The organism is Aquabacterium sp. (genome assembly GCF_035476535.1).
Classification (GTDB): Bacteria; Pseudomonadota; Gammaproteobacteria; order Burkholderiales; family Burkholderiaceae_C; genus Pseudaquabacterium.
Map to the genome: position 1 here is coordinate 1 of NZ_DATILJ010000075.1, position 44,855 is coordinate 44,855.

At 67.7% G+C, this 44,855-nt stretch carries 46 protein-coding genes; 34 read left to right on the forward strand and 12 right to left on the reverse strand.

Going from position 1 to position 44,855, the window contains the following annotated elements; translation table 11 throughout:
- From VLK61_RS07375 to VLK61_RS07430, 12 genes are all read left to right on the forward strand, one after another.
- The coding region (locus tag VLK61_RS07375) for a hypothetical protein (protein WP_325419718.1) at positions 1 to 917 on the forward strand (917 nt) is incomplete at its 5' end.
- Positions 905 to 2,032 (forward strand): ABC transporter ATP-binding protein, encoded by a 1,128-nt coding sequence (locus VLK61_RS07380; RefSeq protein WP_325419720.1) that lies wholly within the window; start codon positions 905 to 907, stop codon positions 2,030 to 2,032. The genes VLK61_RS07375 and VLK61_RS07380, both read left to right, overlap by 13 nt.
- Positions 2,029 to 3,219 (forward strand): maltose/maltodextrin ABC transporter substrate-binding protein MalE, encoded by a 1,191-nt coding sequence (malE, locus tag VLK61_RS07385; protein ID WP_325419722.1) that lies wholly within the window; start codon positions 2,029 to 2,031, stop codon positions 3,217 to 3,219. The genes VLK61_RS07380 and malE overlap by 4 nt, the downstream gene beginning before the upstream one ends.
- Before the next feature lie 5 nt (positions 3,220 to 3,224).
- Entirely contained in the window at positions 3,225 to 4,814 is a 1,590-nt protein-coding gene (gene malF / locus VLK61_RS07390) for a maltose ABC transporter permease MalF (RefSeq protein WP_325419724.1), read from the forward strand.
- 12 nt (positions 4,815 to 4,826) lie between these two features.
- Complete coding sequence (malG, locus tag VLK61_RS07395; protein ID WP_325419726.1) at positions 4,827 to 5,717, forward strand: maltose ABC transporter permease MalG; 891 nt, start codon at positions 4,827 to 4,829, stop codon at positions 5,715 to 5,717.
- Between the two features lie 5 nt (positions 5,718 to 5,722).
- Positions 5,723 to 6,973: a glycoside hydrolase family 53 protein gene (locus VLK61_RS07400; protein WP_325419728.1), complete on the forward strand. Its 1,251-nt coding sequence runs from the start codon at positions 5,723 to 5,725 to the stop codon at positions 6,971 to 6,973.
- Positions 6,974 to 7,051: 78 nt separating this feature from the next.
- Complete coding sequence (gene dgoD / locus VLK61_RS07405; RefSeq protein ID WP_325419730.1) at positions 7,052 to 8,200, forward strand: galactonate dehydratase; 1,149 nt, start codon at positions 7,052 to 7,054, stop codon at positions 8,198 to 8,200.
- A gap of 8 nt (positions 8,201 to 8,208) precedes the next feature.
- Positions 8,209 to 9,141 carry a 2-dehydro-3-deoxygalactonokinase gene (locus VLK61_RS07410; protein ID WP_325419731.1) on the forward strand — a complete coding sequence of 311 codons (933 nt, stop codon included), beginning with the start codon at positions 8,209 to 8,211 and terminating at the stop codon, positions 9,139 to 9,141.
- A complete protein-coding gene (locus tag VLK61_RS07415) occupies positions 9,138 to 9,821 on the forward strand; it encodes a 2-dehydro-3-deoxy-6-phosphogalactonate aldolase (RefSeq protein WP_414636781.1) in 684 nt (227 codons plus the stop codon). The genes VLK61_RS07410 and VLK61_RS07415 overlap by 4 nt, the downstream gene beginning before the upstream one ends.
- Before the next feature lie 54 nt (positions 9,822 to 9,875).
- A complete protein-coding gene (locus tag VLK61_RS07420) occupies positions 9,876 to 12,494 on the forward strand; it encodes a TonB-dependent receptor (RefSeq protein ID WP_325419735.1) in 2,619 nt (872 codons plus the stop codon).
- 4 nt (positions 12,495 to 12,498) lie between these two features.
- Positions 12,499 to 12,717, forward strand: coding sequence for a hypothetical protein (locus VLK61_RS32230; RefSeq protein WP_414636782.1), 219 nt, complete (start codon positions 12,499 to 12,501; stop codon positions 12,715 to 12,717).
- Complete coding sequence (locus VLK61_RS07430; RefSeq protein ID WP_325419737.1) at positions 12,714 to 13,487, forward strand: SDR family oxidoreductase; 774 nt, start codon at positions 12,714 to 12,716, stop codon at positions 13,485 to 13,487. The genes VLK61_RS32230 and VLK61_RS07430 overlap by 4 nt, the downstream gene beginning before the upstream one ends.
- Before the next feature lie 168 nt (positions 13,488 to 13,655).
- On the opposite strand, the gene VLK61_RS07435 is transcribed toward VLK61_RS07430, so the two are convergent.
- Together VLK61_RS07435 and VLK61_RS07440 are read right to left on the reverse strand one after the other, a co-directional pair.
- The gene (locus VLK61_RS07435; RefSeq protein WP_325419738.1) at positions 13,656 to 14,822 is read right to left on the reverse strand and encodes a porin; all 1,167 of its coding nucleotides are present in this window, start codon (positions 14,820 to 14,822) and stop codon (positions 13,656 to 13,658) included.
- Positions 14,823 to 15,021: 199 nt separating this feature from the next.
- Entirely contained in the window at positions 15,022 to 16,698 is a 1,677-nt protein-coding gene (locus VLK61_RS07440) for a flavin-containing monooxygenase (RefSeq protein ID WP_325419739.1), read from the reverse strand.
- A 234-nt stretch (positions 16,699 to 16,932) separates the two neighbouring features.
- On the opposite strand from VLK61_RS07440, the gene VLK61_RS07445 reads away from it, so the two are divergent.
- The 14 genes from VLK61_RS07445 (at position 16,933) to VLK61_RS07510 (ending at position 32,020) form a co-directional block, all read left to right on the forward strand.
- Positions 16,933 to 18,093 (forward strand): acyl-CoA dehydrogenase family protein, encoded by a 1,161-nt coding sequence (locus tag VLK61_RS07445; RefSeq protein ID WP_325419740.1) that lies wholly within the window; start codon positions 16,933 to 16,935, stop codon positions 18,091 to 18,093.
- 26 nt (positions 18,094 to 18,119) lie between these two features.
- The gene (locus VLK61_RS07450) at positions 18,120 to 19,193 is read left to right on the forward strand and encodes an acyl-CoA dehydrogenase (protein WP_325419742.1); all 1,074 of its coding nucleotides are present in this window, start codon (positions 18,120 to 18,122) and stop codon (positions 19,191 to 19,193) included.
- Between the two features lie 19 nt (positions 19,194 to 19,212).
- The gene (locus VLK61_RS07455; RefSeq protein ID WP_325419744.1) at positions 19,213 to 21,306 is read left to right on the forward strand and encodes an acetate--CoA ligase family protein; all 2,094 of its coding nucleotides are present in this window, start codon (positions 19,213 to 19,215) and stop codon (positions 21,304 to 21,306) included.
- 38 nt (positions 21,307 to 21,344) lie between these two features.
- Positions 21,345 to 22,118 (forward strand): enoyl-CoA hydratase/isomerase family protein, encoded by a 774-nt coding sequence (locus VLK61_RS07460; protein WP_325419745.1) that lies wholly within the window; start codon positions 21,345 to 21,347, stop codon positions 22,116 to 22,118.
- Positions 22,119 to 22,219: 101 nt separating this feature from the next.
- Positions 22,220 to 22,885: a TetR/AcrR family transcriptional regulator gene (locus tag VLK61_RS07465; RefSeq protein ID WP_325419747.1), complete on the forward strand. Its 666-nt coding sequence runs from the start codon at positions 22,220 to 22,222 to the stop codon at positions 22,883 to 22,885.
- An 86-nt stretch (positions 22,886 to 22,971) separates the two neighbouring features.
- Entirely contained in the window at positions 22,972 to 23,949 is a 978-nt protein-coding gene (locus VLK61_RS07470; protein ID WP_325419749.1) for a Bug family tripartite tricarboxylate transporter substrate binding protein, read from the forward strand.
- Positions 23,950 to 24,031: 82 nt separating this feature from the next.
- Positions 24,032 to 25,678, forward strand: coding sequence for a 3-(methylthio)propionyl-CoA ligase (locus tag VLK61_RS07475; protein WP_325419751.1), 1,647 nt, complete (start codon positions 24,032 to 24,034; stop codon positions 25,676 to 25,678).
- 54 nt (positions 25,679 to 25,732) lie between these two features.
- Positions 25,733 to 26,962, forward strand: coding sequence for an ABC transporter substrate-binding protein (locus VLK61_RS07480; RefSeq protein WP_325419753.1), 1,230 nt, complete (start codon positions 25,733 to 25,735; stop codon positions 26,960 to 26,962).
- A gap of 20 nt (positions 26,963 to 26,982) precedes the next feature.
- Complete coding sequence (locus VLK61_RS07485; RefSeq protein WP_325419755.1) at positions 26,983 to 27,864, forward strand: SMP-30/gluconolactonase/LRE family protein; 882 nt, start codon at positions 26,983 to 26,985, stop codon at positions 27,862 to 27,864.
- Positions 27,861 to 28,616, forward strand: a complete 756-nt coding sequence (locus tag VLK61_RS07490) for an ABC transporter ATP-binding protein (protein WP_325419757.1) — start codon at positions 27,861 to 27,863, stop codon at positions 28,614 to 28,616. Before VLK61_RS07485 ends, VLK61_RS07490 begins: the two co-directional genes overlap by 4 nt.
- Positions 28,609 to 29,319 carry an ABC transporter ATP-binding protein gene (locus VLK61_RS07495; protein WP_325419759.1) on the forward strand — a complete coding sequence of 237 codons (711 nt, stop codon included), beginning with the start codon at positions 28,609 to 28,611 and terminating at the stop codon, positions 29,317 to 29,319. The genes VLK61_RS07490 and VLK61_RS07495 overlap by 8 nt, the downstream gene beginning before the upstream one ends.
- A 12-nt stretch (positions 29,320 to 29,331) precedes the next feature.
- The gene (locus VLK61_RS07500) at positions 29,332 to 30,213 is read left to right on the forward strand and encodes a branched-chain amino acid ABC transporter permease (protein WP_325419761.1); all 882 of its coding nucleotides are present in this window, start codon (positions 29,332 to 29,334) and stop codon (positions 30,211 to 30,213) included.
- A gap of 24 nt (positions 30,214 to 30,237) precedes the next feature.
- Positions 30,238 to 31,263: a branched-chain amino acid ABC transporter permease gene (locus VLK61_RS07505; protein ID WP_325419762.1), complete on the forward strand. Its 1,026-nt coding sequence runs from the start codon at positions 30,238 to 30,240 to the stop codon at positions 31,261 to 31,263.
- On the forward strand, positions 31,244 to 32,020 hold the full coding sequence (locus VLK61_RS07510) for an SDR family NAD(P)-dependent oxidoreductase (RefSeq protein ID WP_325419764.1): 777 nt from the start codon (positions 31,244 to 31,246) through the stop codon (positions 32,018 to 32,020). The genes VLK61_RS07505 and VLK61_RS07510 overlap by 20 nt, the downstream gene beginning before the upstream one ends.
- A gap of 88 nt (positions 32,021 to 32,108) precedes the next feature.
- Here VLK61_RS07510 and VLK61_RS07515 read toward each other — a convergent pair whose 3' ends face one another.
- Positions 32,109 to 32,888 carry an IclR family transcriptional regulator gene (locus VLK61_RS07515; protein WP_325419766.1) on the reverse strand — a complete coding sequence of 260 codons (780 nt, stop codon included), beginning with the start codon at positions 32,886 to 32,888 and terminating at the stop codon, positions 32,109 to 32,111.
- A 58-nt stretch (positions 32,889 to 32,946) separates the two neighbouring features.
- Between VLK61_RS07515 and VLK61_RS07520 the strand changes: the two genes are divergently transcribed.
- A complete protein-coding gene (locus VLK61_RS07520) occupies positions 32,947 to 33,477 on the forward strand; it encodes a nuclear transport factor 2 family protein (RefSeq protein ID WP_325419768.1) in 531 nt (176 codons plus the stop codon).
- 45 nt (positions 33,478 to 33,522) lie between these two features.
- Entirely contained in the window at positions 33,523 to 34,281 is a 759-nt protein-coding gene (locus VLK61_RS07525) for an SDR family NAD(P)-dependent oxidoreductase (protein ID WP_325419770.1), read from the forward strand.
- An 87-nt stretch (positions 34,282 to 34,368) separates the two neighbouring features.
- Here the strand turns inward: VLK61_RS07525 and VLK61_RS07530 are convergent, their stop codons facing one another.
- Both VLK61_RS07530 and VLK61_RS07535 read right to left on the reverse strand, forming a co-directional pair.
- Complete coding sequence (locus VLK61_RS07530) at positions 34,369 to 34,923, reverse strand: GAF domain-containing protein (RefSeq protein WP_325419772.1); 555 nt, start codon at positions 34,921 to 34,923, stop codon at positions 34,369 to 34,371.
- Between the two features lie 51 nt (positions 34,924 to 34,974).
- Positions 34,975 to 35,664 (reverse strand): TetR/AcrR family transcriptional regulator, encoded by a 690-nt coding sequence (locus tag VLK61_RS07535; RefSeq protein WP_325419774.1) that lies wholly within the window; start codon positions 35,662 to 35,664, stop codon positions 34,975 to 34,977.
- Between the two features lie 85 nt (positions 35,665 to 35,749).
- Between VLK61_RS07535 and VLK61_RS07540 the strand changes: the two genes are divergently transcribed.
- Positions 35,750 to 36,772: an NAD(P)H-binding protein gene (locus tag VLK61_RS07540; RefSeq protein ID WP_325419776.1), complete on the forward strand. Its 1,023-nt coding sequence runs from the start codon at positions 35,750 to 35,752 to the stop codon at positions 36,770 to 36,772.
- 16 nt (positions 36,773 to 36,788) lie between these two features.
- Here the strand turns inward: VLK61_RS07540 and VLK61_RS07545 are convergent, their stop codons facing one another.
- The 3 genes from VLK61_RS07545 to VLK61_RS07555 form a co-directional block, all read right to left on the reverse strand.
- On the reverse strand, positions 36,789 to 37,616 hold the full coding sequence (locus VLK61_RS07545; RefSeq protein ID WP_325419778.1) for a plasmid replication/partition related protein: 828 nt from the start codon (positions 37,614 to 37,616) through the stop codon (positions 36,789 to 36,791).
- 65 nt (positions 37,617 to 37,681) lie between these two features.
- Positions 37,682 to 38,095, reverse strand: coding sequence for a hypothetical protein (locus VLK61_RS07550; RefSeq protein ID WP_325419779.1), 414 nt, complete (start codon positions 38,093 to 38,095; stop codon positions 37,682 to 37,684).
- Positions 38,096 to 38,291: 196 nt separating this feature from the next.
- A complete protein-coding gene (locus VLK61_RS07555; protein WP_325419781.1) occupies positions 38,292 to 38,825 on the reverse strand; it encodes a CHRD domain-containing protein in 534 nt (177 codons plus the stop codon).
- A gap of 360 nt (positions 38,826 to 39,185) precedes the next feature.
- Here VLK61_RS07555 and VLK61_RS07560 point away from each other — a divergent pair, with 360 nt between their 5' ends.
- From VLK61_RS07560 to VLK61_RS07570, 3 genes are all read left to right on the forward strand, one after another.
- A complete protein-coding gene (locus tag VLK61_RS07560; protein ID WP_325419783.1) occupies positions 39,186 to 39,485 on the forward strand; it encodes a hypothetical protein in 300 nt (99 codons plus the stop codon).
- Positions 39,486 to 40,041: 556 nt separating this feature from the next.
- Positions 40,042 to 40,476: a PaaI family thioesterase gene (locus tag VLK61_RS07565; RefSeq protein ID WP_325419785.1), complete on the forward strand. Its 435-nt coding sequence runs from the start codon at positions 40,042 to 40,044 to the stop codon at positions 40,474 to 40,476.
- Between the two features lie 119 nt (positions 40,477 to 40,595).
- A complete protein-coding gene (locus tag VLK61_RS07570; RefSeq protein WP_325419787.1) occupies positions 40,596 to 41,072 on the forward strand; it encodes a MarR family winged helix-turn-helix transcriptional regulator in 477 nt (158 codons plus the stop codon).
- 74 nt (positions 41,073 to 41,146) lie between these two features.
- On the opposite strand, the gene VLK61_RS07575 is transcribed toward VLK61_RS07570, so the two are convergent.
- The 4 genes from VLK61_RS07575 to VLK61_RS07590 all read right to left on the reverse strand — a co-directional run bounded on the left by VLK61_RS07575 (position 41,147) and on the right by VLK61_RS07590 (position 43,199).
- Entirely contained in the window at positions 41,147 to 41,938 is a 792-nt protein-coding gene (locus tag VLK61_RS07575) for a carboxymuconolactone decarboxylase family protein (protein ID WP_325419789.1), read from the reverse strand.
- Between the two features lie 64 nt (positions 41,939 to 42,002).
- Positions 42,003 to 42,263 (reverse strand): Atu4866 domain-containing protein, encoded by a 261-nt coding sequence (locus VLK61_RS07580; RefSeq protein WP_325419791.1) that lies wholly within the window; start codon positions 42,261 to 42,263, stop codon positions 42,003 to 42,005.
- Between the two features lie 40 nt (positions 42,264 to 42,303).
- The gene (locus VLK61_RS07585) at positions 42,304 to 42,936 is read right to left on the reverse strand and encodes a hypothetical protein (protein ID WP_325419793.1); all 633 of its coding nucleotides are present in this window, start codon (positions 42,934 to 42,936) and stop codon (positions 42,304 to 42,306) included.
- Positions 42,933 to 43,199, reverse strand: a complete 267-nt coding sequence (locus VLK61_RS07590) for an ATP-binding cassette domain-containing protein (RefSeq protein ID WP_325419795.1) — start codon at positions 43,197 to 43,199, stop codon at positions 42,933 to 42,935. The genes VLK61_RS07585 and VLK61_RS07590 overlap by 4 nt, the downstream gene beginning before the upstream one ends.
- A 115-nt stretch (positions 43,200 to 43,314) precedes the next feature.
- Here VLK61_RS07590 and VLK61_RS07595 point away from each other — a divergent pair, with 115 nt between their 5' ends.
- Complete coding sequence (locus VLK61_RS07595) at positions 43,315 to 44,079, forward strand: MHYT domain-containing protein (protein ID WP_325419797.1); 765 nt, start codon at positions 43,315 to 43,317, stop codon at positions 44,077 to 44,079.
- Between the two features lie 544 nt (positions 44,080 to 44,623).
- On the forward strand, positions 44,624 to 44,855 hold a 232-nt coding region (locus tag VLK61_RS07600), incomplete at its 3' end, for a hypothetical protein (protein ID WP_325419799.1).

A 44,855-nucleotide genomic window follows, 5' to 3' on the forward strand; every position in this document is an offset into this window, starting at 1 on the left:
GCGGCAGCGTGAACTGGATAGCCTTCGTCGTGCCCGGCGTGCGCGCCGAGCTGTGTTTCGACGCGGCAACGCTGCGCGCGCTGGACTCACCCGCGCACACCCGAAGCGAGGTGCACGACGGCCGCCTGACGCTGAGCTGCGAGCCCGCGATGGCGCTGCCACAGCTGCTGCGCTTGAGCGACGCGCAAGGCACCGAGCACCGCATCGTGCTGTTGTCGCAGGCCCAAGCCGATGCCTGCAGCCGCCAGCACATTGCCGGGCGCGATCGGCTGCTGCTGTGCGCCGATGCGCTGCATGTCGAGGGCGACAACGCCATCGTGCTGAGCCGCGGCACGGCCGACGTCCAGGCCTGGCCGGCCGATGACCTGGGGGCCGGGCCCGACTTTGCGCGCTGGGTACAGCCGCAGTCGCGCGTCGACACCCTGCCGCTTCATTGGCGAGTGATGCACGATAGCCAGCAAGCCCCGCTGCGCCGCGACGGCCCGCCGATCGCCTGGCGCGGCCGCGCCGTGCCGCTGGCCCCGGACGAGGCAGCCTACGAGGCCGGCCTGCAGCTGCTCCTGGAGCCGCAGGCCGATTGCCCGCCGGACACCCGCGTGATGCTGAGCCTGGACTACATCGGCGACGCCGCGCGCCTGTATGCCGACGGCGTGCTGGTCGACGACCAGTTCGCCGATGGCGAGCCCTGGCTGATCGGCCTGCACCGCTTCGTGCGCGCCGACGGCGACTGGCCGACTTTCGACCTGCACATCGTGCCGGCCGACCTGGACCTGCCGATCTTCCTGGAAGACAGCGCCCGCCGCCGGCTGGCCGCCGCCGCGCCGCAATCCGCCGCGCTGCTGTCGGCCGAGGTCGGGCTCTGGCACCGCGCCCGCCTGCATTTCCGCCACAACGAGACACCGGCATGGCTGGACTGAACCTGGCCGCGCTGTTCAAGCGCTACGACGAGCACCCCGCCGTGTTGCGCGAGGTGACGCTGGACATCGCCGACGGCGAGTTCTGCGTCTTCGTCGGCCCCAGCGGCTGCGGCAAGTCGACGCTGCTGCGTTTGATCGCCGGGCTGGAGGACATCACGGCCGGTGAACTGCGCATCGCCGGTGAACGCGTCAATGAGCGGGCGCCGGCCCAGCGCAAGGTCGCGATGGTGTTCCAGAACTACGCGCTGTACCCGCACATGACCGTGGCCGAGAACATCGGCTTCGGCCTCGGCCTGGCCGGCGTTGGCAAAGTGGCCGCCCAGCAGCGGGTGCAGCAGATCGCGCAATTGCTGCAGATCGAAGCGCTGCTGGCGCGCAAGCCGGCCGTGCTGTCGGGCGGGCAGCGCCAGCGCGTGGCGATCGGCCGCGCGCTGGTGCGCGAACCGGGCGTGTTCCTGTTCGACGAGCCGCTGTCCAACCTGGACGCGGCGCTGCGTGCGCAAACGCGGGTGGAGATTGCTCGGCTGCACCGCGACTACGGCCGCGCGGCGTCGGTCTACGTCACGCACGACCAGGTCGAGGCGATGACGCTGGCCGACAAGATCGTGCTGCTGCGCAGCGGGCCCGAGGTGCAGACGCTGGGCAGCGTCGCGCAGGTCGGCTCGCCGCTGACGCTGTACCGCGAGCCGGCCAACCTCTTTGCCGCCACCTTCCTGGGCTCGCCGACGATGAACCTGCTGCCGATGACGGTGGCAGCGATCGATGCGCAAGGGCTCACGCTGTGCAGCGCCGATGGCCACACGCTGCGGGCGGCGCTCGACGGCCGTGGCGTCGATGTCGGTCAGCCGCTCACTTTGGGCGTGCGCAGCGAAGACCTGCGGCTGCAAGCCGAGGCGGGCTTGGGCTGCATGCCCTGCCAGGTGCAATGGGTCGAGCGCCTGGGCGACATGACCTACGCCTACCTGGGCCGGCCCGGCCACACCACGCCGCTGGTGGTGCGGCTGGATGGCCGCAGCGCGGCGGCGGTGGGCGACGGCGTGCAGCTGCACCTGCCCGCCACGGCCTGCCACGCCTTCGATGCGGCCGGCATCGCGCTGCGCAGGCTGGCGCCATGAAGTGGTCCCGTCGCGATGTGGTGAGCCGCGCCGCTGCCGTGGCCTGTTTGCCCGGCGCGGTGCACGCCGCCGGCGCGCCGACGCTGCGCCTGTGGATCAACGGCGACAAGGGCTGGCGCGGCATCGCCCACGCCGCTGCAGCCTTCACGCGCGACACCGGTGTCGCCGTGCAGGTCGAGCATCCCGAAGATGCGATCTCGAAGTTCGAACAGGCCGCGGCGGCCGGCAAGGGCCCGGACGTCTGGATCTGGCCGCACGACCGGCTGGGCAGCTGGGCCGCGGCCGGCCTGATCGCGCCGGTGACGCCGTCGCGGGCCACCCGGGCGGCCATCGACGACCAGGCCTGGAGTGCCTGGCAGCTGTACGAGCGCACGTGGGGATTCCCGCTCGGCATGGAGACGGTGGCGCTGATCTACAACAAGGCGCTGACGCCCACCGCGCCGACCAGTTGGGACGAGGTCATCGCACTGGACCAGCGGCTCGCCCGCCAAGGCAAGCGCGCGCTGCGCTGGTGGATGACCGAGGTCTACTACAGCTACGGCCTGATCTCGGCCGGTGGCGGCTACGCTTTCGGCCGCCGCGCCGACGGCAGCTACGACCCGCGCGACATCGGCATCAACACGCCCGGCGCGGTGCGCGGTGTCGAGACGCTGTTGGACCTGGTGCGCCGCGGCCTGCTGCCGCGCAGCGTGACCTATGCCGATGCCGAAGCGGCGATCAACGAAGGCCGCGTCGCGATGACCTTCAACGGCCCCTGGGCCTGGGGCAACCTGCGCAAGAGCGGCATCGACTTCGGCGTCGCCCCCTATCCGCGCATCGGCGGCCGGCCTGGCGGCTCCTTCGTCGGCGTGCTCGGCGCGATGGTCTCCAGCGCAGGCCGCCAGCGCGAACTGGCCCACGAGTTCATCGAGAGTTATCTGCTGGCGCTACCCAGCCTGCGCGCGATCGACGCCGACGTGCCGCTGGGCGTGCCGGCCAGCAAGGCCCTCTATGCCGAACGCTCGGCCGACCCGCTGATCGCCGGCAGCATGGCCGCCGTGCGCGCCGGCACGCTGATGCCCAGCAATCCGGAAATGACGCGCTTCTGGACCGCGATGGCCGCCGCACTGCAGAACATCCTGCAAGGCCGTGAAGACGTGGCCAGCGGCCTGGCGCGTGCGGCCGCACGCATCGGTGGGCCGGCATGAAGGCGATGACCCGCCTGCTTCAGGTCTTCGGCGCCGGCGTGCTGCTGGCCGCGCTGGCGCTGGCCTTCGCCTTGCATGCGGTGCACGCCAGCGGCTGGGCGCTGGCCGTCATCGCGATCACCGCGCTGGTGGCCTGGATCTACCTCAGCCCGCGCTGCATGGCCTGGCGCTACATCGCACCGGGCGCGCTGGCAGCGCTGCTGTTCATCGTCTTCCCGATGGTCTACACGCTGGGCATCAGTTTCACCAACTACAGCGCGGAACACCTGCTGTCCTTCGAGCGCGCCACCGACGTGCTGCTGGCGCGCGGCGAGGGCGATGGCCGCAGCCTGGCCTTCACGCTGGAGCCCGCGGACAAGGGGCAGCAGCGTCTGCACTTCGAGGACGAGGACGGGCAGCGTTATGCCAGTGCTGCGTTCACCTCCGGTGAAGCCCAACGCCTGCCGCTGCAGGCCGATGCGGCGTCTGCGCCGCGCGACGCCACGGTCACGCCACACGACGCCACGGCGCCCACTACCCGTGACGCCGCGTCCGCGCCGCAGGATGCCGCGTCCGCGCCATCCGATGCCACGCGTGGCGACCTGCGCGCCCTCGTCGCCGCGCTGCCGGCATTGCGCCGCCTGACGCCGGTGCTGCCCGACGGCAGCGAACTGCGCCTGCTGAGCCTGCGCCGCTTCTCGGTGGAGCGGCCGGCCTACGTGGCCGAAGCCGATGGCACGCTGCGGGCCACGCGCGACGGCCGGCGCCTGACGGCGGATACCGCGCAAGGCTGGTGGCGCCACGCCGACGGCAGCACCGTGACACCGGGCTTCCGTGCGACGGTGGGCTTCGCCAACTACCGCAGCATCTTCACCGAGAGCCGCTTCTACGAGCCCTTCGCGCGCGTCTTCGCCTGGACCGTCAGCTTCGCGGCGCTGAACACGCTGTTCACCTTTGCAATCGGCCTGCTGCTCGCGGTGGCGCTGAACTGGCCGGCGCTGAAGGGCAAGGCGGTCTACCGCATCGCGCTGTTCCTGCCGTATGCGGTGCCGGCCTTCATCTCGATTCCGGTGTTCCGCGGCCTGTTCAACGAGAACCTGGGCGAGATCAACCTGGTGCTGGACCTGCTGTTCGGCCTGCGGCCCGGCTGGTTTAGCGACGCCACGCTGGCCCGCGCGATGGTGCTGATCGTCAACACCTGGCTCGGCTACCCGTACATGATGATCCTGTGCATGGGCCTGATCAAGGCCATTCCGGCCGAGCTGTACGAGGCCTCGGCCCTGGTCGGCGCCGGCCCGCTGATGAACCTGTGGCGCATCACGCTGCCGCTGATCGCGCGTCCGATCGCACCGCTGCTGGTCGCCTCGTTCGCGACCAACTTCAACAACCTGACGCTGATCGCGCTGCTGACCAACGGCGCACCCGACTACCTGGACACCGCCGTGCCGGTGGGCGCCACCGACCTGCTGGCGTCCTACACCTACCGCATCGCGTTCCAGGACTCGGGCCAGCACTACGCGCTGGCCTGCGCCATCGCCTCGCTGGTGTTCCTGATCGTCGCGACGCTGGCGCTGGCCAACCTGCGCCTGTTCAAGGTCGGGCGCACGGCTTACTAGGCGACAAAAGACATGGCCATCGTCACCCCCCGTTCGCAACGCTGGCGCCTGCTGGCCACGCATGCCGCGCTGATCGGCTTCATCACGCTGACGATGCTGCCGCTGCTGATGATCGTCTCGATCTCGCTGCGCCCGGGCAATTTCGCCGGCGGCAGCCTGATTCCGACGGCCCTGACGCTGGACCATTGGAAGCTGGCACTGGGCATCGCCGTGATGGGGCCGGACGGCCAATGGCAGCAGCCGGCGTTCCCGGTGCTGCAGTGGATCGCCAACTCGATGAAGGTGGCGCTGGTCTCGGCCGCTGTGGCGCTGCTGCTCTCGGTGACCGCCGCCTATGCCTTTGCCCGCATGCGCTTCCGCGGCCGCGGCCTGACGCTGGATGCGCTGCTGCTGCTGCAGATGTTCCCCAGCGTGCTGGCGCTGGTGGCGATCTACGCGCTGTTCGACCGCATCGGCGAGTGGGTGCCGTGGCTGGGCCTGAACAGCCACTGGAGCCTGGTGCTGGCCTACAGCGGCGGCATTGCGCAGCACATCTGGCTGATCAAGGGCTACTTCGAAAGCCTGCCGGTCGAACTGGAAGAAGCTGCCGCGGTCGACGGCGCCACGCCGCTGCAGGCTTTCACGCATGTGCTGCTGCCGCTGGCCGGGCCGATCCTGGCCGTCGTCTTCGTGCTGGCTTTCCTGGGCGCGATGATCGAGTACCCGGTCGCGTCGGTGTTGCTGCACGACGAAGCGCAGCTGACGCTGGCGGTGGGCTCGCGCCTGTTCCTGTTCAACCAGCGCTACCTGTGGGGCGACTTCGCCGCCACCGCGATCCTGGCCGGGCTGCCGCTGACCCTGCTGTTCATGGTCACCCAGCGCTGGCTGGTGTCGGGCTTGTCGGCCGGCGCGGTGAAAGGGTGATGCGCATGCGCCGCAGCATCCTTGCCCTCTGTGCCGCCGCGCTGCTGGGCTCGGCCACGGCCGCCGACTTCATCGTCGGCGCCGATGTGTCCACGCTCGCCGAGGTCGAACGCCACGGCGGCCGCTTCAGCGATGCCGAGGGCCGGCCCGGCGACGCGCTGAAGATCCTGCAGCAGCATGGCGTGGGTTGGGTGCGGCTGCGCTTGTGGCACACGCCGGTCAATGCGCAGGACGTGATCGAAGAGGGCCGCGTGATCTCGCGCCTCGGCGAGCCGGTGGGCGGCGGCAACAACGGCCTGGCCGTGACACTGGCGCTGGCCCGGCGCGCCAAGGCGCTGGGGCTGAAGCTGCTGCTGGACATGCACTACAGCGACTTCTGGGCCGACCCGGCGACACAGACCAAACCCGCTGCCTGGGCCAGTCTGCAAGGCGCCGAACTGCAACGTGCGCTGCACGCCTACACCGCCGAGGTGCTGCGCGCCTTCGAAGCCGCGAAGGCCGGCCCGGACATGCTGCAGATCGGCAACGAGACGAATGGCGGCTTCGTCTGGCCCGATGGCAAGACCTGGCAGCAGACGCCCGACGAGAAGATCGGCGGTGACGCGGGCTTTGTTGCACTGCTGCGCCAGGGCATCGCCGCGGTGCGCGCCCACGACGCCCGCACCGGCCGCCGCCTGCCGGTGGTGCTGCACCTGGCCGACGGCGGCGACAACACGCTGTACCGCCGCGTCTTCGACCTGTTCGCGCGCGAGAAGCTGGACTTCGACATCATCGGCCTGAGCTACTACCCGTACTTCCACGGCCCGCTGGCCGGCCTGAAGGCCAACCTGGCCGATCTGTCCACGCGTTATCAGAAGCCGTTGCTGGTGGTGGAGACCGCGTATGCCCATACGCTGGCCAACGCCGATGCCACGCCCAACGTGCTGAATGCCGAACGGGTGCAGGCCGCCGGCTACCCGGCGACGGTGTCGGGCCAAGCCGCCTTGCTGCGCGACGTGATCGATGCGGTGGCTGCCGCGCCCGAGGGCCGCGGACTGGGCGTCTTCTACTGGGAACCGGCCTGGATTGCCGTGCCCGGCGCCGGCTGGCGCACGGGCGAGGGCAATGGCTGGGACAACCAGGCGATGTTCGATGCCACGGGCCGCGCGCTGCCGTCGATGAAGGCCTTCCGCGGCGCGGGGGTGCCTGTGTCAGCGCCCGCGTCAGTGCCCACATCAGTGCCCACATCGGCGCCCGCATCCTCGTCTCCCCGCTGAAGCCATGTCCAGGATTCATATCGCGCATTCGCAACGGCCGTGTTCGCGCCGAACTTACACCTCTCTCGTGACCGCACCATGAAGATCACCAAGCTCACCACCTACCGCGTGCCACCCCGCTGGATGTTCCTGAAGATCGAGACCGACGAGGGTCTGGTCGGCTGGGGCGAACCGGTCGTCGAAGGCCGCGCGCGCACCGTCGAAGCGGCGGTGCATGAACTGTCCGAGCTGCTGGTCGGCCAGGATCCGGCGCGCATCAACGACCACTGGCAGGCGATGTACCGCGGCGGCTTCTACCGCGGCGGCCCGATCCTGATGAGCGCGATCGCCGGCATCGACCAGGCGCTGTGGGACATCAAAGGCAAGGCGCTGGGCGTGCCGGTGTATCAACTGCTGGGCGGCCGCGTGCGCGACCGCATGAAGACCTATTGCTGGGTCGGCGGCGACCGGCCGGCGGAGATCATCGAGGCCATCCACCGCGTGCGCGCGGCCGGCTTCGACACCGTCAAGATGAACGGCACCGAGGAGTTCGGCATGCTCGACAGCCACGCCGCGGTGGACCGCGCGATGGCCAAGTTCCAGCAGATCCGCGCCACCTTCGGCAGCACCATCGACTTCGGCATCGATTTCCACGGCCGCGTCGCGCTGCCGATGGCCAAGGTGCTGCTGCGCGAGCTGGAGCCGCTGCGCCCGCTGTTCGTCGAAGAGCCGGTGCTGGCCGAGCAGTATGAGCACTATCCCCGGCTGGCCGAGGCCACGTCGATCCCGCTGGCCGCCGGCGAGCGCATGTACTCCCGCTTCGACTTCAAGCGTGTGTTCGCCGGCGGTGGCATCGCGATCCTGCAGCCCGACCTGTCGCATGCCGGCGGCATCACCGAATGCCACAAGATCGCCGCGATGGCCGAGGCGCACGACGTGGCGCTGGCGCCGCACTGCCCCCTGGGTCCGGTGGCATTGGCGGCCTGCCTGCAGGTCGACTGGGTGGCGCACAACGCCGTGCTGCAGGAGCAGAGCATGGGCATCCACTACAACCAGGATGCCGAGCTGCTGGACTACGTGAAGAACCGCGAGGACTTCCGCATCGAAGGCGGTTACGTCACGCCCAGCAGCTTGCCGGGCCTGGGTGTCGACATCGACGAAGAACGTGTCATCGAGGCCAGCCGCACGGTGCGCGATTGGCGCAACCCGCTGTGGCGCCACGCTGACGGCAGTGTGGCCGAGTGGTGACGCCGGGCATGCCGCGCCTGATCGCGCTGGACTGGGGCAGCTCGCAGCTGCGCGCCTGGCTGCTCGGCGACGGTGGCGCGGTGCTGGCCGCGCGCAGCAGCGCCGATGGTGCGTCGACGCTGAGTGGCGGTGCGCCGGCCTTCGACGCCGCGCTGCAGTCGCTGGCCGGCGATTGGCTGGTGCAGGACTTGCCGGTGCTGGCTTGCGGCATGGTCGGCAGCGCGCATGGCTGGCGCGAGGCACGCTATGTGGCCTGCCCGGCGGATCTGCTTGCACTCCAGCAGCACCTGGTCAAGGTCGACACCCGCAGTGGCGCGACGCTGCACATCGTGCCCGGCTTGATTGACGACCCCGGCGACGAACCCGCCGGCGGCACGCCCGACGTGATGCGCGGCGAAGAGACGCAGCTCGTGGGCCTGCTGGCGCTGCAGCCGGCGCTGGCCGATCGTGCCTGCGTGCTGATGCCTGGCACGCACTCGAAGTGGGTCGATGTGCAGCAGGGCCGCATCGCTGGTTTTCGCACCCGCATGACCGGTGAGCTGTACGCCGTGCTGCGCCAGCATTCGGTGCTCGGCCGCTTGATGCCGGCGGCCGATGGAGGTGAGTGCGCCGAGGCTTTCGAAGCCGGTGTCGCAGCGGCCCGCCGCGGCCTGGGCGCTGATCTGAGCGGCCAGCTGTTTGCCGTGCGCACGCTGGGCCTCACCGGCCGCTGGCCCGCTGCCGCCTTGCCGGACTACCTGTCCGGCCTGCTGATCGGCCATGAGCTGCTCGCCGGGTTGCAGCCCGATGGCGCGCCGCTGGCGCTGGTCGGCGATGCCGGCCTGTGTCGGCGCTACGAGCATGCCCTGCGGCTGTTCGACATCGAGCCGGCGGCAGTGCTCGGCAACACCGCCATCGCCGGCCTGTGGCAACTCGCCGTGCAGGCACAACTGTGCACATGATGACCACCACCCTTGCTGATCGAACCCAAGGCTTGCGCGCCGCGCTGGCCCGGCTGCCGCTGGTTGCCATCCTGCGTGGCCTGCGGCCCGACGACGCCGAGGCGATCGGCCGCGCGCTGGATCAGGCCGGCTTCGGCCTGATCGAAGTGCCGCTGAACTCGCCCGATCCGTTCGCCTCGATCGCCACCCTGCGCCGCAAGCTGGCGCCGGCCACGCTGGTCGGTGCCGGCACGGTCACCCGCGTGGCCGATGTCGCGCGCTTGCAGGCACTCGGCGCCGACCTGGTGGTGATGCCGCATGCCGATGTCCGCGTGATCCGCGCCGCCAAGGCCGCCGGGCTGCTGTGCGTGCCGGGCATCGCGACGCCGACGGAGGCATTTGCCGCGCTGGATGCCGGCGCCGATGCGCTGAAGCTCTTTCCCGCCGAACTGGTGACGCCCGCCGTGATGAAGGCGATGCGCGCCGTGCTGCCGCCCGATGTGCCGCTGCTGCCGGTGGGTGGCATCACGCCGGCCAGCCTGGCGATGTGGCGCAGCGCCGGCGCCTCGGGCTTCGGCCTCGGATCGGCCTTGTATGCGCCGGGTAGCACGGCACAGACCGTGGCCTTGCGCGCCGATGAATTCGTGCAGGCCTGGCGGGCTTGCGCACCACCGTGCACCACCGCGCATCACCGCACTTGAGCGCTTGACCTTGTCCTGACAGAGCCAGACCTAGACAACCCCTTGGAGACAACCATGAACCAAACCACACGCCGCACGACACCCCACGTCCCACCCGTCCGCAAGCGCCTGAGCGCCCTGATCCAGGCGGCCTGCGTGCTGCCGGCCCTGGCCGCCAGCGCGCAGGCGCAGACCGAACCCGCGGCGACGACGGTCACCGTGACGGGCATTCGCGCCTCGGTGCGCAATGCGCTGCAGGCCAAGGAAGCCTCGAACGCGATGGTCGAGGTCATTGCGTCGGAAGACATCGGCAAGCTGCCGGACACGACCATCGCCGAATCGCTGGCCCGACTGCCGGGTCTGTCGTCCGGCCTGGACCGCGGCAACGCCAGCCAGATCGTTGCGCGCGGCATGGGGCCGCGCTTCATCGGCGCGTTGCTCAACGGCCGTGAACTGGCCTCGTCGGAGCCGGGCCGTGCGGTGCGCTTCGAGCTGTTCCCGTCGGAATCGGTCACCGGCGCCATCGTGCACAAGACGCAGTCGGCCGATCTCGTCGAAGGCGGCATTGCCACCACCGTGGACCTGCTCACCGTGCAGCCGCTGAAGTACAGCGAGCGCCTGGTCTCGCTGAAGGCCGATGCGCTGTACTACCCGATGGGCCGCGACCTGCCCGGCGCCAGCAGCACCGCGCCGCGTCTGGGGGGCATCTACGTCGATCAGTTCAACGGCCGCACGCTGGGCGTGGCGCTGGCCTTCAGCTACCAGGACCAGCCCTCGCTGCACAAGAACATGCGGCACTGGGGCTTCAACGAGGACCACTCGGCCGACATCACCGGCGACGGCCAGGTCGACAAGACGCCCTGGGGCTTCCAGGACGAGGTCAAGCGCGGCAAGGACAAGCGCAGCAGCGTGCTCGCCAAGGTCGAGTACAAGCCGACGGCCGATGCGCTGATCACCGGCGACCTGTACTACGCGCGCGCGGCGATCACCGAGCCCGGCCTGCAGCACTGGACCGGCGACCTCGGCAACTGGGACGGTTGGGCGAGTTCCAAGTTCAGCGGTGTCGATGTGCGCAACGGCTATGTCGTCGGCGCCACCGTCAGCGATGTCGGCCTGACAACCAACGACTACACCTGGGTGCAGACCAACAGCAACTTCGCCGGCGGCCTGAACGCCAAGCTCGGCAGCGGCGACTGGAAGTACGAGGCCGACCTCTCCGCGTCGCGCGCCACGCGCGACAGCCAGTGGCGCGACTTGCGGCAGTTCGCCAACAGCAACAGCACGATCCGCTGGTCCTTCACCGGCGACGAGCGCATGGACTACAGCTTCGGTCACGACAGCGGCAACCCGGCGGCCTTCGGCACGCCGACGATGCATGTCGACAACGACGGCCACATCAAGGACCAGCTGAAGGCGCTGCAGCTCAGCGCCACGCGCAGCCTGGACAGCGGCGATGTGCGGCGGCTCAAGTTCGGCGCGCGGGTGACCGACCGCGAGAAGAGCTACCACCAGACCACCTGGAGCGTGGACGCGTTGTCCACCGTGCCTGATTCGGCCTATGAAACCATCCGGGTCGACGGCTTCGCGCCGTTCATCGCGTTGCGCGACTTCAATGGCACGGCGACCAGTGTGTTCGGCGCGAATGTGTTCGACGCCACCGGCCGAACACCGACGCAATGGGACCAGTTGGCCGGCTGGCAAGTGACCGAGCGCAGCAGCTCGTTGTTCGTGCAAGCCGACCTGGACGGCACGCTGTTCGGCCTGCCCTACCGCGGCAATGCCGGGCTGCGCGTGGTGCACAACCGCCAGACCGGCGCGGGCATGCAGATGGTCAACGGCGCGGCACCGTCGCCGTTCTCGGCCGGCACCTCGTACACCGAGGCACTGCCCAGCCTGAACATCGTGCTGGGCCTGGACGACAAGCAGGAGAAGCAGCTGCGCTTCGGCCTGTCGCGGGCGATGTCGCGGGCGCCGCTCGACGAGATGCGCGGCTCGCGCAACATCTCGATCGACACCAACCCGCAGGCGCCGATCACCGGCAGCGCGGGCAATCCGACGCTGAAGCCGATGATCGCCAACCAGCTGGACCTGGCCTACCAGTGGTACTTCGGCAAGGGCTCGCTGCTGTCCGCGGGCCTGTTCTACAAGGACCTGAGCCGCTACATCGCGATCACCAGCGACCACACCACGATCGACGGCCGCGAGGCCTGGATCACGCACTCGGTCAATGGCAAGGGCGGCTACGTGCGCGGCATCGAACTGGTGTACCAGACCAACCTGCCGGCGCCGCTGGATGGCTTCGGCGTGCACGCCAACTACGCCTACACCGACAGCAATGTGCGAGAGCAGACTCCCGCCGGCAACCCCTTCCCGATCGAAGGCCTGATGCGCCACAACGGCGGCATGACGCTGTGGTACGAGAAGAACGGCTTCGAAGCGCGCCTGTCGGCCAACCACCACAGCAGCTTCGTGCGCAACCCGACCTGGACCACTGGTTCGCTGGTCGTCAACGGCGCCGAGACCTACCTGACGCTGAGCCTGGCCCAGCAGATCACGCCGCAGCTGCAGCTGCGCTTCGGCATCGACAACCTGACGAACCAGAAGGTGGTCTACACCTCGGGCAACAACCCCTACCAGCAGGAAGTGACGGAGTTCGGCCGCCGCTTCAACCTGGGTGTGTCTTACAAGCTCTGACGGCATGTCTGCTGTGAACCCGAGCGCCACGCTCTTCTTCCGGTACTCGCAGCGCAACGGCCTGCGCCGTCTGGCGCTGCCGCCGGTGAGCATGGCCAACAGCATCTGCTTCAGCCCCGACGGCGGCACGATGTACTTCACCGACAGCCTGCACGTGCCGGGCTGCACCGGTCTAGCCGATGCGCCGTCCGACGATGCGCGGATCGTCGAGCCCGTGCGATGAGCGGCCGTCTCGCCGGCAAGGTGGCGCTGGTCACCGGCTCGACGCTGGGCATCGGTGCGGCCATCGCACGTCTGTTCGTGCGTGAAGGCGCGCGCGTCGTGCTCAACAGCCATCTGCACGACGACGCGGCCCGCCGCATCGCCGATGAGCTGGGCAGCGAGCGCGCGCTGTTCGTGCAGGCCGACGTGGCCGACCCGCCCGCGGTGCAGGCGATGGTCGACCACGCCGGCGCGCGCTTCGGCGCCATCGACGTGCTGGTCAACAACGCCGGGCGCAACTTCTTCAACGACCCGCTGGCCCTGACGCCGGACGATTGGCGGCGCTGCATGGCCGTGGACCTGGAGGGCGCCTGGCACTGCACGCGGGCGGTGCTGCCGGGCATGCTGGCGCAAGGTGCCGGCAGCGTGATCAACATCGCGTCGGTGCACGGCCACAAGATCATCCCCGGCTGCTTTCCCTACCCGGTCGCCAAGCATGCGCTGATCGGCATGACGCGCGCGCTGGGGCTGCAGTACGCGGCGCAGGGACTGCGCGTGAACTCGATCTCGCCGGGCCTGATCCTCACCGAGGCCATCGAGGCCTCGTTCGCCGCCAGCGCCGACCCGGCGGCCGAACGGGCGAAGCAAGCCGATTTGCTACCCTGCAAACGCATCGGCCAGCCCGAAGAAGTGGCTTACACCGCGCTGTTCCTCGCCAGCGACGAAGCCCGCTTCATCAACGCCGCTGACATCCTGATCGACGGCGGCCGCTCGCAGCTCTATCACGAGTGATGCGCCAGTCGACATCGTGGCTGGCCGGTCCGCGACCTGCGCTGGTCGATCTGAAGGCGCACAGGCTGGTTCACAGCTTTTTCACGATCCACGACCCTCGATGCAAGGAGAACTCATGAGCATCACCGCTATCAGCCGCCGCCTGTGGGCGGCGGCAATGTCGACGTGTCAGAACGCGTGCCGCAATCCGACGCGGTAGGCGTCGCTATCGCCGCTGGCATTCAGTCCAGCCTGCGAAGTCGCGCCGGTCAGCGACAAGGCGGCACCGTTGCGGTTGTTGACTCGTCCGTAGCCCGTGTACAGCGAAGTTCGCTTGGACAGGTTGTAGATGTAGTCGACACCGAATTGCGCGGCATCTCGGTCGAGCGGTCCACGATCGTCGAGCTTCACGCCCTGCACGAGGAGCAGGCCGACCCCTACGGGTACCGATGCGCCGATTGAAACGCTGCGGTCGTTCTGCCCGGCGTAATAGCCTACGCCCGGAATGCCGGCCAACTGAATGTTGCTGTCAAGCGCCGCATGCACTGCAGGCGTCAGGGCCGCGCTCGGGTTCTTGAAAGTCGCCGCGGTTGCGAACAGCTTGAAGGTCCCGAAGTCGTAGGAAGCGCCCGCGTTGAACCAGCGAACACGGCTTTCGTCGGTGGGGTGGCGCAGCACGGTGTAGGCCGCTGCCGCTCCGACCGGGCCCTTCGCATAGAAGAGGCCGGCGGCGACATGGTTACCCGCCTTGCTGACCGGCTGTTCTCCGAACGAGTACGACACCTTGGCAGAAGCGCCGCCGAACTTCGGTGACTGGTACCACACCGTGTTATTCGAGCGGCCGGTGGCCGGCTGGATGCCTTGTGCGTTGCCACTTCCGCCCAAGCCGAAGGCGTCGCCTGCGGCCTGCGCCTCCGAAGAAATCGTGATGAGCGTTCGTCCCAGGCGCACTTCCCCGAAGTCGCCCGAAAGGCCGACGTAGGCGCCGCGACCAAACATCTTTGCGCCGGCCCCCTGGTTCTGGCCCATGCCCCCGGTATCCACATTGAGGCCTGACTCCAGCAGAAAGCTGGCTCGCAGACCGCCCCCCAGGTCTTCGCTGCCTCGGAAGCCCAGGCGGGAGCCATTGACGTGGCCGCTGTCCAACTTGACGACGCGACCCCCGGGGCCGGTGGCGGAGGCCACGCTGAGGTCGAGCAGACCATAGACGGTCACGGTCGACGAACTGGCCGGTGGAGCGTTCTGGGCCCCAGCCGATGCACAGGCGCAAGCCAGCGCTGCGAACGCTAACGTGCCATGTGACTGACGGCTGTATCGGCCCCAGAAACCTGGGTAGGTGTTGTCCCTCGACGTCATGTATGTATCTCCTTTTGTGGCTGGAAAGAATGTGGATCGCCGGTTCCGGCGTGCAATGGGTGTGGTTGTTTCTCCCTGGTTTACTTGCCGGCAAGTAAATTGATTGAGCGAGCGAGAAGCTGTTCCGACCACGGAGGTCGACAACAGGTTCTAGCGCGGGCTGGCGGTCAGTTGTCGAGGACTGTCGGCAACGACTCGGTCACGCCGCGACGGCTTCCTTTGCGCGGTCGAAGACGAACGCGGGGTAGCCGTTCTGCGCCGCTGCGGCGCAGTGCTCCTGGTACTTCTGGAACCCGCCGGTGAAGAGCGTGAGCCCCTGCGGCTTGTCCTTGACGTTGGCCCCGACCCACCAGGACTTGGCCTTCAGGATCAGCGAGCGCTGGCAGATCCTGAACACCAGGTCCATCCAGCCGTCCTCGGCCTTGCGCGTCGGCTCGATGGTCGACAGGCCGTTGTTGTCCATGTGCGTGATGGCCGCGGCGATCCAGTCGACATCGTTCTCGCTGATGCGGATGATGTTGGCCAGCGCGGCGGGGCCGTTGGGCCCGGTGGTCATGAAGAGGTTGGGGAAGCCTTCCATCATCAGGCCGAGGTAGGAGCGCGGGCCGTCCTGCCACTTCTCGTTCAGCTTGCGGCCCTGGCGGCCGATGACGTCGAAGGCCAGCAGCGCGCCGGTGAGCCCGTCGTAGCCGGTGGCGAGGATGATCATGTCGAGCTCGACCTCGCCGGATTGCGTCCGGATGCCCTTCTCGGTGAATTCGAGGATCGGGTCGCTGAAGCAGTCGACCAGGTGCACGTTCGGCCGGTTGTAGGTCTCGTAGTAGCTGCTGTCCAGGCAGGGGCGGCGGGCGAAGATGGGATAGCCGCGCGGCTTCAGCTTCTCGGCGGTGTCCGGGTCGTTGACGACTTCGCCGATCTTGCCGCGCACGAACTCGGCGACATGCTCGTTGGCTTCCGCGTTGACCATCAGGTCGGTGAAGGTGCCGAGCATCGCCAGGCCGCCGTTCTTCCAGGCGTCATCCAGCAGCCGGCGGCGCTGATTCGGCGTCACGCTGAAGAAGGCGCGGGTGGACTGCGGGCGCACACCGCCGACGGCGCTGTTGCGCGCGGCTTCGCGGATGCCGGCATAGTGGCGCTTGACCTCCGCCACGTAGTCGGGCTCGAGCGTCTCGTTGCGCATCGGCATCGTGAAGCTCGGCGTGCGCTGGAAGACAAAAAGCTCGCCGGCCTGCGGGCCGATTTCCTGGACGATCTGGATGCCGGTCGATCCGGTGCCGATGACGCCCACGCGCAGGCCCGCGAAGCTCACCGGTTCATGCGGCCATTTGCCGGCACGCAGCAGCCGGCCGGTGTAGCGCTCGATGCCGGGAATCTCGGGGTCCTTCGGTATCGACAGCGGGCCAGTGGCCATGATGCAGTAACTCGCTTCATACGCGTCCCCGCGATCGGTGATCACGGTCCACAGCTGGCGTGCTTCGTCCCAGGCCGCGCTGGTCACGCGGGTGTTGAACTGGAAGTGCTCGCGCAGCGACAGGCGCTTGGCCACGAAGTCGATGTAGGCCAGCAACTCCGGCTGGGCGGCGAACTGCTCCGACCAGGTCCACTCCTGCTCGATCTCCGGCGAGAACGAATAGCTGTAGTCGATGCTCGGCAGGTCCACGCGCGCACCCGGGTAGCGGTTCCAGTACCACACGCCGCCCAGGTCGCCGCCCGCCTCGAAGCCCTGGATGCGCAGGCCCATTTCGCGGAACTTGTAGATGGCGTACATGCCGCCGAAGCCGCCGCCGACCACGACGACGTCCAGCCGTTTCGGTGCGTTGCCGGCGCCGGGCGCGGTGTGTTGCTGGGGCGTGTCGTTCGATCGTTCGGTGCTCATCGGCGTCTCCTGAATTGCTGTCGTCGGCACGGCGCCGGACGGGCCGGAATGGCGTGCACGGAATGATGCACGGACCCTCCGTCCGGCTTCAAGCCTTATTCATCTGTGCTGTTCAACATCACATTCGTGATTTTGGTGAGACCCCGACATTCCCTCTTGCCGGTTCGAAAAGCCTCGCTATAGTTGTCTCTACCTGCCGGCCGGTAAGTGGCCCAACCCGAGGACCCGCACCCCGTGGATTACGAAGCATTCACCCAGGACGTGCGCGACTTTGCGCGCACGGCCTGCCCGCCCGAAGTGCGAGACGTCGTGCGCACCAACCGCAAGCTGACCCGCAAGGAATACAGCGCCTGGCAGAAGATCCTGCATGCCCGCGGCTGGGCCGCCCCGGGCTGGCCGGTCGAAGCCGGCGGCACCGGCTGGGACCTGCGCCGGCGCTACATCTTCGAGGAGCAGATGGCCCAGGCCGACTGCCCGCCCCAGTACCACCACGGCATCGGCCACATCGGCCCGGTGCTGCTGCACTTCGGCACGGCAGAGCAGAAGCGCCGCTTCCTGCCGGGCATCCTCGACGGCAGCGATTGGTGGTGCCAGGGCTATTCGGAGCCGGGTGCCGGCTCTGATCTCGCCTCGCTGAAGACCAAGGCCACCCGCGAGGGCGATGTCTACGTCGTCAGCGGCCAGAAGATCTGGACCTCGCATGCCCACGAGGCCGACTGGATGTACACGCTGGTGCGCACTTCGGTCGAGGCGCGCAAGCAGGAAGGCATCTCGCTGCTGCTGATCCCGCTGAACCTGCCGGGCATCCAGATCCGGCCGATCCGCACCATCGATGCCTGGCACCACGTCAACGAAGTGTTCCTCGACGAGGTGCGGGTGCCGGTGGGCAACCTGCTCGGCGAAGAAGGCAAGGGCTGGCGTTGCGCCAAGTACCTGCTGGACCGCGAGCGGCTGTCGCCGGCCACCGTGCCGCGGCTCGCCCGCCTGCTGGAGCAGGTGGGTGAACTGCTCGATGCCGAACAGCGTGCCGACGCAACGCGCGACCTCCAGGGCCTGACCGAGCGCCTGCTGCACGCGCAGGCCGAGGTCGGCGCGGCGCGCGAGATGCTGCTCAGCGCCATCGACGAAGAAATGCGCGGCACCCTGCGTGCCACCAAGTCCTCGGCGCTCAAGCTGCATGCGTCGGAGCTGTCGCAGCGCATCATCGAGATCGCGCTGGACATCACCGGTTCGCGCCGCGTGCCCTGTTTCGTGCCGATCGACCCACCGGTTGCCGACGAAGCGACGGGTGCCGAATGGGTGCACAACTACCTGTTTTTCCGCTCCCGCACGATTGCCGGCGGAACCAGCGAAGTGCAGAAGAACGTGATCGCCCGCGAACTGTTCGGAGCCTGATCGACATGAACTTTCAAATCGTTCCGATGCTGCCCGGGGACCTGTACGACGCTGCCGCGCGTTTCTGCACCGAGGCCATGGCCGCGCTGGCCGCTCCCGGTGCGGACACCGCCGTCGTGCGCCACGCTCTGTGGCGGCAGGCCGTCGAGATGGGCTGGCCGGCCATCCTGATCACCGAGGACCGCGGCGGCGCGGGCGGCACGCTGCTCGATGTCGCGAGCGTGGTTGAGGCGCTGGGCCGTTCGGCGCTGGCCCTGCCGATCGTCGACCGAGCCGCGGTCGTGCCGACTTTGCTGGCGCTGTGCGAGACGCCGCAGGCGGCGGCGCTGCTCGCGCAGATCGCCTCGGGCGAGGCGGACGTGGCCTCCGTGCTGGGCCTCTCCTCGAGGTTGCACGCCGACCTCACGGTCGCAGCCACGCACTACCTGGTCGCGCTGCCCGAGCGGCGCATGCTCGTGGCGCTGGAGGCCCGGGCGCTGCCGCTGGGGCGCCGCTACCGCAGCGTGGACGGTCGCGTGATGGCCGATGTGCTGACGGACCGCATCGAGCCGGACGCCGCCGGCGTCGTGGCGCGCGGCGAGGCCTTCGACCGCGCCTGCGCGGCGGCGGCCGGCGTCGGCGCCTTGCTGGTCTGCGCCGAAACGGTCGGCGCGCAAGGCGCCCTGGTCGAGCTGACCATCGACTACCTGAACACACGAAAGCAGTTCGGTCATGCGCTGGCGACCTTCCAGGTGCTGCGCCACCGGGTCGTCGACATGTACGTCGCCTTCGAATGCACGCGCGGCCTCGTCGGCCGCACGCTGCAAGACTGCGTGGACGGCGTGGACGGCGTGGACGGCGCCGGCCCGGACGCGCGCAGCGTCTCGCTCGTCAAGGGCTATGTCGGCAGGACAGGGCGCCTCTGTGCCGAGGCGGCCATCCAGCTGCATGGCGGCATGGGCATGACCGAGGAACTGCTGGTCGCCCGCGTGGCCGAACGTGCGCTCAGCGCCGAGTTCGACTACGGCGACCGCTACTTCCACCTGCGCCGGCTTGGTACGCAAAAAGCTCGTCCACCGGCCGGCGAGCCGGCGCGCGCTGCCGATGCGCTGATGGCCTGAGTTCTTCCTGCACCCCGACATGCATTCGCTTCACGCCTTCTTCTTTCCGCGCTCGGTGGCCATCATTGGCGCGTCGACGGATCCCGAGCGCATCGGAGGCCGTCCGCTTCGCTTCATGGTCGAGTGCGGCTTTGCCGGCGCGCTCTATCCGGTCAATGTCAACGGCGTGGCCGAGATCCAGGGACACACCGCCTACCGCAGCGTGCTGGAGATCCCCGGCGAGGTGGACCATGCGATCGTCGCGGTACCGGTCGCCGGCGCCGAGCAGGCGGTTCGCGACTGCGCACAGAAGGGCGTCAAGGCGGTCCAGGTCTTCACCGCGGGCTTCGCGGAAACCAGCAGCGAAGGCGCCGCGCTGCAGCGCCGCATCACCGACATCGCGCGTGCTGCCGGCATGCGCCTGGTCGGGCCCAATGCCTTGGGACTGCTGAATCCCGGCATCGGACTTTTCGCCACCTTCTCGACCGCGCTCAACGGGTTGCGCCCACGCGCCGGGTCGATCGGCCTGGCCACGCAAAGTGGTGCCTTCGGCTCCGCGGCGTATGGCATGGCGACCTTGCGCGGGCTGGGGCTGTCGCGCGTGATCGCCACCGGCAACGAAGCCGATGTCGACGTGGCGGAGTGCATCGAGTACCTGGCGCAGGACGACGACACGAGCGTCATCTGCGCGGCCATCGAGTCCTGCCGCGACGGCGCGCGCCTGCGTGCGGCGCTGCTGCAGGCCGCCGACGCGGGCAAGCCGGTGGTCATCATGAAGATCGGCCACACCGAGATCGGTGCCGCTGCGGCGGCGACGCACACCGGTTCACTGGCCGGCAACGATGCGGTGTACGACACGGTCTTCGCCGAGTGCGGCGCGCTGCGGGCGCATTCGATCGAGGAGATGCTCGACATCGCCTACGTCTGCGTCACGGCGAAGCAGCTGCCCGCCAATGCCGAGATCGGCATCGTCACCGGCTCGGGCGGCGTCGGCATCCTGATGGCCGACAACGCCACCGAGCTCGGGCTCACGCTGCCGCCGCTGCCTGAAGCGACCGCCCAGGCGCTGCGCGACATCCTGCCCTTCGCGGTGCCGGCGAACCCGTACGACACGACGGCGCAGGTCACTGCCGTGCCGGATGGCGTGACGCGCGTGATGTCGGCGATGGCCGCGGGCTCGAGCTGCGCCACGCACTTCGCCTACCTGGCGCATGTCGGGCTGTCGCCGGCGCGCTTTGCCGGCACCGAGCGCGCGCTGTGCGCGCTGCGGGCGCAGCATCCCGATCGGCTGTTCGTGCTGGTCATGCTGTCCGAGGCCGGCGTGAACAGCAGGCTCGAAGCGGCCGGTATTCCCGTCTTCCAGGATCCGACGCGGGCCGTTCGCGCCGTGGCCGGCGCCGCACGCCTGCGTGCGCTGCGTGAGCAACTGCACCGCCTGCCGGCCCAGTTGCCGCCGGCGTCCGAGCCGCTGCCGCCGGTGAGCAACGAAAGCGAAGCGAAGGCGGTGCTGGCGACAGCGGGCATCCCGGTGCTTCCCGAGCATCTCTGCAGCAGTGCAGCGGCGGCCGTGCGGGCCGGCGAGTTGGTGGGTTTCCCGGTGGTGGCCAAGATCGTCTCGCCGGACATCGCCCACAAGACGGAGATCGGCGGCGTGATCCTCGACATCGCGGATGCCGGCGCGCTGGCAGCGGCCTTCGCCACGCTGATCGCGCGTGCCTCGGCGGCCGCACCGCAGGCGCGCATCGATGGCGTGCTGGTGGCGCCGATGCTCAAAGGCGGTCTCGAAACCATCATCGGCATCCACAGCGATCCGGTGTTCGGCCCGATGGCCCTATTCGGCCTGGGCGGCACGGCCGTCGAGCTGTTCAAGGACGTGGCCTTCGCCTCGGTGCCGCTCACGCCCGAGCGCGCACGGTCGCTGGTGCACCAGGTCCGCGCGTCGCGGTTGCTGCGCGGCTGGCGCGGCGGGCCGATGTACGACGAGGCCGCGTTGGTCGACGCACTGTGCCGCGTGTCGGCGCTGGCCGCGGCGCATGCCGGCGAGCTGGAAGGCATCGACATCAACCCCTTCGTGGTGCGGACCCAAGGCGCGTACTGCCTGGACGCGCTGATCTCGCTGCGACCCGCGCGCTGACCCTGAACCCTGAACCACGCTTTCACGAAAGTATCTTCATGGACTACAAGACCCTTCGCCTTTCCATCGACGCCGGCGTGGCCGTCGTCACGCTCGACCGCCCGCCGGTCAATGCGCAGAACGCCGAGATGCGCAACGAGATCACCGACGTGTTCGACGTGCTCACCGACATGGACGAGGTCGCGGCGGTCGTGCTCACCGGCGCGGGCAAGGTGTTCTGCGCCGGCGCGGACATCAAGGAACGTTCGGGGATCGGCCAAGAAGCCGGCTCCTACTGGCGCCACAACCGCCGCGTGCGCGAGTCCTATTACGCGATCGTCGAGTGCACCAAGCCGGTCATCGCGGCCGTCAACGGCGCGGCCCTGGGCGCCGGCTTCGGCCTCGTCATGGCGGCCGACATCTGGGTCGCTTCGGAAGACGCCTATGTCGCCATGCCGGAGATCGACGTCGGCCTCGCCGGCGGCGTCACTTTCCTCCAGCGCCACTTTGGCCAGTCGCGCGCCCGGCGCATGTTCTACACCGGCATGAAGGTGCCGGCGCAAGAGCTGTACCGGCTGGGGCTGGTGGAAGCCTGCCTGCCCGCCGCCGAACTGATGCCTTATGCGATGGGCATTGCCAACGAGATCGCGGCCAAGAGCCCGACTGCCGTGCGGCTGGCCAAGGAAGCGGCGCGCATGACGATGCTGATGCCGGTGCGCGACGCCTACCGCTACGAGCAGAACAACACCGTGGCGCTGTCCAAGACCGAAGACTCCAAGGAAGCGCAGCGGGCCTTCATCGAGAAGCGCAAGCCGGTGTTCACCGGCCGCTGAGTAGTCTGGCGAACAAGTGGCCGAGCCGAAGATGGCCTGACCGCTGATTGCCGCGCCCTATCATGAATGAACCCAACGGCTTCGTGTCCCGATCCCCTCCCATGGCGAAGACTTCCTCCGAGATCGAGATTCCGCTGAACGACGACCGTCCGGCGCAGTTGCTGGCCATCGCGCGGCGCTTGTTCGCGCGCAAGGGCTACGCCAACACCTCGCTGCGCGACATCGCCGAGGAAGCCAAGATCACGAAGGCGGCGCTCTACTACCACTATCCGAACAAGGATGCGTTGTACGAGCGGGTGGTCATCGAATCGATGCAAGGGCTGCTGGAGACCGTCGAGGCCGCGGTGTCCGAGGCCCACACGCCGACCGATCGTGTGCGCGCGTTCATGGTGTCGTCGGCGAAGTTCCTCGAAGAAAAGCGCGACCAGTGGATCGCCGGGTCCAATGCCTTCTGGCAGGACGCCAGCGGGCAGCGCCGCGGTGCGGCGATCGAGCAGCGTGATGCCTACGAAAGCTTGCTGAGGCGATGCATAGCCGACGGCGTCAAAGGCGGCGACTTCCGCAGCATCGATGTGCCGCTGGCCACCCGCATGCTGCTGTCGGCGCTGAACCAGGCGGCGCGCTGGCACCGGCCTGACGGCCGATTGACCGTGCCGGAGGTGGCGGCGCAGTTCGTCGACATCACGCTGTTCGGGATCACCCAGGCGCCTGCCACGACGACATCTGCGGCCCCTCGAAAAACCGTTCGCGGCGCGGCGAAGCGCTAGAAGAAAACCCCAGTACCGCACACGACGCGGCGTCCTATTCTCTCACTTACCGGCCGGCAAGTAACTCTCGCATCCAAGCAGTCGCCATGTCTTTCTGGAACACCCTCATCACCCGCTGGTCCGCGTCGCTGCTGGTCCTCATGGCGCCACTGGCCGCCGGGGCGCAGGCGTTTCCCGCCAAGCCGGTGACGCTGGTCGTCCCGTATGCCGCGAGCGGCCTGACGGATGCGCTGGCGCGCGGCTTGGCGCAGCGGCTGGCCGAGCAGTGGAAACAGCCGGTGGTGGTAGACAACCGCCCGGGCGGCGGCACGGTGATCGGCACCGCGGCTGTCGCGCGCGCGCCCGCTGATGGCCACACGCTGCTGCTGACAAGCTTCGGCTTCGTCACCAGCCAGCTCATGGTGGCCAATCTGCCCTACCAGGCCAGCGCGCTGGAGCCGCTGATCATGGTCTCGGACGCGCCCAGTGTGCTGTACGTGCACCCATCGGTGCCCGCCGACGACCTGCGCGGCCTGGTCGCCCTGATGAAGAGTGGAAAGCCGATGAGCTTCGCCTCGTCGGGCAATGGCTCCAGCCCGCACATCGGCGCGGAGGTGTTCGCCGCGATGGTCGGGGCGCAGATCACGCATGTGCCCTATCGCGGTAACGGACCGGCCCTCAACGACCTGATCGGCGGCCAGGTGCAGGCGATGTTCGACTCGCTGGCCTCGCTGTCGCAGGTGAAGGCCGGCAAGCTCAAGGTCATCGGCGTGGCGGCGCCGAACCGCACGCCCCGCGCACCGGACCTGCCGACCTTGAAAGAGCAGGGCGTCGCCGCGCTGGCCGACTTCTCGTCGGGTAGCTGGTTCGGCATCTTCGTGCCGGCCGGCGTGCCGCGTGAGCTGCAGGCACGGCTGCATGCCGACATGCGCGCGGTGCTCGATACGCCCGACATGCGCGAGCTGATCCAGCGTTCCGGCACCGAGCCGGTGACGATGACGCAGCCGGCGTTCGCCGCCTACCTGAAAGCCGAGTTGGACCGGCTGGGTCCGGTGATCCGCAGCAAGAACATCCGGGCGGACTGAGCATGCCGCACGTCACCACCACGACATCACCCACGACATCGATGGCGGCCTCGGCTGCCACGGACCAGGAAAGTACACGCAGATGAACGGCCTGATGCAGCAGCGGCAGCTCCTTCTCTCCAGCCTGATCGAGCATGCGGCGACCCACCACGGCGATCGCGAGATCGTCTCGCACCTGGTGGACGGCAGCATGCACCGCAGCAACTGGCGCCAGGTGCGCGAGCGCGCCAAGCGGCTCGCCAACGCGCTGGGTGCACTCGGCGTTGGCGCGGGCGAGCGCGTCGCGACGCTAGCCTGGAACACGCACCGCCACCTGGAGCTTTACTTCGGCGTGTCCGGCAGGGGCGCGGTGCTGCACACCGTCAATCCGCGGCTGTTCCCGGAGCAGATCGTCTACATCGTCAACCACGCCGAGAGCGGCTTCGTCTTCTTCGACACCAGCTTTGCCGAGCTGGTGGCGACGATCGCGCCGCAGTGCCCGCAGGTGAAAGGCTTCGTCGCGATGTGCCGTCGCGACCAGTTGCCGGCGATCGACCTGCCCGGCCTGCTGTGCTACGAGGACCTGCTGGCCGAGGCCTCGCCCGACTACGCCTGGCCCACCTTCGACGAGAACCGCGCGTCGTCGCTGTGCTACACGTCCGGCACCACCGGCCACCCGAAGGGCGTGCTGTACAGCCATCGCTCCACGGTGCTGCATTCGTTCACGGCCTGTGCCTCCGACGGGCTGGCCCTGTCGGCGCGAGACAGCGTGCTGCTCGTCGTGCCGCTGTTCCACGTCAACGCCTGGGGCGTGCCGTATGCCGCGGCGATGTGCGGCGCCAAGCTGGTGCTGCCGGGGGCCAGCCTCAGCGGCGAGAACATCTACCGGCTGCTGAAGGAGGAGGGCTGCAACTTCTCGCTCGGCGTGCCCACCGTCTGGCTGGGGCTGTTCGATTACATCGAACGCCATGAGCACAGTCTCGACCTGTCGCAGATCCGGCTCGAACGTGTCGTCGTCGGCGGCTCGGCAGCGCCGCGCGCGATCATCGAGAAGTTCGAGCAGCGCTTCGGCGCCTTCCTGATCCACGCCTGGGGCATGAGCGAGACCAGCCCGCTCGGCACGATCGGCACGCTGCTCGACAAGCACCGTGAGCTGCCGGTCGCGCAGCGCATCGACCTGCAGCTCAAGCAGGGGCGCGCGATCTATGGCGTGGAACTGGAGATCTTCGATGCCGACGGCCGGCCGCTGCCGCACGACGGCAAGGCCTTCGGCGAGCTGAAGGTGCGCGGCCCCTGGGTGGCGGCCGCGTACTTTCGAGGGGAGGACGGATCGCCCTTAGACGCCGACGGCTGGTTCGCCACCGGCGACGTGGCCACCATCGACGGCGACGGCTACATGCAGATCACCGATCGCTCGAAGGACGTCATCAAGTCGGGCGGCGAGTGGATCTCGTCGATCGACCTCGAGAACGTCGCGCTGGGCCACCCGGCCTTGAAGGAGACGGCGGTCATCGGCGTCGCGCACAGCCGCTGGCAGGAGAGGCCGCTTCTGATCGCCGTTAGAAAGCCCGGCGCCAACACAAGCACCGCCGAGGTGCTGGCCTTCATGGAAGGCAAGGTGGCCAAGTGGTGGCTGCCGGATGACGTCGTCTTCGTCGACGCGCTCCCGCACACAGCCACCGGCAAGCTGCAGAAGCTGGCACTGCGCGAGCAGTTCAAAGGCTATCAACTGCCCACCGACCGGACCTAAATCGCCGAACCTGACCTCGCTCGATACAGAGCATTTCTTCACCAGGAGACACGCATGACTTTCTTCCACAACAAGGCCACCGCACTGGCCACCGCGACCTTCGTCCTGTTCGCCGCGGCATCCGCCAGCGCGCAGATCTCCGACGACGTGCTGCGCATCGGCGTCATGGGCGACATGACCGGCCCCTATTCCGGCAACGGCGGCCCGGGCTCGGTGATCGCTGCGCGCATGGCGGTCGAGGACTTCGGCGGCAAGCTCGACGGCAAGCCGATCGAGATCGTCGTTGCCGACGACCAGAACAAGCCCGACATCGGCCTGGGCCTGGCGCGCAAGTGGATCGAGAACGACAAGGTCGACGCCATCATCGGCGGCTCGGCGTCCTCCATCGCGCTCGGCGTGCAATCGCTGATGAAGGAGAAGCAGAAGCCCTACCTCGTCGCCGGCACGGTCACCGCGGAGCTGACCGGCAAGTCCTGCTCGCCGATGACGGTGCAGTTCATCGTCGACACCTACTCGCTGCCCAAGGCCGGCGTGCAGACGCTGATGAAGCAAGGCATCAAGAGCTTCTACTTCGTGACGGTCGACTACGCCTTCGGCCAGGCCCTGCAGACCGACGCGACGCGCTTCATCGAGGCCGCGGGCGGCAAGGTGCTCGGCTCGGTCAAGCACCCGCTGGGCACCACCGATTTCTCCTCCTACCTGCTGCAGGCGCAGGCCAGCGGGGCGAAGGCCATCGTCATCCTGAACGCCGGCGCGGACTTGTCGAATGCGCTCAAGCAGGCCGCCGAATACCGCCTGACGAAGAACGGACAGATCGTCACCGTGTTCGGCATGACGATCAACAGCGTCACCGCGATGGGGCTGGAGGTTGCGCAGGGCATCCAGTTCACGGCGCCGTTCTACTGGGACCGCGACCCCGAGAGCCGCGCCTGGGCCAAGCGCTTCATGGAGCGCAGCAACGGCGTCGTGCCGACCTACATCCAGGCCGGCGCCTACAGCGCGATGACGCACTACCTGAAGGCCGTGAAGGCGGCAGGCAGCGACGCCGGCCCGGCGGTGATGGCCAAGATGAAGGCCACGCCGGTTGACGACTTCGCGATCAAGAACGCGCGCATCCGCGAGGACGGCCAGCTGATGCGGCCGAGCTACTCGATCACCATCAAGTCGCCGGCCGAATCCAAAGGCAAGTTCGACTACTACAAGATCGGCGCCGAGATTCCCGCCGAGCAGGCCTACCGGCCGCTCGCCGAAGGCGTGTGCGAATTCGCCAAGGCGGCGAAGTAGGCAGCGAAGCAGGCAGCATCATGGACATGCGATGTCTTCCCGGCCCGCGCGACCGGCTCGGCGAAAGCCCGCTCTGGGACCCGCGCGATCAGTCGCTGTACTGGGTGGACTCGAAGGCGCCGCAGGTCCGGCGTCTGCACCCGGCCAGCGGCGAGGTGCGCAGTTGGCCCGTGCCCGAGGACATCGGCTCGATCGCGCTGACGGACAGCGGGCGGCTGCTGATGGCGCTGGCCAGCGGCTTCCACCTGCTCGACCTCCAAAGCGGCGAGACGACGCCGCTGGTGGCGGTGCAGCACCCGAAGCCGCAGATGCGCCTGAACGACGGGCGTTGCGATCGCCAGGGTCGGTTTGTCGCCGGCTCGCTGGTGCATGGCCGGACCGATCCCGATGGCCAAATCTACCGGCTCGATGCCGAGCGTCGTGTCGATGTGCTCCAGAGTGGCATTGCGATCGCCAACAGCATCTGCTTCAGCCCGGCGGGCGATCGCATGTACTTCGCCGACAGCCTCTCGGGCATCGTCCAGGTCTGCGACTATGACGGGCCCAGCGGCCGCGTGGGCGCTGCGCGACCCTTCGTCGACACGCGGCCCCACGGCTCGGGGCCGGACGGTGCCACGGTGGACGCTGAAGGCGGCGTGTGGGTGGCGCTCGTGCTTGCCGGCCGCATCGCACGCTTTCGGCCGGACGGCAGCCTCGACCGTCTGGTGGATCTTCCCGTGCAGTACCCGACCTGCCCCTGTTTCGGTGGACCGGCGCTGGATGTGCTCTATGTCACCAGCATCTCCGATTCGGGCCACCGGCTGCGCAGCGACGCGCCGGATGCGGGCGCAGTGGTCGAGGTGATTGGACTCAAAGTGAGCGGCCTGCCCGAAGCACGTTTTGCCGATGGATCACGACCATGAGTGACGACTACATCCTGGAGACGCGTGGCCTGTGCAAGGCGTTCCGCGGCTTCCATGCCGTGAAAGACGTGTCCCTGCGCGTGAAGCGCCATGCCGTGCATGCGCTGATCGGCCCGAACGGCGCCGGCAAGACGACGTGCTTCAACCTGCTGACGAAGTTCCTGCCGGTCAGCGCCGGCACCATCAGCTTCAATGGCCGCGACATCACCCGCGCCGAGCCGGCGGACGTCGCGCTGATGGGCCTGGCGCGATCCTTCCAGATCTCCGCCGTGTTCGGGCAGATGACGGTGCTGGAAAACGTGCGTGTCGCCTTGCAGCGCCGCGAGGCCCCGACCTTTGCGTTCTGGCGCAGCGAACGTGTGCTGGACGGCCTCAACGACGAAGCGATGGTGCTGATCGAGCGGCTGGGATTGGCGCGCTGGCGCGATACGCCGGCGGCCGATCTGTCCTACGGGCGCAAGCGGGCGCTGGAGCTGGCGACGACCATCGCCCTCGAGCCCGCGCTGATCCTGCTCGATGAACCCATGGCCGGCCTGGGCAGCGAAGACATCGCGCCGGTGATGCGGCTGATTGCCGACGTGGCCCACCAGCGCACGGTGCTGATGGTCGAGCACAACATGAAGGTGGTGGCCGAGCTGTGCGACCGCATCACCGTGCTGCAGGCGGGAGAGATCCTGGCCGAGGGCAGCTATGACGAAGTCTCGCGCGATGCGCGGGTCATCGAGGCCTATGTCGGAGGGGTCCATGCCTGAAGCCGAACCCCTTCTGGCCGTGTCGCAGCTGACGGCGTTCTACGGCGAGACCCAGGCGCTGCATGGCGTCGACCTCGAGGTGCGGCGCGGCGAAGTGGTGTGCCTGTTGGGACGCAATGGCGCGGGCAAGACGACGACGCTGCGCGCCGTGATGGGCCTGATCGACAAGCGCGGTGGCGACATCCGCATCGGCGGCCGCTCGACCCGCGGCCTGCCGCCGGAAGCGATCGCCCATCTGGGGGTGGCCTACTGCCCCGAGGAGCGCGGCATCTTCGCCAGCCTGGACGTCGAGGAGAACCTGATGCTGCCCCCGGTGCTGCTGCCCGGCGGCATGAGCGTCGACGAGATCTACGCGCTGTTCCCGAACCTGCTGGCGCGCCGCCGCAGCCCGGGCACCCGGCTGTCGGGCGGCGAGCAGCAGATGCTGGCGATCGCCCGCATCCTGCGCACGGGCGCCACGCTGCTGCTGCTGGACGAGCCGACCGAGGGCCTTGCGCCGGTGATCGTCGAGAAGATCGGCCAGACCATCCGCTTGCTGCGTGAGCGCGGCTTCACGGTGCTGATGGTCGAACAGAACTTCCGCTTCGCGTCGCGCGTCGCCGACCGCTTCTACGTCATCCAGGAAGGTCATGCGGTCGAGCAGTTCGGGCGCGACGAGATCGACGCCGACCTGCCGCGCATCGAGGCCCTGCTGGGTCTCTGAGGAACGCACACCATGGATACCCTCTTCGGCGTGCCAGTGGCCGCCTTCATCGGGCAGCTGGTCATCGGCCTGATCAACGGCTCGTTCTATGCCCTGATGAGCCTGGGCCTGGCGATCATCTTCGGCCTGCTGCAGATCGTGAACTTCGCGCACGGCGCGCAGTACATGCTGGGGGCCTTCGTCGCCTGGGGCCTGCTCGAGTACCTGGGCATCGGCTACTGGCCGGCGCTGCTGCTCGCGCCGCTCATCGTCGCGGCCTTCGGCCTGCTGCTCGAGCGCACGATGCTGCGCCGGCTGTACAAGTCGAACCACGTCTACGCGCTGCTGCTGACCTTCGGCATCTCGCTGATCATGGAAGGCGCTTTCCGGCTCAAGTTCGGCGCCACCGGCATGCCTTATCCGAACCCGATCAGCGGCGGCATCGACACGCCGGCGGCCTTCCTGCCGCTGTACCGGGTGTGGGTCATCGCCGCGTCGTTCACGCTGTGCATGGTGACCTGGTTCACCATCGAGCGCACCAAGCTCGGCTCCTACCTGCGCGCGGCCACCGAGAACCCGTCGCTGGTGCGCACCTTCGGCATCAACGTGCCGCGCATGCTGATGCTGACCTACGGCCTCGGCGTCGGCCTGGCGGGGCTGAGCGGCGTCATGGCCGCGCCGATCTACCAGGTGAGCCCGCTGATGGGCAGCCACCTGATCATCGTCGTGTTCGCGGTGGTGGTGATCGGCGGCATGGGCTCGATCATCGGCTCGGTGGTGGCCGGCTTCGGCCTCGGCGTGCTGGAGGGCCTGGCCAAGCTGTACCTGCCCGAAGTGGCGGGCATCGTCATCTTCGTCGTCATGATCGTCACGCTGGCCGTCAAGCCCAATGGGCTGTTCGGCAGCGCGCACTGAGTGCTAACCATCAAGAGGCGCGTGATGACCTTCCCTCCGTCCCCGGTCCATCGCCCGGCGCTTGCGCTGGGGCTCGTCGCGCTGCTCATCGCGCCGACGCTGGTGTATCCGGTGTTCATGATGAAGCTGCTGTGTTTTGCGCTGCTGGCGGCGTCGCTCAACCTGCTGGTCGGTTATGTCGGCCTGCTGTCGTTCGGCCATGCAATGTTCTTCGGCAGCGCGGCCTATGTCAGCGCGCACGCGATCAAGGTCTGGGGCTTCGACGTCTCGCTCGGCATCCTCGCGGGGGTGGCCACCGCGGCGGCACTCGGCGCGACCACCGGGCTGCTGGCGATCCGCCGCCAGGGCATCGCGTTCTCGATGATCACGCTGGCCTTCGCGCAGCTGGTCTACTTCGTTGCGCTGCAGCTGCCTTTCACCGGCGGCGAGGACGGCATCCAGAACGTGCCGAGGCGGCCGCTGTTCGGCCTACTGGACCTGGGCAACAACATGACGCTGTACTACGTCGTGCTGACGATCGCGGTGCTGGGCTTCTGGCTCGCCTACCGCATCGTCTACTCGCCCTTCGGCCAGGTGCTGAAGGCGATCCGCGACAACGAGCCGCGCGCCATTTCGCTGGGCTACAAGGTCAATCGCTACAAGCTGCTGGCCTTCACGCTGTCGGCCGCGCTGGCCGGCCTGGCGGGCGCGACCAAGGTCGTGGTGTTCCAGATCGCCACGCTCACCGACGTCGGCTTCGGCGTCTCGGGCGAGGCAGTGCTGATGTCCATCCTGGGCGGCATCCAGACGATGCTGGGCCCGATCGTCGGCGCCCTGATTTCGGTGACGATGCAGAACTACCTGGCCGGCTTCGCCGAGTGGGTGCTGATCCTGCAAGGTGTCGTGTTCGTGGTGGTCGTGCTGGTGTTTCCGCGCGGCATCGTCGGCGAGTACCAGGCCTGGCGGTTGCGCAAGCGGGCCAGCCGCCAGGCGCTTGCTTCGCCGTCCTCGAGCCGAGGCGACGTTTCCCCTGAACCCGGAGTCAGCCCGCATGGCATTCAACATTCCTGACAACGCGGCCCTGCTGCAGGGCCGCCTGGCGCTCGTCACCGGGGCTGCCAGCGGCATCGGCCGGGCCATTGCATGGGGCTATGCGCAACAAGGCGCCCGCGTCGTGATGACCGACCTGGCCGAGCCGGGCTGCCAGGACACCGTGGCCGAGATCCGGCACGCCGGCGGCGAGGCCTGGGCCTTCGGCCTGGATGTCTGCGACGACGAGGCATGCCGTGCGGTGGCCGAGCGCGTCGGTGCCGAGATCGGCGACATCGACGTGCTGGTGAACAGCGCCGGCATCCTGATCCGCGAAGGCATCGACAGTCCGCAGGCGCACGCCGCGCTGCGCCGGGTGGTCGATGTGAACCTGTTCGGCTGCTTCAACACCATCCACGCCTTCCTGCCGGCCCTGCGCCGCACACGCGGCAGCATCATCAACATCGCCTCGGGCGCGGCGTTCATCGCGCAGGCCGGCTGCGTCGGCTATTCCAGCTCGAAGGCGGCCCTGAAGATGCTGACCGAAACGATGGCCGTCGACTTGGCCGCTGACGGCATCCGCGTGAATGCGCTGGCACCCGGCGTGATCGAGACACCGATGACCGCCGCCACCCGAAGCGACCCGGCGCGGCTGGCGGCCTTCATGCGACGCACGCCGATGGGCCGCGTCGGCCAGCCCGACGAACTGGCCGGGCCAGCCATCTTTCTCGCGTCGGCGATGGCCAGCTATGTCAACGGCGTGACGCTCCCGGTGGACGGCGGAACGCTGGCCACCTGATCGACCACCTGATCGACCACCTGTTTCACAAGTGCGCCCCGTGACCCTGTCGAGGCACGAAGTTGCCTGTGTGCATCTTCGCTGCGGGCTAGCCCGCAGCGGGCCGCGTGGCGGCGGACTGGCCGACCTCCTGCGCGGCACGCTTCAACATGGCGGTGTAGCGCGCCTTCATGGGCCGCACGCGGTCGAGCGCGCCACCCATGCCCAGCACGACCGGCTGCTCGTGCACGGCGACGGGCAGCAGCACGCACACGGTGGCGCCGCCCTGCAGCGGCACGCCCTCCGCATACGCGACCTTGCCGCTGCGCAGGGACGCCACCTTCTCCATCATCTGGGCCACCGGCACGCGGCGCTCGGGGCTGGACACGGCGATGTTGGCGCGGCGGATCAGCCGCTCGACTTCGTCGTCGGCATGCGTCGACATCAGCAGCCACCCGAGCGCCGATTCGACCAGCGGCCGCATGCTGCCTTCTTCGGTGAAGAAGCGCAGCGGGTGGGTGGACTGGATGACGCGGATGTACTGGATGAAGACGTCGTTCTGCACCGCGATCGAGACCGTCTCGCCGGTGGCATTGTGGATGTCGCGCATGGCCTCGCTCATGCGGCCGCGGCCGAGCAGTTCGTTCGCCACCCAGTCGCCCAGGTCGGCCACGCGCAGCGTGGGGAAGTACACCCGGCGCACGCGGTCGTAGTTGAGGTAGCCGAGCGCGATGAGGCTTTTCAGCAGCACCGTGGTGCTCGACTGCGGGTAGCCCAGCGCCGTGGTGAGCTGCTTCAGCGACTGCGGCACACGGACGTTGCGGAAGTGCTCCAGCACCTGCAGCACACGCGCTGCGGACTTGACGGGCGAGGCGTGGGCTGGACTCATGGTATTCACATCTGTGATGCTGAAGGCTACGTATGAAATTCTATGGAGATTCCTCCGCATGAACACCGACACCCACGCCCCGCTCCAACAACTGCTCGATCGCGAGGCCATCCGCGAGTGCATGTACCGCTATTGCCGCGGCATCGACCGCTGCGACGAGCAGGCACTTCGCTCCGCCTACTGGCCCGACGCGACCGACCGCCATGGCCCCTATTCGGGCAGCGCCACCGGCTTCATCGACTGGGCGCTCGAGAAGCTGCGCACCTCCGAACGCTCGGTTCACATCATCAGCAATCTGTCCATCACTTTCCTTCAAGCCTCGGCCGCCGCGGTCGAGACCTACTTCCAGGCACTGCAGCGCGACGCCGATGCGCAGGGCGTGCAGCGCGAGGTGTTTCTCGCCGGTCGCTACATCGACCGCTTCGAGAAGCGGGGCAGCGAATGGCGCATCGCCGAGCGCACGGTGGTCTACGACTGGATCCGCCCGCTCGGCACGCCTGAAGGCACCGAGGCCCAGCGCTTCGGCCCGCGCCTGCCGCAAGGGGCGAAGTTTCCGGACGATCCGGTCTATGCGCTGCTGGGCGGCTGAACCCATGGCAACAACGGCGGCGTGGCCTGCCTTGAAAGGATGGTGATGGACACACGTTTGAAGGACAAGGTGGCACTCGTCACCGGCGGCGCGCAGGGCATCGGTCGCGCCATCTCGGAGCTGTTCGCGCGCCACGGCGCCGCGGTGGGCATCCTGGACATCAAGGCCGAGCTCGCCGCGCAGGCGGCGCAGGAGATCGCGGCAGCGGGCGGCAGGGCCGTGGGCTTCGGCGGCGACGTGTCTCGCCGCGAAAGCTTCGTCGAGACGATTGCCGAGCTCGAGCGCCGCTTCGGCCGATTCGACGTGCTGGTCAACAACGCGATCTGGGTGCGCTACGGCCCGATCGAGAACATCACGCCCGAGATGCTGACGCGCATGGTCGGCACCGGCTTCAATTCGGTCGTCTGGGGCATCCAGGCGGCGGCGCCGGCGATGGTGCGCAGTGGCGGCGGCTCGATCGTCAACATCGCCTCGTCAGCGGGTTTCCTGGGCGTGCCCAACGCGATGCTCTACTGCGGTGTCAAGGCGGGGGTGCTGGGGCTCACCCGCTCAGCCGCCGCAGATCTCGGCCCGCAAGGCATCCGCGTCAACGCGGTCTGTCCCGGTTCGGTGCTGACCGAGGGCGTGCGCATCAATGTCACGCCGGAGATGATGGCCCAGCGCATTGCGCGGGCGCCCTTGAGGCGCATGGGTGAAGTGATGGACATCGCTCAGGCCGCGCTCTTTCTGGCCAGCGACGAAAGCAGCTTCATGACCAGCGAAGCAATGCTGGTGGATGGCGGCGTGACGAACGCGTTTCTGTGAGGCGGATGTCGCCGATCGGCTGGGACGCAGGAGCCAAGCGAGCGCGACAGACCGGATGCGGCCGAAAGCGCTTGGCGGGCCGCGTAGTCACTCCAGGAAGCCCCCGGTGGAGAGCGAGTTTCCGAGTAAGCGGCGCTGGGCGCGCAGGGTCGAGATTTCGGCCGCACACTTCCTGACGGCAGTGATCTCCGAGGACCGCCACTTGCGAGCGATGTTGTTGGTGCAGGTGATGATCCCCTGCACTTCGCCATGGCCGCCATACGAGGCGGCCAACAAGGCGCGGATGTTGAACGGCACCAGCATGGTCTCCTTCACGCCTTGGAGAACGGGGTCCGCAAAAGTGTCGCCACAGACATAGCATCCCTCTCTGACCAACGCGTCAAAGAAACCGCCACCGGACTCCGGGAACACCGCAGCGCCGGCGACAGCAAGCTCCCTTGCGCCGTCATAGGCCGCGACGCTGCGCATGACCCGCTGGCCGGCTTGACCGGAGACACTCCAAAAGGTCACGTACATGCATTTGAGTGCCTTCTGAATGGCTTCGGCCACTTTGCCGGCCGCTTCGATATCCGTCACGCGTCCGGCATCCACCTCATGCGCCAAGTCCCGCATCAGGAAGTGAAAATTGGGTACGCCGGTCACACGGGTTCTCCACCGTTGCTGCAGGCACCGATTTTCTCTCGATCGTCACGCTCAAGCGTCAGCCCGCGCGCCGGCCAGCAAGGCCTTCAGCGCCCCCCGCAGCACGCCGGTGGCTTCTTCGGGGCTGAGCAGGCCCGAGCTGACAAAAGCGCCGTTGACCAGCACCGCGAGCTGTGCGGCGAGTTGTTTGGGACGCGGTACGTTCAGCCGATTGGCGATGTCCAGCAGGCGGCCTCGCAGCGCCTGCATGTGTCGCTGCGAGACCTGGCGCGCCGGGTGGTCCTGCTCGGCGAACTCGGCCGCCACGTTGATCTGCGGGCAGCCGCGGTAGTTTGAGCGGGCAAGGCGCTCGCCGATCCAGAGCATATGGGCGTCCAGTTCGCCGGCGGGATCGTCTGGGAAGCGCAGGGCCACGCCGTCCCATTGCGCCCAGAACTCGAGATCCTCGCGTTCCAGGAAGGCGACGATGAGATCGTCTTTGGTGGGGAAGTAGCGGTACAGGCTCGTCTTCGCCACCGCCGCTTCCAGCACGACCAGATCGACGCCGACAGCGCGCACGCCGCGTCCATAGAACAGCCTGGAAGCGGTGTCGAGGATGCGGTCGCGGACGTCGAGCGCGGGTTCGACTGCCGCAGTGCCCGCGGTGCGGGCAGTTGCCGTCGCCGGGCGCTTCGACACCGCGCCGGAGCGGCCTGTTGGTGATGGATGTCGCTGGGAGCGGGGGGCGGAGGGGGTGCTCATGCTTGACATGCTACAGACCTGTCTGTAATCTTGGAAGAACAGACAGGTCTGTATCATCATGAACAACACCCATGAAAGGACTCCCATGAATGCCGCCCGCCAATTCATCGCCGTGTACGGCGCCACCGGCCACACCGGTCAATTCGTCGTCCAGGAAGCGCAGCGCCGCGGGCTGCCGGTGGTGGCGGTCGGGCGCAGCGCCGCCCGGCTCGACGAGACGATGCCTCCGGCTGTTTCCCGGCGCATTGCCGAGCTCGACGACCCGGTCAGCCTCGACAAGGCCTTCGCCGGCTGTGCGGTCGTCATCAACTGCGCGGGTCCGTTCCTCGACACCGCGGCGCCCGTGGCGCTGGCGGCGCTGCGTGCCGGTTGCCACTACATCGATGTGACGGCAGAGCAGGCCAGCGCGCAAGCGAGCTTGGCCGACTTCGATGCACCAGCGCGCGCTGCCCATCGGGTCGTGATTCCGGCGGCCGGATTCTATGGCGGCCTGGCCGATCTTCTGGCCAGCGCGCAGGCATCCGATGGCGACATCGACGAGATCACGGTAGCGATTGCGCTCGACCGCTGGTGGCCCACCGCCGGTACGCGCAAGACTGGCGAGCGCAACACGGTGCCGCGCATGGTCGTGACGAACGGGCGCCTGGCGCCCCTGGCGCCATCGGTCGAGGTGCCGGACTGGGTCTTCTCCGCGCCGCTGGGTACCCAGGCCATGGTCGAACTGCCCTTCAGCGAGGTCATCACCCTGGCCCACCACCTGAAGGTCGGCGCGATCCGATCGCTGCTCAACCGCTCGGCGCTGGCCGACATCCGCGATGCATCGACACCGCCGCCCACTGCGACGGACGACAGCGGGCGCTCGGCGCAGCGTTTCGAGTTGGCGGTGCGACTGGTGCAGGACGGCGTGACAAGGACGGCCGGCGTGCGTGGGCAGGACATCTATGCCGTGACGGCGCCCATCGTGGTCGAAACCGCCCGGCGGCTGCTGGCGCCCTCGTATCGGCGCAGCGGCGCCCTGGCACTGGCCGAGGCGGTCGACCCTGTTGACTTGCTGGGTTCACTGCACGGTCCGGCGCTGAACGTGTTCGGAGACGCCTTGCCCGGTTAAGCAGCGGGACTGAGCGTCATGGGGTCACTGCATGATCCCGCAACTGATTCTGCAGCGCCGCCACCTGCAGGCGCAAGGCCGCGTTCTCCGCGGTCAAGGCGACAACGCATTGCCGCAGCGACTCCACGGTGTCTTCCGACCCGGCAGCCTCCGCCGGTGCGGCGTCCGAATCGCTGTGCGGCTTGCGTCTGGATTCGCGAACGCGCTTGGCGGCCAGCTTCAGCTCGTCCTTTCCGGCGGCTGCGGCCGCGACCTGCTCCTGGGCAGGCAAGCTTGCGACGGCGGCTGCGGCATTGATCGAGATGGTCCCGGACTTGACCGCCGCCACCAGTTCAGGCGCCGCCTGCTTCTGGATTTTTTCGATCATCACCACCTGGCTGCTGCTCAGGCGCGCAGCCTTTGCCAGGGCTTCGCGGGTGTCGAGCGCTTCCGGCGCCTTCGTGCCACCGATGCCCGCATCAGGTGCCTCGGCGGCCGGCTTGTCTGGCGCCGGGTTCGGCGCCGCGACCGTCCGCGCGCGCCGCTCTGCCACGATTTCCCGCTTGCGCAGGGCCAGCACGCCGCGTTGGAAGTCCGAGATGCTGCGCCGGCCCAGGTGCTGGTCGATCATCCACAGGTGCACATCTTCGATGGATTGGAAGCGCGTGTTCTGCACGGTCTGGTATGGCAGCCCGTGCTTGCGGCAGATGCCGTAACGGTTGTGGCCGTCGACGAGCACGTCGCCCCACAGCACGAGCGCGTCGCGGCAGCCTTCGGACATGATGCTGCGCTCCAGGGCTTCGTACTCTTCCGGGGTCAACGGGTCGATGTAGGCTTTGAGTTCTTCGTTGACAACGATGTCCATGGGCGCGGAACTGGAACAGGGCAGCAGATGCGAGGGGGCCGCATTGTAGAGAGGGCCGCCCGTCGTCAAAACCTTGCAGCGATCCACATGGCAAGCATGACCAGCGCGCACAGGCCGCCCAACACCACCAGCCAGGCGATGAATGCTTCGTCGCTTCGGCCGCCCACCAGGCGGCTGACCCAGTAGCTGATCGCCACCACGGCGACGCCAGCGAGCGGGAAGGCCGGGACGAGCAGCATGCCGGTCATCACCAACAGGAAGACGAGTGTGATACCCAACAGCCGACTGGAGAGGGCCGGCCGGTGTCCCCCGCTTGGAATTCGTGGGGTTGCGAGCAAGGCTTCGGCCGGCTTCTTGTCCCCTGCGCGACGACATCGCTGGATCGCCTTGGCGGAAGCGCCGGAATGAGCGGGCGCTGCCCTTCTGATACCGGCAAGTGCAGGGTTTGCAGTTTTCCCGATCGGCGTGTAGGTGGCCATGCAGTCAATCTACGCCTGCCGTGCGTACTGAACATGCCGCGTTTGCGGGGCTCACCGACACCTGCCTGGGGGATTGATCGCGCAAACATTCTCGGGCCGAGGCGTGCGGAGGCAAACGCCGTTCTTTCGCTAGGCGTTCGCCAGCAACGCTCTGGCGGCCCCCTCGCCGCGCAGCCAGTTCTTCCCGTGATCGCGCTCAGTCTCTCGACGAAGTGCGGCGCCTGCGCGCTACCAGCAGCACGCCGCCCAGGCCGGCGAGCATCAGCCCGTAGGCGGAGGGTTCGGGGATTGGCGAGGTCACGCTGGCCACGTAGATCAACTGGCCGCGGATTGCGCCACCAGGGAACAGCGGCGTGTGGACGTTGACGTATTTGTCGACGAACGAGGTCGGCGTGATGAACGCGGCGTCGGTGTCGACAACCGAGCCGCTCAACTGGCCGCTGAAATCGATGCGCACCGGGCCGTTGGTGCCGGCCGGTGCAAAGTGGATGTGGGCTGCGGTGACGGGGTCGACGTCGTTGACGGTGATGACCCAACTGACTTCGTTTGTCAGGTTGTCGATCAGCACGCTCGCGGCGCCGAAGCCATCTGGGTCGCCGAAGGTGCCGCAGGTGGTGCCGGAGCATTCATTGGCGCCCAGCAGCACAGCTGCATAGATGTCGATGGCGGCATTGGCCGGCACACTGACGAAGGCGGACACAGCCGCGGCGGCGGCAACGAGTGTGCGCATGCTCAACTCCCAATCATGGGGATGAAGATCTACTTTAGTCGTGAAGAAAGTCCGTGTTGGACAAATCGCAGCCTTCGAACGTGGGATGTCGGCGCCGCAAGGGCACAAATTGTGCGCAGTGCTCAGGGGGAGACAGCCTGCTGTGGCCTCTCCTGGCGCACGTGAGCATCGCCGCAGCGAGATCGGCTCGATAGCGCCTTGGTTTCGAGCCAGACTGTTGTGAAATATGGAATGGCCCATTGATCGCCGCGGCATTTATCTGCGCCAGCCGCATCCCTAGACTCAGCGCATCGAACACGACATCGATCGACCGCCACCCAGGCAGCAGATTTTTCCTCCGTTCGAAGCCCTGAGGCCACCATGTTCAAGCAAACCGCGCTCATCCTCGCCACTGCCATTGCAGCCAGCGGCGCTTTGGCTCAGCAACTGCAGCTGAATTCGCCTGCCTCGCCAGAGCTGGCGGGCATCGAAGCCACGGGCGGCAAGTTGGCCCCTGGCGCGGCAAGTCATCTGACGCGCATCGGCGAGACAGGGCCGAGGTTCAACAACGACATGACCACGGCCGATGGCGGCGTCAAGGCCCAACGACGGTCCCGCACGGAGTACGCGAACGTGATGGGGATGAGCCTCACCGCGTGGCTTGTTTCCAGGCCACAGTGACGCCACATCCCCAGGTCCTGCGCAACTGAGACAGGCAGCCCGCCGGTTTTGGCCACGCTTCACGTCCCCGGCCCCAGCCGGTCGATGTCCCTCCATTCGCGCCTTGGCAATTCCGCTGCGGCTTGCTCCGGCAAGCCCCGTCTGGTCCGCGTAGCCGCGCGCACGGGCAAGGGCCTGCCGGCATCGGTGATCGCGCTGCGCGAACGCATTCGGCGCGCCGACGGGCGGCGCGCAGGCCAAATTCGACGCCGCCACGGGGCGCTGCATCGATGAGACGACGCGCAAGTTCGTCACCGATCAGATGGCGGCCTTCCAACGCTGGACCGTCGCGGTGAAACGCATGACCAGCGTCGACTGAATGTCATGGATGCCGATGCGGTGCTGCCGGGTGCTGGCTTGGTCGACACCTGGTGGTCCGGCCCTTCCCGCCACGCCAGCTCTGAAGGGGCAACGTCGATGGGTTCCTTCATCGCCAGTCTCGTGAGAGTTTCTAAGGTCATGTGTATTGACCTAAGTGCGCGAAGACAAGTATCCTTTCACTCTTTTGGAGTGAAAGATGGGCGCGACGGGGCTTGAAACACTGAAGAAGGTCTTTGCCGCGGGCGGTTTCGGAAGAGGCATCGGCCGGACGCTGGGTCTCGCCGGGACCGAGGTCGCTCACGGAAAGGTCACTCTTCAAGGCAGTCCGACGCCGGATCACTACAACCCCGCCGGCGCGGTCCACGGCGGTTATGTCGCCACGCTGCTGGATGGAGCGATCGCCTTGGCCGTCTACAGCACACTCCCGGCCGACGCCGTCTATAGCACCCTCGACCTCAAGATCACCTACCTGCGATCGCTGACCGAAGACTCAGGGCCCGTCAGGGCGGAGGCATCCGTGATCCACAGTGGCCGAACCGTCGTCGCGGCGGAGGCCAGGCTCCTGGACAACGCGGACAGGCTGTGTGCGCACGCGACCGGTACCTGCATCGTGGGTAGCCCGAAGCGATGACTCCCATTCCATAGGTCACCAAGCCCAGTTCACCGTCGGCGACGCAGTAGCATTGCGGTGGCCCCCGCATTGCTCAACGGTGAGCCATGCCGTCGGGGTGCCGCAGACGGGACGTATTCATGGCCAAGGCCAACCCTGCTTTCGGATTGCCCGCGGTTGAGAAGGCCGGCATGCGCGAGCTCCATCCTCTTGACGGCGCGTTGCTATTGATGCACTTCGCGTTCCGCGGACTCGTATCGCAGGCCGACCGGTACCTGGAGAAGCATGGCCTGACACGTGTCCACCATCGAATCCTTTACGTCATTGCGCGGACCGATGGCATCTCGATTGGCGGGTTGCTGGAGGTGCTCGGCGTCAGCAAACAGGCGCTTCATCGGCCGATGAAGTACCTGCAGGACAACGGCTATGTTGTGGCGGAGCGGGATGCCGTCGAACACCGAGTCAAGCTGCTTCGCCTGACGCCGAAAGGAGTGCGCATGGAACGCTCTGCCACTGACCACGAGCGGGCGGCGATGGGGGGCGCCCTGGGTGGCATGTCCTCTTCCGAGCAGAAGGCTTGGCGTGATGTCATGACCGCACTTGCAAAGCAGGCCTGAAGGTTCCATTGCAACAGGGCGGCAGAGACGCCCATTGAGTTGGGGGCGCCGGTGGCGCTTCGGAGAGCGTCATTTCAATGCGGGCGTGACGCAATCGTTTCGCCGAGCACTTCCTGGATAGCCAGTGCAGCGTTGATGGCACGGGGAAATCCGGCGTAGGCGGAAATTTGAATGGCCACCTCGACCAGTTGCTCCTTCGTTCCGCCGACGTTCAGGAAGCCGTGGATATGAATCTTGAGTTGCGGCACGGCACATCCCATCGCGGCGAGCGCAGCCACGGTGACCAGTTCTCGGCAGTGCAGATCGAGGCCTTGACGTGTGTAGATCCGGCCGAACGCAAAGTCGATGATGAAGCGGCCGAGGTCCGGCGAGAGGCCCCTGAGGGAGGCAATCACCTTCTCGCCGGCATCACCGTCGATCTCTTGCAGCGCCGCCATGCCTGCGACATAGGGATCGTCGCTCGCTGGTTCGGCACCGGACGCTTCGGGCACGATGCCACGCGCCACAAAGACCTGTCGCAGCGCGGCCGTGCCATTGAGCGCGGCAGGGAAGCCGGCATAGATCACGAGGTGGATCATCAGCTCGACCAGTTGGCGTGGCGTGCATCCCGCGTTGAGCGCGCCGGCGATGTGGAAGCGCAGCTGCGGCTCGAGGCCTCCCATGGCAGCCAACGCGGACAGCGTCACCAGTTGGCGCTGGGCCAGGTCCAGGCCGGGCCGCGAGTAGATCTCGCCATACACGAAATTGATGGCAAGCTGGGCCAGATCGGGGGCGACGCCGGACAGGGCATCGACGATGGAGGCCTGGCGAGAGCCTTCGATGCGGGCGAGAAAATCGAGTCCGGTGGTGGTTCGTGTGACGTCCATGGCGGTTCCTTGAATTGGGATGGGCAACGATCAGGGGCTGAGCAGCAACGATAGGACCTGCTGGCTAGCGCTCGCGATACAGGACCATGCCGGCGTGATACAGGACGTCGTCGCGGAACTCGCCATCGGCCGTGAAGCCCGTGTCGTCCGCATAGTCGATGTGATTGCCCTGCATCCAATAGCGCCCCTGGTACGCACGCTTTCTCTTGCCACGAGCCGAGTTTGAAGCGGATCGGATGGCGACGGGGTGGGTTCGGCCAACGCATGGCCTGCACACGTGAGCAGGGTCGCCGCGACAAGGGCAGTCACGACGGTGAGGCCGCACAAGGGAAGGTCTCGGTTCATGATCTGCCCTCCTTGCACTGTCAGTGGTCGAGGTCCGTCGTCACGGACAAGGCCGCCTGCGCGTCGACCTCGGCGCAGCGGCGCTTGATCGCCGCATAGGCATGGGTTACGGCATCGGACCCGGCGAGAAAGTGCAGTGGCGCTTCGCTCATCGCCGCGACCTGCACGATCACCTGCCCGAGCCTCACCGGGTCGCCAGGCTGCTGGTGGTTGTAGCTCTCGTAGTCGGCTCGTGGCAGATCGGCTGTGCCGTTGTAGTCGGCGATCTTGCGGTCGCCATAGCGTACCGATGACCGGTCGAGAAAGTCGGTGCTGAAGAAGCCTGGGCTTCTCGGCCCTGTCGACCGCGGATCGTCAGGCCTTGCTGGCCTTCCTGCGGTCGCTCTGATAGTGTGATAGCAACCGCTGGCCCCGGAGCCAGCGACGCCGGCGTGATTCCCGAAATCAGCCCCGCATCGACGCGGGGCTGATCTTATTGGCCAAAGCGCCAGAACCTTCGGATCGGGCTTCAAAGCCGTCCATTGATCGAAACACGCGCGATCGAAGAACCGAACGGTGCGTCCGAGCTTCGGGCTAAACGCCTCGAGCAGCCGCGCGCTCTTCGGTCGAACCCTGTCCAGCGGCACCGGGGTGCCAGTAGAAGATCGCTTCATGAATGAACAACTTGGGCGACAAAGGGCGCGTCAGCCACGGTCGACGAGGTCGTCGTGTCAATGCCGCCGATGGTGCCGCGGCCAGCGCTGGCTCGCAGCTGGCCGCGTAACATGGCCGCCAGATCCGACTGGCCGTTGCCTTCGACACCGGCCATGCCGAGCAACTCGCCGGCCCGGGCGGTCAGGCTCACATCGCGCAGTAGCGACTCCAGGCCGCAGCCTGCCAGCGAGCTGGCGTTAAGCAAGTCACGTTCTTCAAGCAATCCGGCCTGGATAACTTCAGCGCACGCCACTAGGATGCCTCGGGATCGGCGCTTGCCGGTCTTCCCGCATCGCGGCCTCGAGCGCGAACCCTGGATTCCACATGAGAGACCCCCGATGACGCCAGAGCTGCTGCCCGTCACCTACGCACCGCTGCTCGTCGCGCTGTCCTATCTGGTCTCTGCGCTCGGCGCTTTCACGGCGCTGTCGGCGGCCGCCGCGGCGCACCGCACCAATCGTCAGGTCAATCGCTTCAACATCTTTCTGGCCGGCCTCGCGCTGGGCGGTGTCGGCATCTGGTCGATGCACTTCGTCGGCATGCTGGGCTGGAAGGTGCAGCTGGGCGTGGGCTACCGCCTGCTGGAAACGATCGTGTCGCTGGTGGCGGCGGTCATCGTTTCGGCGCTGGCGCTGGGCTTCGTCGCGGCCGATCCGACCCAGCTCAGGCGCATTCTGCTGGCCGGTCCGCTGGCTGGCATCGGCGTGGCCGTGATGCACTACCTCGGCATGTACTCGATGAGCTTCGGCGGCTATTTCGACTGGGATGCAACCATCGTCGGCATCTCGGTGTTGATTGCGATGTTCGCCGCCACCGCGGCCTTGTGGCTGGCATTTCGTACCCGTGAGCGATGGCATCGCATCACGGCAGCCCTGGTGATGGCGGCTGCGGTCTGCACCATGCACTACACCGGCATGGCCGCGGCATCGGTGGTCTGCACCACGAGCAACCGCTATGCCGTGTCGCCCGATCTGCTGCGGCCGTCCGACCTGCCGTGGTTCGTCACCCTCGTCGCGTTCAGCGTCGCCTTCATGATCGCGATCGACTTGCGAATGCAGCGCATGACCAGCCGCGGTCCGGTCGTCGATTCGCGTTTGCGCTGAGCTTGCCGCCTTCAGGCGCGGCGCACTTCCATCACGCCTTGCGTCGGTCTGGGCGCTTGGTGACCGCAGTTGGGTGGGTCGCGCGCGGCTTTGCGGCTCTTGGGGCTGCTGCTGAATGCGAGCAGACCGCCGAGATCCCTGCGGACTACCGGCATGGGCCCACGTGCCCGTCGGCGCCCATTGCGACCCAAGCGACAAGGGCCCAGCCGAAGCCAAGCCCTTGATTTGATTGGTGGGACGAGGAGGATCGAAAAACGCCTGGCGGGGCCCGCCAGTGCTGGATTCTTGTCAACGAGGGTGGGTCAGTTACTGCATGGTCGCCGGTGCTGTTCGGTCTCCCGGGTGATGGCCGGCTGAGGTCGGTCTATCCGTGCACGGTCCCTTGACCGCCGGACCGCACCGCGCCGCCCGGCGCCCATTCGGCGAACGCGATCTCGGCGAAGCGACCCGAAGGAGCCAAACATGAGCTGCGCACCAGCCGACCGCAGGCGATCCACAGGCTGTACGATTCCGTGACCGCGCGCTGCGCAGGTACCACCCGCGCATGTACATCTCCGATGCCCGGCACTTCCTGGACGACAGGGGCGCCATCGCTCCTCTGCGCGGGCCAGCCAAGGCGATGGCTGAGTTCCATGCCGGGGTCATCGCCTACGCCACCGACTTCCACGAAGTCGGCGTGACGCTTCCTCGGTGCTTCAAGTGCAAGAAGGGCGCCGTTCAAGCCGAACTTGCGCAGGACGACGCCATCGTTTGGGGCTGCCCACGCTGCCAAGTCG

Coding starts and splice junctions, on each gene's coding strand:
- VLK61_RS07460 (WP_325419745.1), top strand. CDS start 21,345: ATGGACTACAAGACCCTTCGCCTTTCCATCGACGCCGGCGTGGCCGTC.
- VLK61_RS07435 (WP_325419738.1), bottom strand. CDS start 14,822: ATGACGTCGAGGGACAACACCTACCCAGGTTTCTGGGGCCGATACAGC.
- VLK61_RS07535 (WP_325419774.1), bottom strand. CDS start 35,664: ATGAGCACCCCCTCCGCCCCCCGCTCCCAGCGACATCCATCACCAACA.
- VLK61_RS07545 (WP_325419778.1), bottom strand. CDS start 37,616: ATGGACATCGTTGTCAACGAAGAACTCAAAGCCTACATCGACCCGTTG.
- VLK61_RS07555 (WP_325419781.1), bottom strand. CDS start 38,825: ATGCGCACACTCGTTGCCGCCGCCGCGGCTGTGTCCGCCTTCGTCAGT.
- VLK61_RS07575 (WP_325419789.1), bottom strand. CDS start 41,938: ATGGACGTCACACGAACCACCACCGGACTCGATTTTCTCGCCCGCATC.
- VLK61_RS07525 (WP_325419770.1), top strand. CDS start 33,523: ATGGACACACGTTTGAAGGACAAGGTGGCACTCGTCACCGGCGGCGCG.
- VLK61_RS07465 (WP_325419747.1), top strand. CDS start 22,220: ATGGCGAAGACTTCCTCCGAGATCGAGATTCCGCTGAACGACGACCGT.
- VLK61_RS07490 (WP_325419757.1), top strand. CDS start 27,861: ATGAGTGACGACTACATCCTGGAGACGCGTGGCCTGTGCAAGGCGTTC.
- VLK61_RS07505 (WP_325419762.1), top strand. CDS start 30,238: ATGACCTTCCCTCCGTCCCCGGTCCATCGCCCGGCGCTTGCGCTGGGG.
- malG (WP_325419726.1), top strand. CDS start 4,827: ATGGCCATCGTCACCCCCCGTTCGCAACGCTGGCGCCTGCTGGCCACG.
- VLK61_RS07585 (WP_325419793.1), bottom strand. CDS start 42,936: ATGAAGCGATCTTCTACTGGCACCCCGGTGCCGCTGGACAGGGTTCGA.
- VLK61_RS07400 (WP_325419728.1), top strand. CDS start 5,723: ATGCGCCGCAGCATCCTTGCCCTCTGTGCCGCCGCGCTGCTGGGCTCG.
- VLK61_RS07510 (WP_325419764.1), top strand. CDS start 31,244: ATGGCATTCAACATTCCTGACAACGCGGCCCTGCTGCAGGGCCGCCTG.
- VLK61_RS07500 (WP_325419761.1), top strand. CDS start 29,332: ATGGATACCCTCTTCGGCGTGCCAGTGGCCGCCTTCATCGGGCAGCTG.
- VLK61_RS07450 (WP_325419742.1), top strand. CDS start 18,120: ATGCTGCCCGGGGACCTGTACGACGCTGCCGCGCGTTTCTGCACCGAG.
- VLK61_RS07485 (WP_325419755.1), top strand. CDS start 26,983: ATGGACATGCGATGTCTTCCCGGCCCGCGCGACCGGCTCGGCGAAAGC.
- VLK61_RS07520 (WP_325419768.1), top strand. CDS start 32,947: ATGAACACCGACACCCACGCCCCGCTCCAACAACTGCTCGATCGCGAG.
- VLK61_RS07420 (WP_325419735.1), top strand. CDS start 9,876: ATGAACCAAACCACACGCCGCACGACACCCCACGTCCCACCCGTCCGC.
- VLK61_RS07570 (WP_325419787.1), top strand. CDS start 40,596: ATGGCCAAGGCCAACCCTGCTTTCGGATTGCCCGCGGTTGAGAAGGCC.
- VLK61_RS07415 (WP_414636781.1), top strand. CDS start 9,138: ATGATGACCACCACCCTTGCTGATCGAACCCAAGGCTTGCGCGCCGCG.
- dgoD (WP_325419730.1), top strand. CDS start 7,052: ATGAAGATCACCAAGCTCACCACCTACCGCGTGCCACCCCGCTGGATG.
- VLK61_RS07595 (WP_325419797.1), top strand. CDS start 43,315: ATGACGCCAGAGCTGCTGCCCGTCACCTACGCACCGCTGCTCGTCGCG.
- VLK61_RS07440 (WP_325419739.1), bottom strand. CDS start 16,698: ATGAGCACCGAACGATCGAACGACACGCCCCAGCAACACACCGCGCCC.
- VLK61_RS07560 (WP_325419783.1), top strand. CDS start 39,186: ATGTTCAAGCAAACCGCGCTCATCCTCGCCACTGCCATTGCAGCCAGC.
- VLK61_RS07455 (WP_325419744.1), top strand. CDS start 19,213: ATGCATTCGCTTCACGCCTTCTTCTTTCCGCGCTCGGTGGCCATCATT.
- VLK61_RS07430 (WP_325419737.1), top strand. CDS start 12,714: ATGAGCGGCCGTCTCGCCGGCAAGGTGGCGCTGGTCACCGGCTCGACG.
- VLK61_RS07550 (WP_325419779.1), bottom strand. CDS start 38,095: ATGGCCACCTACACGCCGATCGGGAAAACTGCAAACCCTGCACTTGCC.
- VLK61_RS07565 (WP_325419785.1), top strand. CDS start 40,042: ATGGGCGCGACGGGGCTTGAAACACTGAAGAAGGTCTTTGCCGCGGGC.
- VLK61_RS07495 (WP_325419759.1), top strand. CDS start 28,609: ATGCCTGAAGCCGAACCCCTTCTGGCCGTGTCGCAGCTGACGGCGTTC.
- VLK61_RS07515 (WP_325419766.1), bottom strand. CDS start 32,888: ATGAGTCCAGCCCACGCCTCGCCCGTCAAGTCCGCAGCGCGTGTGCTG.
- VLK61_RS07475 (WP_325419751.1), top strand. CDS start 24,032: ATGAACGGCCTGATGCAGCAGCGGCAGCTCCTTCTCTCCAGCCTGATC.
- VLK61_RS07540 (WP_325419776.1), top strand. CDS start 35,750: ATGAATGCCGCCCGCCAATTCATCGCCGTGTACGGCGCCACCGGCCAC.
- VLK61_RS07380 (WP_325419720.1), top strand. CDS start 905: ATGGCTGGACTGAACCTGGCCGCGCTGTTCAAGCGCTACGACGAGCAC.
- VLK61_RS07410 (WP_325419731.1), top strand. CDS start 8,209: ATGCCGCGCCTGATCGCGCTGGACTGGGGCAGCTCGCAGCTGCGCGCC.
- malE (WP_325419722.1), top strand. CDS start 2,029: ATGAAGTGGTCCCGTCGCGATGTGGTGAGCCGCGCCGCTGCCGTGGCC.
- VLK61_RS07480 (WP_325419753.1), top strand. CDS start 25,733: ATGACTTTCTTCCACAACAAGGCCACCGCACTGGCCACCGCGACCTTC.
- VLK61_RS07470 (WP_325419749.1), top strand. CDS start 22,972: ATGTCTTTCTGGAACACCCTCATCACCCGCTGGTCCGCGTCGCTGCTG.
- VLK61_RS32230 (WP_414636782.1), top strand. CDS start 12,499: ATGTCTGCTGTGAACCCGAGCGCCACGCTCTTCTTCCGGTACTCGCAG.
- malF (WP_325419724.1), top strand. CDS start 3,225: ATGACCCGCCTGCTTCAGGTCTTCGGCGCCGGCGTGCTGCTGGCCGCG.